This window comes from Serratia sp. NFX21, assembly GCF_048517035.1.
In the GTDB taxonomy this organism is placed as follows: domain Bacteria; phylum Pseudomonadota; class Gammaproteobacteria; order Enterobacterales; family Enterobacteriaceae; genus Serratia; species Serratia quinivorans.
This window is the reverse complement of the sequence record NZ_CP183196.1, coordinates 2,969,216-3,026,886: the sequence shown is the minus strand read 5'-3', so window position 1 is coordinate 3,026,886 and position 57,671 is coordinate 2,969,216. Positions and strand designations below refer to the sequence as shown.

The following is a 57,671-nucleotide window of genomic DNA, read 5'->3' as shown; positions in this document are numbered from 1 at the left end:
CGGGCCACCGGTAATAGACAGCAGGCTGCCCTGTTTTTCGCCGGTCGCGGGTAAACGCGTGACCGCTATTTTGACGGTTTCATTCTCTTCATCGCCCGCATAGGACAACGGGGCTTCCAGATAACCGCATTGCAGACGCTCGGGAATTTCTTGTCCGTCGAACCATGGATTAAATTGGCCATTATCACAGGATTGCCAATTTATCGGCTTAACCTGAGCTGGCCCCTCACTGGCAAAAGCCGCACAGGGGGAAAGCATGCCGACAATAAAAGCTATTTTCAACAACCTCACATCACCACCTCGGTCAGATAAAGCAGAATTAAGTCTGTAACTTGCTCACGACCTAGTTATATACCTAAACCATCAGCGGTAAATTTAAGAAACTAAATAAACGCGTGTTTTTTGATCGGCAGGCGAAGCTTGAACAGCATCCTACCCTCGGGATGGACTTCGGCTACCAGGCTCCCACCGTGTAGCTCACAGAGTTCCCCGCTGCATTTGTTGCAATTCGGGCTAATATTTACCGCAACAAGCAACATATCCTTAACCTCATAACGAATCAAATGGTACAATAGCGAAATCCCATCGTTTGATTTACGCTCTGCACCTTTATCCTGCCAGGGAACAGCAAGACCGCGATCACTCGAGGTAAACATGAAGAAAAACATTATCTTGGAGTCTGTCAGCCATGCCTGAATCAAATACCCGTCCGGGTATAAAACTTAAACTATGGTGTTGTTTATTGGGGATAATCCTGACCCTGGTCGGCTTATTCTTTGCCATTGCCGGCGGTAAATTAGTCTCGCTGGGGGGCAGCAGCTACTTCCTGGTTGCCGGTATCGTCACCCTGCTTGCCGCAGTGCAATTCTTCCGCCGTAAATCCTCCGCGGTAATGCTGTTCCTGCTGGTGTTTATCGGCACGCTGATTTGGTCGGTGTACGATGCCGGTTTCGATTTCTGGCCACTGGTTTCACGCTTAATGGTCCCTACCGGTTTGATGCTACTGGCCTTGCTTGGCTGGCCAACGCTGCGTAAATCGGAAGGCAAGGCACCGCTGGCGAAGCTGTCCTACCTGCTCAGCGCGGTACTGGCGGTTGGCATGGTTGGCACCTTTGTGCAGATGTTCCAGCCGCACCCTACCGTTGCTTTCAGCGGAAAACCCTTGCCGTTGATCCCGGTGGATAAAGCCAAACAGCAAAAAGACTGGGACAATTACGGCAACACCCCAGGCGGCAGCCGCTTTGTAGCGTTGGATCAAATCACCCGCGACAACGTGAAAGAGCTGAAAGTCGCCTGGACCTTCCACACTGGCGATACTCCACTAAGCCCGGACGGCAACGGTGCGGAAGATCAGCAAACGCCGCTGCAAATCGGCAACCGCGTCTTCCTGTGTACGCCGCATAACAATGTCATCGCCGTCGATGCCGACAGCGGTAAAGAAATTTGGCAGCGTGAGATCAACGCAAAATCTCAGGTCTGGAACCGTTGTCGCGGCCTGGCCTACTTTGATGTCACCAAGCCACTACCGGCTCCGACGGTGCCGGGTTCAACGCCGGCCATACCTGCTACTTTGGCGGCCGGTGACAGTTGCCAGCGCCGTATTCTGATGAACACCATCGACGCGCGCCTGGTGGCGATCAACGCCGATAACGGCGAGTTCTGTCAGAACTTTGGCAACCAGGGTGTGGTCGATCTTAAGGACGGTCTGGGCGATGCTGCAGATCCCAAATACCAACTGACCTCGGCCCCTACACTGGCCGGCACCACCATCGTGGTCGGCGGCCGCGTGGCCGATAACGTGCAAACCGATATGCCGGGCGGCGTACTGCGTGGTTTCGACGTGATCACCGGTGAAATGCGCTGGGCGTTCGACCCGGGTAATCAAGAGCCGAACTCGGCATTAAAACCGGGCCAGACCTTCGTGCGCAGTACGCCGAACTCCTGGGCGCCAATGTCCTATGACCCGGCAATGAACACCGTGTTCCTGCCCATGGGCAGCTCTTCGGTTGACCTGTGGGGCGCTAACCGCAACGCACTGGATCACAAATACGGCGCCTCTATCCTGGCGCTGGATGCCACCACCGGTAAAGAAAAATGGGTTTATCAAACCGTTCATAACGACCTGTGGGACTTCGATCTGCCCATGCAGCCGAGCCTGATCGATTTCCCAATGAAGGATGGCACCAGCAAGCCGGCGCTGGTGATTGGTGCCAAAACCGGGCAGCTCTTCGTGCTGGATCGCCATACCGGTAAACCTTTGACCGAAGTTAAAGAGCTGCCGGTGAAAACCCGCACCATCCCAGGCGAGCAATACTCGGCCACTCAACCCTTCTCTGTCGGCATGCCGCAGATCGGCAATCAAAAACTCACCGAATCCGACATGTGGGGGGCAACGCCGTTCGATCAACTGATGTGCCGCATCAGCTTTAAATCGATGCGTTATGACGGGCTGTTCACCGCTCCAGACACGGATATCTCGCTCAGCTTCCCCGGCTCGCTGGGTGGCATGAACTGGGGCGGCCTGTCGACCGATCCAAACAACCACTATATCTTTGCCAATGATATGCGTCTGGGTCTGTGGGTACAGATGATCCCGCAGAAAACCGATGCCAATGCCCCGGCCAGCAACGGCGGTGAGTCGGTCAACGCCGGGATGGGTGCCGTGCCGCTGAAAGGTACCCCTTACGGCGTGAACAAGAACCGCTTTATGTCACCGCTGGGCATTCCATGCCAGAAACCGCCTTTCGGCACCCTGTCCGCTATCGATCTGAAAACGCAGAAAGTGGTGTGGCAAGTCCCTGCCGGTACGGTGCAGGATACCGGGCCATTCGGCATTAAAATGCGCGCACCTATGCCGGTGGGCATGCCAACGCTGGGCGGCACGCTGGCGACTCAGGGCGGCCTGGTGTTCATTGCCGGCACTCAGGATTACTACCTGCGAGCATTTGACTCTTCCACCGGTGAAGAAGTCTGGAAAGCACGCTTGCCTGTCGGCAGCGGCGGCACGCCAATGAGCTATATTTCACCGGTCACCGGCAAACAATACATTGTGATCTCCGCCGGTGGCGCGCGCCAGTCGCCAGACCGTGGCGACTACGTTATTGCCTATGCGCTTGATAAATAAATCTTCCCATAAGCTATAATTAATCAGCCCCCGCTTAATCACGGGGGCTTTTTTATATCTGTCGGTATAACGGTTTAATGATATTTAACAGTGATAACCGCCGGAGAAAACAGGATGAGTTAAAAAACATCAATACAAGAGTATTCTTAATGTGTTACCCGAGATTATATCTCATTCTCTCTGGTGTTTTTTATTGCGCAGGCCAGGTTATATAATGATTGCCGCTGGCAAAATATTTTTTGGCATGAATGTCCGGCGGTTTTCAGAGGAAATGACAAATGAGTGTTTTACCCGAGTGCAATGATGGCAACCATCCTTTTGATATAGCTAATGAAATATTTGACGGTTTGCCGAATCTCATTGGCGTAGGTAATAGCCTCGGGGGACATTTCAATAAATTGTGGTGTGAGTATTCCGGCCTGTCTTCATATGATAACCGGAACACCGGCTGGTTGAAGGCCTTGCACCCGGATGACTATGCCCTGGTTGATTCGTTGTGTCAGCAAGCGATGACCACCGCAACTTCTTTCGTTAAACAAGCCCGTCTACGCCATTGCGGCGGTGAGTATCATTGGTTTCTGCTGTCGTTCGGTGTAAAAAAAGCCCCGAATACCGCGCATAACCATTGGTTTCTCAGCTGTACCGATATCCATCATCAAATGCTGGAAAAACAAATCATTGCCGAAAAACTGGCGGCGCAGAAAAATATGCTTGATGCCAGTGTCGACTGTATCAAAGTGATTAATAATGATGGTTCATTGCTGCATATGAACAAAGCGGGCAGCATCGCTTTGGGTGTAGATGAGAACCAGCAACAGTTTGGCATGCCCTGGTTGGGTCTGCTGCAGCCAGAAGTTCGCCAGCGTGGCCAAAAAGCGCTCCGCAAGGTGCTGAGCGGGAAAAATGCCAGATTCGCCGGCCTTAGCGCCACCCCGGATGGCAGACTGCTGCATTGGGATAATATCCTTAGCCCGGTGTTCGACAAGGACGCCCGGATACAAAATATATTGTGCGTTTCGCGCGATGTCAGCTCTCAACGGATAGCGGAAAAACGCTTACTGATCGCCAGTGAATATGACGAACTGACCGGTTTGCCCAACCGGCGATTATTCAAGAAAAGATTAAAACAGGAAATGAAACGCTCGCGGGCCAATAATAAATCGCTTGGGCTGATTTTGCTGGATCTCGATCACTTTAAGTTGGTCAACGACACCCTGGGGCACGATGCCGGCGATCATCTGTTGCGTGTATTGGCCCGGCGGCTCAAGGCCGATTTGAACGCTAACTCATTTGTTTCCCGATTGGGCGGCGATGAGTTTGCGGTAGTGATCAGCGACGTCGAAAACGAACAGGATATCTTCAAAATCGCCAATAACTTTTTGCTGCAGCTTGAAACGCCGATTACCCATGGCGGTAAAGCACTTCATTGCGGCATGAGCATTGGTGGAGCCCTCTACCCGCAGGATGCCCGTGATGCGTCAGAATTGATGAAATGCGCCGATACCGCCCTGTACGAGCTTAAGGACGGCGGCCGTGGCGGCGTTTATATGTTTAATCCGCAGATGATGGATAAGGCCAGGGAACGTGCGACACAGCTTAATCACGCACGTCAGATTGTGCGTAACAACCAGATCCGCCCCAGCTATCAGCCCAAGGTCAATCTGGCAACCGGTGCCATTGTCGGCTTTGAGGCCCTGCTGCGCTGGTATTGCCCGCAAAATGGCATCCAGACGCCGGATAGCGTCTGCGAAGCGTTTAACGATTACGAACTGGCAACCAAAATCGGCGAAACCATGCAGATGAAAGTGTTTGCCGATATCTCGGCCTGGCTTGCTTCTGGTGCCGAAGTTTTGCCAGTGTCGCTGAACGCTTCCCCTATCGAATTTTTACGTGATAGCTACGCCGAAACATTCCTTCAGCGCTTGCAGATGTTTAATATCCCTCACCATCTGATTGAGCTGGAAGTGACCGAACATGCCTTTAATAAGCATGGCTCGAAATATGTGCTGCGGGCTTTGCAAATGCTCAAGGAAATGGGGATACGGATTGCGCTTGATGATTTTGGCACCGGGCACTCTTCCTTTACCCACCTGATGAACTACCCACTGGACTGCATAAAACTGGATCGCGACTTTATCCGCCGTATGAATAACGAGACGGCTATTCTAGGCATTGTGGAAAGCATGGGCATTTTGGGACAAAAATTATCCATCGATATCATTGCCGAAGGGATTGAAACCGAACAGCAGCGGCAAACGCTGTGCAACTCCGGCTATCATTTGGGCCAGGGTTTTCTGTTTAGCCAGGCCGTTGAGGCGCCCCGTGCGCTCAGTATGTTGTTAAAGAGACCCGCCCCCAAAATAACCGCTTGACCTTCCCGTGGTGGGAAGCTTTAAGCTCTCCACCAACAGACACTATAAGGGACAGTTCAATGACTTCCGTTTCTCTCAAACCCGACTCCACCCCGGCGATGGCCCCGGTCACCCGACTGAGCCTGCCGGTCGAAGGCATGACCTGCGCCTCTTGTGTAGGCCGTGTCGAACGTGCGCTGAAGGCGGTACCCGGCGTGGATAGCGCTTCGGTCAATCTGGCCACCGAACGCGCCGATCTCACCTTCAGCGGCACGGCTGACCCGCAGGCAGCGGTCCATGCCATTGAGAACGCCGGATATAGCGTGCGTGAGGAAACTACCGAGCTGGCAATCGAGGAAATGACCTGCGCGTCCTGCGTCGGCCGGGTAGAAAAGGCGCTGAACCAAATACCCGGCGTGCTCGAGGCCAATGTCAATCTGGCGACCGAGCGTGCGCGGGTGCGTCATCTTGCCGGTGTCGTCTCTATAACAGACCTTGAGGCCGCCGTTGAAAAAGCAGGCTACCGACCACGACGCCTGTCCACCGCCACCGTCAGCACAGAGGATCAGGATACCGAGCGACGTGAGCATGAGGCCCGGGGATTACGGCGCTCGTTGCTGATTGCCGCCATCCTCACCTTGCCGGTGTTTATTCTCGAAATGGGGTCGCACCTGATCCCCGCCGTGCATCACTGGGTGCTGGGCGTGCTGGGTGAACAAACCAGCTGGTATCTGCAATTTGTTCTCACCACCCTGGTGCTGTTTGGGCCGGGGCTGCGTTTCTTCCGCAAAGGGATCCCGGCGCTATTGCGCGGCGCTCCCGACATGAACTCGCTGGTGTCGGTCGGCACGGTGGCGGCGTATGGCTATTCGGTGGTGACGACTTTCATTCCCGAGGTGCTGCCGCAGGGTACCGCCAACGTCTATTACGAAGCCGCTGCGGTCATCGTCACCCTGATCCTGCTTGGCCGGACTTTAGAGGCTCGCGCCAAGGGGCGTACCTCACAGGCCATCAAGCGGCTGGTCGGCCTGCAGGCCAAGACTGCACGCGTCGAGCGCAATGGCGAAACCGTCGAAATCCCGCTCGATCAGGTGGCCCCCGGTGACATCGTGCTGGTTCGTCCAGGCGAAAAAGTGCCGGTTGACGGTGAAGTCGTCGAAGGAACCTCTTACGTAGACGAAAGCATGATCACCGGCGAGCCGGTGCCGGTACAAAAAGGCGTGGGTGCCGCTGTTGTCGGTGGCACCATCAACAAAACCGGGGCTTTCAGTTTCCGTGTCACCAAAATCGGTGCCAATACGGTGCTTGCGCAAATTATTCGTCTGGTCGAGGAAGCTCAGGGCTCCAAACTGCCGATCCAGGCGTTGGTCGACAAAGTCACCATGTGGTTCGTGCCGGCAGTGATGGCCGCCGCCGCGCTGACGTTCCTGGTTTGGCTGGTGTTCGGCCCGTCCCCGGCACTGACTTTTGCGCTGATTAATGCGGTGGCGGTGCTGATTATCGCCTGCCCTTGTGCCATGGGGCTGGCTACGCCAACCTCCATTATGGTCGGAACCGGCCGCGCCGCTGAGCTTGGCGTGTTGTTCCGCAAGGGCGAGGCCTTACAGGCGCTGCGCGATGTCAGCGTGATTGCGCTCGACAAGACGGGCACCCTGACCAAAGGTCGCCCTGAACTGACTGACCTGGTGCCCGCCGAAGGCTTTGAATACGATGAGGTTCTGGTTCTGGTGGCGGCAGTGGAAACTCGCTCCGAACACCCGATCGCCGAAGCGATTGTGGCGGCGGCCAGGCAGCGGAACATGACGCTCGCCGCGATAGAAAGCTTTGATGCCACACCGGGCTTCGGCGTCTCTGCCGGCGTCGCCGGGCGCACCGTCGCCGTGGGTGCGGACCGCTTTATGACACAGCTCGGCCTCGATGTGAGTCAATTTCAGCAGGCTGCCCAGCGCCTCGGTGAACAGGGTAAAAGCCCACTTTATGCGGCCATAGATGGCCGTCTGGCGGCGGTGATCGCGGTCGCTGACCCGATCAAGGAAAGCACCCCGGAGGCAATCAAGGCGCTGCATGCGCTTGGCCTTAAGGTGGCGATGATCACCGGTGACAACGCGGCCACCGCTGCGGCGATCGCCAAACAGCTTGGTATTGATGAAGTCGCCGCCGAGGTTCTGCCCGACGGTAAGGTTGCGGCGCTGAAAAAATTCCGCAGCGGCGGTGCCCGGGTGGCCTTTGTGGGGGATGGCATCAACGACGCACCGGCACTTGCCGAAGCCGACGTTGGTCTGGCCATCGGCACCGGAACCGATGTGGCTATTGAGGCGGCCGACGTGGTGTTGATGTCGGGCGACCTGCGTGGCGTACCTAATGCCATCGCCCTCAGCCAGGCGACGATCCGCAACATCAAGCAGAACCTGTTCTGGGCCTTCGCTTACAACGCGGTGCTGATCCCGGTCGCGGCCGGCGCGCTCTACCCGCTGAACGGCACATTGCTTTCACCGATCTTCGCCGCGGCGGCGATGGCGCTCTCCAGCGTCTTTGTGCTCGGCAACGCGCTGCGGCTCAAAGGCTTTCAGGCGCCCATGAAGGTCGAAGCCAAACAGCGCTGATTATCCGCGGTCGGCGGGTCCCGTTCCCGCCTGCCGCGCAACCACCCCATTTTTAAAATTAGTTAGCCAATTTTGTTCGTTCACAGATTTAGCGGCTTGAAGGATAGTGAGTTGACCGCCTCAACCACATAATAATGCAGGTAATAATAATGATGTATAGCGCAAAACTCACCGCAGCGGCGGCACTCCTGAGCCTTTCCGCCCTGGCCCATGCCGCGCCGGGCATTGACCTGGTTGCCAACGAAACACCGATCAATACGCAAAAAAATCCTGAAGCGGCCGCCAAAATCCCGGCCGGATTCAAATTCGTCGAACCGGGCACATTGACCGTAGCCGTGTCGATACTGGGCAGCGGCCCGCCGTTTGGGCTTTACGCCCGTGATAATAAAACGGTGATCGGCAGTGAGTCAGATATTGCCCGCTTGGTGGCCGATGGCCTGGGGCTGAAACTCAAGCTGGTACCCACCTCGTGGGAAGACTGGCCGCTGGGCGTCACTTCCGGCAAATACGACGCGGCGATTTATAACATTACCGTGACCCGAGAGCGTAAGACCAAGTTCGACTTCGCCACTTATCGCCAGGATACGCTGGGGTTCTACGTTAAGACCGGCAGTAAAATCACCTCGATAAAATCGGCGCCGGATATTGCCGGCAAGAAGATTATCGTCGATTCCGGCACTAATCAGGAGGCGGTGTTGCTGGCCTGGGATAAAGAGAATCAGGCCAAGGGACTACCCGCCCTACAGCCGATCTACGTAACCGACAAGGCGGCCGCCACGCTGGCGATTCAGTCCGGCCGGGCTGACGCAACCTTTGGGCCGAACGTCGCCGGTGCATACCAGGCAAAATTGAACGGTAAAACCACGTTGGTCGGTATCGTGCCGGGCGGCTGGCCACGCAGCGCCAACATTGCCGTCACGGTGAAAAAAGGCAATGGTCTGGTGGATGCGGTGCAGGCTTCGCTTAATAGCGCTATCGCCAACGGTATCTACCTGAAGGTGTTGGATCGTTGGGCGGAAAGCGACGAGAAAATCGAACATTCTGAAATTAATCCACAGGGGCTGGGCGATAACTAACCCTCCGGCCTTGGCCCTGAAAGGGGCCTTGGCTATTGGGCGGTCATTCTACTGCCCGCCCACGGCGTTTCTCCATCTTGCGATAAAGCGTACTGCGTGAAACACCCAGCCGTTTCGCCGCCAGGCTGATATTGCCATTAGCGCTTCGGATAGCGTCCAGCATCTCCTGCGGTGCGGCGTGGGGATCAGCGGGCAGCGATAAGACGCAAAATTGTTCGGGGAGTGCGTCAGGCGTAATCAGTTCGCCATCATCCGCCAGGGCCAACAGCACCTTCAGCGTACTCAACAACTGCCTAACGTTACCGGGCCACGGATAGCGAGCCAGCACCGCGACGGTCTCCGGCGCCAGCCGGATACTCCGAGACTCGGCACCCAATTCACGCCACAGATTAAGGATAAAACGATCGACGTGTGCCCGTTGGCGCAGCGGTAAAATACGCAGGTTGAATTCCTGAATCCGGTACATCAAATCTTCACGGAACGCCCCCGCCGCCACCTGCTGCGCCAAATCCTGATGGGTCGCGCAAATAAGCGAAAAGTCGACGGCATAGCTGAGACGGCTGCCGAGCGGTGTGACCGTTTTTTCCTGCAGCACCCGCAGCAGCCGGGTCTGTAAACTCAATGGCATATCGCCGATTTCATCCAGAAACAGTACGCCACCGTCGGCCTCTCTGATCTTGCCGAGGTACCCTTTTGGGTTGGCACCGGTAAAGGCACCGGGCGCATAGCCAAAAAGCTCTGATTCGATCAGGTTTTCCGGCAGCGCAGCACAGTTGATCGCCACAAAATTGCCCTGCCGCCGATGACTTTCCTCGAACAGCCGTTGGCTGAAATACTCTTTGCCACAGCCGGTTTCCCCACTGATGCACAGCGCCAGCCCGGCATTCAAAATACGTAATGCTTTTTGTCTGTCGGCACCGTCCCGATCAAAGGGCAATTCCCGAGGCCGGACGACCTGCGAATGCCGTTCCGGCATCTGCAACAGCGAATAATAGTGGCGATTATTGACCGCCAGCGTTTGGCGTGGCGCGTTCAGCGTCTGACGCTGCATTTCCGGGAACAGCGTGGCGAAGTCAAGGGTGCCAAAAGAAGCGGCGGAGAGATTAAATTCCTGCATTGCCAGCCGGTTGGCGGCGGTGAGAATCTCGTCGCGAAACACCAGTATCAGCTCATGGGCGCTGCCGAGCACCCGCGCATCGCTATGCAGGCGTAACGTCCAGTGCTGAGGCGTCACGCAGCCCATCACCCACTGGTGTTCTATGTGCCTGACAGCCTGCAGGATCAATGAACGCGCGTCATCAAAAGGCCGTTGCGCGGGCGTCGAGATGTCCAGTACCCCGGCAATCAGGCCGTCTGGCCGGTAAATCGGCGCGGCTGAGCAGTAAAGCCCGGCATTTTGATTGAGAAAGTGCTCATCGCCATTAACTTCACACAAACCGCCTAATGCCAGCGCAGTGCCGATGGCATTAGTCCCACGCGCCTGTTCACCCCATAAATTGCCCGGAGCCAGCGAGATACGCGACGCCTTACGCAAAAAATGGCTATTGCCACAGGTTTCCAGCACCAATCCCTTGGCATCAGAGACCACCACTATTGAGGGTTGCCGGTTAATTTCGCCGCCCAGGCGTTCGATCAACGGCCGCGCCAGTTGCGCCACCCAGCCGTTTTGCCCACGGACTTCATTGAGCAACGCAGGCCGAACAAAAGGGACAAGATCGTCGGTCCGATCAAGGCCGTAGTGCCGACTGCGCAGCCATGATTCTGACAAGGGGCCAGGGAGAGACAGGTTATCGCTATCAGAGACAAACCCGGTCTGGTCTTTCTGCAACATGCCCGACTCCCGTCAATAAAGTGTTGCATTTTTGTATCACGAATGTGTCGCATGCGTTGCGACGTGGGACACAAAAAATAATAGAAATGAATAATAAGCCAGGGGTTTTATTGCCATCGACAGGCATTTTTATTCTTTAATTTATTGATATTAAATATTTTGTATTTTTATAAGCCTGGCGCTGACGCAATGTGGCACAGGCAATGCTTAGGGTTACTGTGATGGTGCCACGCAGTCGGGCACAACCCTACACAGTCTGTCCCCCTGAGAGGTGTTTACATGAAATACGTTCATCCCGGTTTACCTGGTTCGCTGGTTTCTTTCAAACAACGTTATGGCAACTATATTGGCGGCAAATTTGTCGAACCCGTTTCAGGCAACTACTTCACCGATACCTCCCCAATGACCGGTCAGACTGTCGCCGAGTTTCCGCGCTCCGACGCGAAAGATATCGAACTGGCGCTGGATGCCGCCCATGCCGCGGCCGAAACCTGGGGAAAGGCCAGCGTACAGGAGCGTTCCAACGTATTGCTGGCGATCGCCGATCGTATGGAGTCAAAGCTGGAGCTGCTGGCGCTGACCGAAAGCTGGGACAACGGCAAGCCGATCCGCGAAACGCTGAACGCGGATATCCCGCTGGCGATTGACCACTTCCGCTACTTCGCCGGTTGCCTGCGTGCACAGGAAGGCACCGCCGCAGAGATCGACCAGAACACCGTCGCCTACCATATTTACGAGCCGCTGGGCGTGGTTGGGCAGATTATCCCCTGGAACTTCCCGCTGCTGATGGCGGCCTGGAAACTGGCTCCGGCGCTGGCTGCCGGTAACTGCGTGGTGCTCAAACCGGCCGAGCAAACGCCGCTCAGCATCTGCGTGTTGCTGGAAATGATTGGCGACCTGCTGCCACCCGGAGTACTCAATGTGGTTCAGGGCTTCGGTAAAGAAGCCGGAGAGGCACTGGCGACCAGCAAGCGCATCGATAAAATCGCCTTCACCGGCTCCACCCCGGTCGGCCGACATATCCTGGCCTGCGCGGCGGAGAATATCATCCCGAGCACCGTGGAGCTGGGCGGCAAATCACCGAATATTTTCTTTGAAGACATCATGCAGGCCGAGCCGGAGTTTATCGACAAGGCGGTTGAGGGGCTGATCCTCGGCTTCTTCAACCAGGGTGAAGTCTGTACCTGCCCTTCACGCGCCCTGATCCAGGAGTCTATCTACCCGCAATTTATGGAAAAAGTGCTGGCGCGTATCACCACCATTCGCCAGGGCGACCCCTTTGATACCGACACCATGATTGGTGCGCAGGCGTCCCAGCAGCAGTTCGACAAGATCCTGTCTTATATCGAGATCGCCAAAAACGAGGGTGGCAAAATCATTGCCGGCGGCGAGCGCGCCAGCCATGAGCAGCAATTGCAGAGCGGTTTTTATCTGCAGCCCACGCTGATCACCGGTAACAACAGCATGCGTTTCTTCCGCGAAGAGATCTTCGGGCCGGTGATTGGCGTCACCACCTTCAAAGATGAAGCCGAAGCCCTGGCATTGGCCAACGACAGCGAATTTGGGCTGGGTGCCGGTCTGTGGACCCGCGACGTTAACCGCGCTTATCGCATGGGGCGCGCCATCAAGGCCGGGCGCGTGTGGACCAACTGTTATCACCTCTACCCGGCGCATGCCGCCTTCGGTGGCTACAAAAATTCCGGCGTCGGCCGCGAAACCCACAAAGTGGCGTTGTCACATTACCAGCAGGTGAAAAACCTGTTGGTCAGTTACGATGCCAAACCGCTTGGGCTGTTTTAAGCGCTTGCCGTGAACGCCAATTCCCCGTTGCCGGGGTAAAGCGCGCCAAGGTTAGGCTATACTCCTCCCGCTCTGTCTGTGACAGACACCGGCCGGCACCCGCCGGCCGTTTCTTTTCGAGGAGATTACCGTGATCAAATCACAACAGCACCGCAAACACCTCACCCGGGGTGAAGTCGGGCGTCTGCTGCTGCAAGCCGCCGCCGGCCGGGCGCCCGAGCGTGACACCTGCCTGATCTGGATGGGCTTCATTCATGGCTGTCGCGTCAGCGAACTCACCGGCTTGCGCCTCGCCGACCTCGACATGGACGACGGCTGCCTTTACATCAGCCGCCTTAAAAACGGCCTGTCCACCACCCACCCACTGGAAGCCACCGAGAAACGCCTGTTGCAGCGCTGGCTGAAAAAACGCCAATCCTGCCGCAACCTGGACGACCAGGACTGGCTGTTTCTGTCACAAAAGGGCTATCGCCTGTCGCGCCAGCGTATTTTTCGTATGCTGCGTGAGTATGGCCGTCGGGCCGGGCTGGACGTCGAGGCGCACCCGCACATGTTGCGTCATGCCTGTGGCTATGCGCTGGCGGATAACGGCGCGGATACGCGGGTGATTCAGGATTATCTGGGGCATCGCAACATTCAACACACGGTACTGTACACCGCCGCCAATGCCGGACGATTCAGGGACTTATGGGAGGAAAAACGCCAAAAAAATGTAACACTTTGAGCCAAACTGACACATAAACTAAGAATTACCCGAAAAGAAGTCAATACCGCCGTCGTATTTTTTTCATCCCTCCAATAAACATCACATTATCAGTAAGATATATCCCACTCCGTTTACCCGTTCCTTTCCTGATAAAAACCTGCTTTCGCTCACTGTCCTGTTTGTTTTTTACTCACCCCGCGCAATGGTTACTATTCACCCAGATATAGACTCATTAAAAACACCATCCATGGTGTTATCTCCTGACAATACCTCTGTTTAGCCTGCCTTTCAGAACAATATGTAAAAAGTAACACTTTGGCTCAAAATGTTGCTTTTTTCCCAGTAAACCGCTGCAACCAGAAAAAGATAATAACCAATATTATCAGTGGCTTATTGATTTAATTTGTATGGAAAACATGATTAAAGGAATATATCAATGAAAAAAACACGACTCGTCACATTTTTGGCCGCTAGCGCCGTTTTCTCCGCCTCATCTTCCATCGCTGCCGACAGCGTAGACCTCAAGGTTATCGGGACTATTACGCCGGTGGCCTGCACCCCAACCCTGAGCGGCGGCGGCACCGTGGACTACGGCACCATCAAGGCCGATACGCTAAAGGCGGACGATTACACCGTGCTGCCGATGAGAACGCTGGATTTCTCCATTACCTGTGACGGCAATGCCAAGGTGGCCGTCAGTGCGATCAGTGGCCGTCCGGGCACTGCCCTGGGCGCTGATGAAGCCAGCAACGGAGCCGCCACCGTTCCGGCCGGAGTCACGCTCTTCGGCCTGGACTCAGCCACCCAGAGCGTTCAGGCGTTTGGGTTGGGGCTGGACGGCACAAACAAAATCGGCGGCTATGGCGTAAAAATGGCGCTGTCGAACGCGAAGGCTGACTCCGTGGTTGTGGATACTTTATACCGCAAAGACAATCCCAACAGTGCCTGGACCAAAGCAGCAAGTGGCTTGATTTCGGTACAACCCTATCAGCATATCAGTTGGGCAACCACCGGCACCCTGACGCCACTGGCGTTCAAAACGCTGGCCACCACGCTGGACGTGCAGGCCTACCTCAACAAAACCTCAGAGCTGGATATCTCCAAACCGATCCAGTTGGACGGTTTGGCCACTATTGAGCTGACCTATCTGTAACCCGGCCTGAACGACCGCCGCAACCGCGTTGGAAAAAGATTTTGCCTGTTAGCAGGCAAATACAAAGGAACCCTCACTCAAGGGGGGAATGGATATTTATGTGTGGAACACATGATGAAAGGAATAAATCAATGAAAAAAACTCTACTCGCCACCCTTTTGGCCGCCGGTGCCGTTGTTTGCGCCTCATCCGTCTTCGCCGCCGACAGCGTGGACCTCAAGGTTATCGGGACTATCACACCGGTAGCCTGTACCCCAACCCTGAGCGGCGGCGGCACCGTGGACTACGGCACCATCAAGGCCGATACCCTGAAGGCGGACGATTACACCGTGCTGCCGGAAAAATCACTGGATTTCTCCATTACCTGTGACGGCAATGCCAAGGTCGCCGTCAATGCGTTCAGTGGGCGCATGGGCAGTACGGTGGGTGATGCCGAAGCCACCAACGGGGCATCTACCATTCCGGCCGGAATCACGCTTTTAGGAGACGTCACAACCGTACAGGCGTTTGGGCTGGGGCTGGACGGCACAAAAAAAATCGGTGGGTATAGCCTCAAATTCGACATTACAAGCACAAAGGCTGACGGTGTGGCCGTAGACATCATTACCCGAGCTGGTCTAACAGGTACATGGTTTAAGTCACCAACCGGCTCTCTTGTATCTAAACCCTCTTACCAACCCTCCTGGGCTGCCACCGGCACTTTGACCCCGGTGGCGTTCAAAACCCTGGCCAACAAGCTTCGAGTTCAAGCCTTTATCAACAAGGCCTCCGAACTGGATATCACCAAACCGATCCAACTGGACGGTCTGGCTACCCTTGAACTGATCTATCTGTAAACCGGCCTGAAGCCCCGTCATTGACGGGGCCTACCCAACCACAGCCCTACCGGTCAGGCCGAGGGTTACCTGACCGGTCCAAGAAAGAGTCCATTTATGCCACACATTCCTTTTGTGCGTTATGGGGCGCTGGCCCTGTGCCTGTTTTCTGCCCTGGCTCAGGCCAGCGGCGTGGTGCCGGACAGCTCGGTGGTGATTGTCGAAGCCGCCGACGGCGAAGGCACCATCAATGTCCAAAACACCGATCCCTACCCGGTGCTGCTGCTGACCACCCTGGTGCCCCTGCCTCAGGACAAGGCGCCGTTACTGACCGTCACCCCACCGGCCGCCCGGGTTGAGCCCGGCAAGAGCCAGAGCGTGCGCTTCTTGCTGACCGACAAAACGCCGTTAAGCACCGAGCGCCTGATGCGGGTGATCTTCGAAGGGGTACCGCCCCAGCAAAAAGATAAAAGTGAAGTCCGCATGACGGTGCGCCAAAACCTGCCGCTGATTATTCGCCCGGCCGGTCTGGCGCGCGATCTCGCCCCCTGGAAACGGCTGGTCTGGCAGCGCACCGGCAACACCCTGAAAGTGAGCAATCCCTCGCCCTATGTGGTGCGCCTGGGAGAAGGGGTTCAGACCCTGCCGGGCAACGGCGTCTGGACACTGCCGCACAGCTATGTCCTGCCGGGGCAAATACTCACCCTGACCCAGAACGGGACTAAACCGCTGGGTACGGAGACGCAGGTGCGCATTGCCCCGGCCACCACCTGGGGGTTCAGCGTCGCCCATTATGATGCGCCTCTGACACCGTTGCCGTGAGGGGGATACCGTGAGGAGTCTGTTCTGCTTTCCCCCCGCTCGCCCGCTGAGCTGGCAGGCACTGGCGATAAGAGTAGCCCTGGCACCTCTGTTCCTGGTGTCGCCGGCCAACGCAGAGGGTTCCCCTTCTCGGCCGGAAGAAACCCTGTTTGACCCGGTCATGCTGCAGTCCCGGGGTATCGACCGCACCGTGGCGGACAGTTTCCGTCACGGGCCGCGCTTTTTACCCGGCGAAAATGCGCTGATGCTAAACGTTAACGGACGCGGCCGGGGGCGCATCACCGCCCGCTTTAACGAGCAGGGGCAACTTTGTGCCGACGCCGCCTTCCAAAAACAGGCCGGTCTGGAGACGCCGCCGGGCTTTACCGGCCGGGAACCCTGTTTTGACCTGCGCAGCGCCTGGCCACAAACCGAACTGCATCTGGACCCCGCTGAACGTCGGGCAGATCTGGTGGTACCTGCGCAGGCGGTTTCCGCCCCTGGCTCGGCCGAGGGCAATTGGCAGCACGGCGGCATCGCGGGCCTGTTCAACTACGATGCGCAATACATGGACAGCGCCGGGAATAGCGGTGGGGTCAGTTTTGTCCAACTGGACAGTGAGGCCGGGTTCAACGCCGGGGACTGGATCGTGCGTAGCCGCCAGACCCTCTCGCGCTTTGATGGCGAAGATAGCCTGCAACATCAGGCTGCCTATGCCCAGCGCAGCTTTGCCGGTATTAAGAAGGTGTTTCAGACCGGGCAAATTAGCCTGGGCAACTCGCTGTTCGGTACCGGGCAGGTGATTGGTGCCCAGCTGTTTCCGGAAACCGCCCTGACCGGCAATTCGGGCGGAGCCGGTCTGGTGGAAGGGATTGCCGACACTCAGTCGGTGGTGGAAGTCCGCCAGTCCGGCGTGCTGCTTTACAGCACCACCGTCCCCGCCGGGCCATTCCGCCTGCAAGGGTTCTCGCTGCTCAATACCCGTAGCGATCTGGCGGTCAGCCTGAGCGGCAGCAACGGCGAAAAACGCCAGTTTACCGTCCCGGCCAGCGCACTGCTGCTCAACGGCAACAGCGTCGCACCCGGTCTGTCCGTCGGCGTGGGCAAGATGGATCAACAGGGCAGCAGCGAAGCGCCCTGGCTGGGCACCCTTGCCAGCGGCTGGGCACTGACGCCGCGCACCACGCTTAACACCGGCCTGCTGGTTTCGGTGCCGTACCGGGCGGTGGCAGCAGCAGTGGACAACCAGCTTCCCGGCGCGGGTCAACTCTCATTGCAGAGCACCGTGGCGCAGGATGAGCGCCATAACAACACCGGTACGCTGGTTTCGGTTTCGCTCGGTTATCCGCTGACGGAACGGCTGGGGGTCAGCCTCAACAGCCGTCAACAGACCCGTCAATACCGGGAATTGAGCGATGCCTTGCAGCGGGACACTCAAGATAGTCAGGGTCGTTCCCGCAGCCAGTACGGTGCGGGTATCAGTTGGGGAATGCCGTCAGTCGGTAATTTCGCCCTCTCCTGGGCGCAGGGCACCACCTTTGGCGGCGACGACACCCGCTACTTGCGCGCCGGCTGGAGCGCTCAGATTGCTCAGGCCTATGTCGGACTAAACCTGGAACGCAATACCGGTAGCGGCGACAACGGCAATGAGGATCGCGCCTACCTGACCGTCAGTATCCCGTTCGGCGCACGCAGCCTCAGCAGTTATATCAATACGACCCGTCACAACAGCCGTGCCGGGGTGCGCTACAGCGACCGCAGCAGCCAGGACCGGGGCTGGAGCTTATCTACCGAACATGATACCGGCAGCAGCCGAACCAGCGGTACCGGCACCCTGGACTGGGTCACGCCGGTCAGCCAGCTCAGCGGCAGCCTGACCCGTGACTCGAACGACTACACCAGTTGGAATGTCCGGGCATCCGGCGGCGTGGTGGCACACGGCGGCGGGGTCACGCTCACGCCGTACTCCGTCGGGGACACTTTTGCCATTGCCCGGGTCGGTCAGGAAGGCGGGATCCGGCTGGAAACACCGGCAGGCCCGACCTGGACCGATGCCCGGGGTTACGCGGTATTGCCGTCGTTGAGTGGCTATCACCGCTCAACCGTTCAGGTCGACACGCGCAGCCTGCCGAAAAATGTGGATATCAGCAACGCCTGGCTGGAGACGGAACTGGCGCGCGGCGCGGTGGGACGGATGGATTTTGACGTGGTGCGTACCCGCCGGGTCCTGGTCAACGTTCAGGATGCCCAGGGCGCTCCATTGCCCCACGGCGCGGCCGTTTTCAATACCGAGGGGCAATTTGTCACCGTGGTCGGTTCGGCCGGGGCGGTATTCCTGCCGGACGCGGCACCGGGAATGCAACTGGAGGTGCAGAATGCCGGACGGCCACTGTGTTCGCTGACGCTCTCTCTGCCGGAACAGGCTGACAGCAGCGGTTTATATGAAACCAGCGCGGCAGTTTGCCGCTGAACAAGGAGTGTGAAATGAAAAGATTCATGGCGCTGGCGGGGCTGCTGGCCAGCCTGACGGCGCAAAGTGCCGAGCTGGAACCTGCGCAACTCATCCCGCATCCAGCGGAAAGCCGCTGCAGCGTATCGGCCAGCACCGACCAGATTGATTATGGCCGGCAGACCCGCTGGCAACTGCGGACTACGCCGGGTACGGCGTTGTTATCACCCGGGGAGCGCCCGGTAACCATCAGGGTAGCCTGCCCGTACCGCCAGACGCTACGCCTGAAGTTACAAGGGGAAACTGGCCCGAATGGTCGGCTGCGCTACGGTGATCGCGGTTATCTCCAGGTCCGGCTGGATAGCGCGCAAATAGACGGTCATCCGGCAAATTTAACGCTGAGTTCTGCTGGAGAGGCGGAAACCACCGTGACGCTGCCTGCCATGATGCCAACCAATGCGGTGCTGACCGCCGGGGAGCCGGGGCGGGCTGAGATTGGCCGCAGTTTAAGCCTGCAAATATCGCTCACCCCTCTGCTGACCGAACAAGATAGCCGGGTCAGCGCTCAGACCGACAGCCGGGGTGCATTGTCGTTTGTACTGCTGGATTAATCACCCTCGCCCACCGGGCAAGGACAGTTCGCCGGAAAGGCGTTTAATCGGACAGGAGAGTCCCATGATGACCATATTGTTGCCCCCGCATCTGGCAGAGAAATTAACGCCGAACGAACGTCTGGTGCTGCAGGCCCTGCTCAACGGGCAGGACCTGACCGCCATTGCCCAACGGCGTAACCGCAATATCCGCACCGTCAGCAACCACAAACAACGGGCGATGGAAAAACTGGGCCTGAACAACAACGCCATGCTGTATGCGCTGGCCGCCCTGCTGAGTCCGCCCTTGCCGCAGGCCTCCCCTCAGCAAATGCAGTCGCTCTCGCCGCGGGAGCATCGGGTGCTGGCGGGTCTGCTGCAGGGTAAAACGGTGGGCGCGATTGCCCGCGAGCAGCATAAAAGCATCAAAACCATCAGCCTGCAAAAGCAGCGGCTGATGGAGAAACTGAGGTTATGCAGTGCGGTAGACTTGTTCAGGTCAACGCCCGGACAGGCGCAGACGCTGTTGGCCAACTGGGGGCAGGTTTTTAAAGCGTCGGCGGGTTAACCCGATATTCCCTCTTCATTGGAAGAGGGAATAAGTCACCTCAACAGAGCAGGATTAAGAGGCGGAAAGATCGATAACCATACGGCCACGAATGGTGCCGGATTTCATCTCTTCAAAGATGGCGTTGATGTCACCCAGCGGCCTTTTGGTGACTTTCGGCGTCACTTTGCCTTCGGCGGCAAACTGGAAGGCTTCTTTCAGATCTTCCCGGGTCCCGACCAGCGACCCCACTACCTGGATCCCGTCCAGTACCAAACGCGGAATGCTCAGGTCCATACTCTCTGGCGGCAGGCCCACGGCCACGACCTTGCCCCCGGCACGCACGGCATTCACCGCAGAGTTAAAGGCCGAACGCGCCACGGCGGTGACCACGGCGGCATGTGCGCCACCAACTTTTTGCTGAATAATTTCTTCGGCGTTCTCGGTTTTAGAGTTGATAACCAGGTCCGCCCCAATTTCTTTGGCGAAATCCAACTGGCCCTGATTAACGTCAATGGCGATCACTTTGGCATTGAACACGTTCTTGGCGTACTGCAACGCCAGATTGCCCAATCCGCCCAGGCCATAAATCGCGATCCATTGCCCCGGTTTGATGTCGGAAATTTTAACCGCCTTATAGGTGGTGACCCCGGCGCAGGTGATGCTGCTGGCGGCAAACGAGTCCAGGCCGTCGGGCACCTTGACCGCATAGTCCGCCACCACGATGCACTCTTCCGCCATGCCGCCGTCCACGCTGAAACCGGCATTTTTAACCGAACGGCACAGGGTTTCGTTACCGTTGACGCAATATTCGCAATGGCCACAGCCCTGATAGAACCAGGCGACGCTGGCACGGTCCCCGACTTTTAAAGAGGTTACGCCCTCGCCGACGGCAGTGACCACCCCGACCCCTTCATGGCCCAGGGTGATACCGGGGACTTCGCCAAAATCGCCGTTCTTGACGTGAAGATCGGTGTGACAGACCCCACAACACTCCATCTTGAGTGCCGCTTCGCCATATTTCAGTGGGCGAAGCTGCTTTTCCTGAATATCTACACTGTGGTTTTTAGTAACTACGGCAGCTTTCATAGGATGTCTCTCCTCAGGTGAGTTGAAGTACAGCTGTTAATGTAGTTACTGTACCCCCGGAGGGCAAGAAGTCTGGCGTTTACTTTAAAAACAGAAAGTTAATAATTATTTCTTGCGAAATAGTTAAACAAAATTCTTCAGCCGAAATAATGATTAACGCTTGGTTTTAGTGATTTTTGTTGCCTTGGCGGGGTTACCGGCAACAAATTCCAGGGTGGGCGAGTAGTAAAACGGCAACCAGGCGTGGTAACTGCTCTCCCACTCCCACTTGACCGGGCAAGGCCACAGAATATCTTCATGCAGAATATAGTAGACCCATCGTCCGTGCGGGCGGCGTGGTTTGGCTGTGCGCATAGACCCTGACTTCTTTGGCACGGGTAGCCGTTGTTCCATATGAAATTCTCTTTGTCATCAGGGGCTACGGAGTGGCAAAGGTCAAATTTAACATGGACGGCGGTCGGCAAGCCATCTTTCCCGTAGGGACATTCGTCAGGTACGACACACAACTGTCATTAATTATTCATACCTGATAAATACACGCCAGCCAGGGTGGACAGAACACGCCAGTTTTGAAGTAAAAGAAGGTGATTTTATAGTGCTGCTATGGGGTAATTCAGACCGCTGGGGTATCGCGATCCTTCGTTTATCACCCCGCTTCCCTTAACGCCTCCTGCCGCAGGATCGATTGTATATAAGCATTTCTATTTTTTAACGAGGTAAAGTCACCTCGGTCAATGATACGGCCGTTGTCCATGACGATGATTTCATCCGAGAAGTTAAAGGTGGAGCTTCGATGACTTATGTTAAGTACCACTGCATCTGGATAATGCAACCTAATGTTTTTTATCACCCCCCTCTCATTGATGACATCAAGAGCTGATGTCACTTCATCAAGAATAATGACGCAGGGGTTGCGAAGAAATAAGCGCGCCAGAGACAACCGTTGACGCTGGCCGCCAGAAAGCGTCATACCATTATCTCCGATTTTCATATCCAGTAAATCTTGAGTATTGTCGACGGCCAGATCATCAAGCCTGGCTAATTTAATAGCCATGACCAATTGCTCATCCGTAGCTTGCGGGCAGGCAATTTTCAAGTTAAACCTTAGCGTATCCATAAAAACATAATCGTTCTGCGACAGGTGAAAAATTGCGTCAGCCCGCTGACTGGATGACAATTCGCTAATGTTTTTTTCGTTTAATAGAATGTCACCGCTTTCGGGTTTTAGCTCACCAGCCAATAGTTTAGCCAGCGTACTCTTTCCTGAACCGCTGCTGCCTGTCAATGTGATGAAATGCCCTTTGGGGATTTTAAGGTTAAAGTCATTAATCACGGGGATAGCTGTTTTTTCATAAGAAAAATGCAGACCTCTAATTTTTACGAACTCAACCGGAGTAATCAGGTCGGAATCACTCTCCTGTACTGCGGTCATGTCAGACAAGTTGTCAATGAATATATAGAGTGATGCCGTGGACTTTTGTAATGCCGTATACATTGAGCCAATACTTTCCAGAGGGGATGATAGCATTAGTATATAAGAAGAAATCATCACAAAGTGTCCAATACTTATATCTCCACGGCTAACCTGATACAATGAATAGAGAAATGACACACCAAAGAATATAATATTGCACACTGATTCAACCATTAGAAACCGCATGTCGGCCTTTAGTAAACTCTCATGTTTTCGTTCAATCTTATTAAGGAGATTCTCATATCGGGCAAACAGATAGTCATAGGAATTACATACCTTTGCGGCCCTCATATTCTTAACGCTATCTGTGATTAAACTGTATTTTTTTACCGACGTGTTGTAAAAGTCATTATATAAACCAACTATCCCAGGGTTAAATATACTTTTAATAAAAAAATACAAGATGAAATATAGGGTAAAAAACACAGCGACAATATAATCACCAGATAGAACTATGAAGGTGACGCTAAAAATCAACTGTAATAATGGTGGAATAAAATTATGCGATACGTTTCTTAATAAAATGGTGAGTTCATCGATGGCCTGATTCAGTCGTTGAGTGATATCACCAGTATTCTCATTGTTTTTTATGGCTTCTTCACTATAGAAAAGACTTTTGAAATAATGATTGGTCATACTGATGACAAGGTTGTTTCTCAAAGAGGTGACCAATATGAAATTCAACGCCGAAGATAGTTTTCTGAGACTCATTATAACAATATAACTAACTGCAAGCAGGTAAACAACTGCCTGAAAGTCAGTAAGTTTAGCTTCAATTACGCCAATCATTCGCGCCATGATAACCGGCTGCAGAGAAATCAAAACGGTAGATAAAAACGAAATGGTAATAATGACAAAGAACTTGGCCTTAGCTGACGAGCCTGAAGTATTTTTAAAGTACCTTAGTATAAACCAAAAATTGCTCATCCAAGTTCCTTATGTCACTTATTATGAAAACATAACTGGACCCCCGTCATTAAAATCAGGTTAAATAACACTCTAGCTACACGACCATTCCCGTCATATTTCTTCATGCTTGGGAAATTCCAATGGCATTAGTTTGACCACATTCCCTTGTAATAAATAGTTTTCCATAAATGTCTGCCCTTAGCGTCGCACTCCATATCTGTTTAACTTTTTTAATCTATTCACATGACACTAAAGTTTCATATACATTAATTATTTTTAACAATAATTTCGTATTTTGTCCTGACCACTACGGTTGCGACAAAGAAAACCCACATCAAGACGCCAGCCCGCCGCCGCCTGCGTAGGGGGTCTTACCGGCAATCTTCATCACTTCGGCCCCCAGCGTGACAAAAGGCGTCTGGCGGCTGGCATAAATCAGCCCACCCGCTTTAGCGCGCACTGCTGTTATCGTATCGGTGATCGGGTCGATAATTTCAGCTACCGCCTCATCCGCTTCTACCCACACCCCCGGCTGGCGGAGTAACAACAGGATGCCGCTGGCGGGCGCGGTAACAATCTCCCCGGCAGTAAATGGCAACATGGCGACCTCAAACTGCGGTATCACCGGGGAAGCACCGGCAACGGCACCGCGGTGTTGCAAGTATCGATAGAGGCGCTCGGCATCGCCGCTGGCCAGCTCGTGGCTAATATCCCGCTGACCGCGTAACTCCAGCGTAACCGCCATGCAACCCGGTTGCATCCCATCAAGGGCGGGATGCTCTGCTGCCAGCCGGTGCCAAGGCAGGCCGCAGGCTTCATCAAAGGAACCGCCGCCGCTGTCTTGCGAAAGCAGCACCGCCCCCATGCCCATAAAACGAGCCAATGTTTCTGCCTGTTCGCCCCAGGCCGGGTCGGCGTACATGTGCAGGATCGCCCGGTCGTCGCAGTGCAGATCCAGCACCACATCCGCATCACAGGCCAACAGCAACAGCTGCCTGCGCAGCGCCGTGACTTCGCTGGTGTCTGGCGCCGCCTGTAAAACATTGCGCATTGCGATGCGCACCTGCTGATGCAGGGGTTCTGTGGTACTGAAATCCTGCTGCCGTAACAAACGGGCTAAATCAGGGAAATCACGGTTAAAATTGCGGCCACTGACCAGATCAAAGCGCCCTACACCCGCATTGAGCAGCACCTGCGCCAGCCCCGGCGGGTTGGCTACCGGGACAAGAATTATTTCACTTTGCAGTTCACCCCGCCGTTCCGCCTGGCTGAGCAATCTTTTAAGATAGTGCAGCACCAGCATGCCGGGCAGTTCATCGGCATGCAGACCGGCCTGCAGGTAAATTTTTTCGCCTTTACCCGGCTGGCCGAAATGAAAACTGGTGAATTGGCGCTGCCCACCCAGAGCATGTTCAGGTAACTTATGATGATTAGTTTTCATTGGACGCCCTATCTGTGGAAAAGAAAGCCCGGCTTGATCGCATCGACAAAAAAATCCTTGAAATACTGTGCCGGGATGGCCGCATTTCGTTTCAGAAACTGTCCGAACAGGTCAATCTGACTGCCCGCCCTTGCCTGGAGCGGGTTCGTGGGCTGGAGCGCGACGGAATTATTCGTGGCTACAGCGCCATTATCGAACTGCCGGAGCCGGAACATGCGTTTGTGATCCAGGCGCAGATCGCATTGGCCGATCACGGCCACTCCCAACCGGCCTTTGAGCAGGAAATGCGTAATACCCCCGAGGTATTGGACTGCTGGCTGGTCAGCGGCAACTTCGATTTTCTGGTGCGCATCGGCTGCCGCAGCATGGAAAACTACCGGCTGCTGGCCGATACCTGGCTGACCAGCAAGAAATTTCGGGTGGATAAAATCGTCACCCTGACCGAGCTGCAGTCGATCAAACGCTCCTGAACTGCATCAGTCGCGGCGGATAAACGCCAGCCAGCGACGCTCTGCCCGTGAAAACATGAAGATCAGCAGGAAAGTGCACAGCAAATACAGTGCCGCCGCCATCAGGAACGGAATAAAGGGTGAATAGGTGGCGGCATAAAATGCGCGTGCCACGCCGGTAATATCCAGCAGCGTGACGGTACTGGCCAGCGAGGTGGCATGCAGCAGGAAGACCATCTCGTTATTCAGCGCCGGAATGCCACGCCGCAGCGTTGCCGGCAGCACCAGGCGGCGGATAATCTGCCACTGGCTCATGCCATAGGCCTCGCCGGCAATCCACTCCTGACGCGGGAAGGTTTCCATCATGCCTGCCAACAGTTGGGCAACGTAAGCGCTGGTATTGAGTACCAACGCCAGCGTGGCGCAGAAAGTGGCGTCGCGAAACAGCAGCCAGAAAGGCTGGTCGTTCTGCCAGCCCAATTGCACCACGTCAAACTGTGACAGGCCGTAGTAAATCAGCATTAATTGCAGGTAGAGCGGCGTACTGCGGAAAAAGTAAGTCACGCTGCGGATCAGCCACGACAGCGGTCGCGGGCCGTATACCTGGCCGATCGCCATCAGCGCTGCCAGCAGTAACCCTGGCACCACCGATAACAAGAACAGTTTGGCGGTCATCGCCAGCCCGGTGACGTCGGAACCGTCGCTCCACAGAAAGCTCGGTGCCGCATCCAGCATATTTTGCAGATTCATCAGCGTGCTCCTGCCGAATGTGAGGAAGCCAACGCGTAACGCCGCGCCAACCGGCTAAAGCCCCAACTGGAGACGGCGGTAATCGCCATATAAATCAGCGCCACCAGAAAATAAAACAGGAAAGGTTTTTGCGTGGCTCGCCCGGCCTGCTCTGCCAGCCAAACCATATCCTCCAGACCGAGGATCGACACCAGCGCCGAGGCTTTCATCAGCCCCAGCCAGTTGTTGTTGATGCCGGGAATGGCAAAACTCAGCATCTGCGGCAGCAGCACCCGGCGAAACACCTGGCCCGGCCGCATGCCGTAGGCCATTGCCGCCTCGAGCTGACCGCGCTCCACGGTGAGAAACGCCCCGCGAAAGGTTTCGGTGTAGTAAGCACCAAACACAAAACCAATCGCCAGCACCCCGGAGATGAAGGTGTTGAAGCGCAGCGGCCCCAATCCCACCAGGCCAAGCAAGCCGTTGACCAGCATTTCGCCGCCAAAGAACAGCAACAGCATGATCACCAACTCGGGAATGCCGCGCACCAGCGTGGTGTAACCCGTCGATACCCAGCGCAACCAGCGCGGACCAAAGAGTTTGATCAGCGCATTGATCATGCCGAGCGTCAACGCCACCGCCAGTGAAACCAGCATCACGCACAGTGACAGCAACGCGCCATGAGCCAGCAACGGCAAATACTCTATGACCATTCCCGGCCTCCCCTGGATGACTGGATCCGAGCCGGTTTAGTTGCCATATATGTCGAAGCTAAAATATTTTTTCTGGATGGCTTCATAAGTCCCGTCGGCACGGATCGCCTTGATGGCCCCGTTTAGCGCATCGCGCAGCGCCGGATTGTCTTTACCCACCGCAATGCCAACGTCAGAGGAGATACTGCTGTCTTCAATCACCGGTCCGGCGAAGGCAAACTTCTGGCCGCGTGGGGTATCGATAAAGCTGCTGGCGGCCTGAGTGTTGTCCTGCAGTGACGCGTTAATGCGCCCGGACATCAGATCCAGATAGACGTTATCCTGGTTGGCGTAAGAGACAATTTTCACCCCTTTCCCGCCCCAGTGCTGTTTGGCATAGGCCTCATGGATCGAGCCGGTCTGCACGCCAACGGTTTTGCCTTTCAGGCTGGCGACGTCCGGCAGCAGCGCGCTGCCCTTACGTGCCACCAACTGGGCAGAACTGCGGTAATAGCGGTCGGTGAAATCCACTTCCTTTTTGCGCTCGTCGGTAATGGTCAATGACGCGATAATGGCATCGAACTTATGAGCGTTAAGCGCGGCGATCATGCTCTCGAAAGGTTGTTTGACGAACACGCATTTGGCATGCAGCTGGGTGCACAGCGCGTTGGCGATATCGATATCAAAACCGGTGATCTCACCGCTGGGTGCCAGCACGTCAAACGGTGGATAACCGCCGTCCACGCCAAAACTGATGGTGTCGAAGGTCTGAGCCGCCGCAGGGCCGCTTAATGCCAGACTGGTCAGTAAAACCGCTAATGTTTTTTTCATGGCTGAGATCCCCGGTAAAAGAAAGTGTCAGAAACGCAGTGACAGGCAGGTCAGGCCGCCGTCCATTTTTTTAAATTCGCTGGTGTCGAGCTGAACGATCGGCATGCCTAATTTTTCGATTTGCGCCAGCGTTTGCGGGTAACCCTGTGGGGTGATCAGCGTATCGTTGATCCACAGCGTATTACCGGCGTAGGACTCCGCTTCCGGAATGACGATGCTGTTAAAACCGCTAAAGGCAGCATGGTGCTGGTAGTCTTCCGTCAACAACAGGGTATTGCGACCCACGTAATTGACGATTGATTTCAGGTGCAGCCCGGCGCTCACTTCAATGGCCGTGACCCGGTAGCCGTAGGGTTCTACCGCCGCGGCAAATTCGCCGATACCGGCCTCATCGGTGCGAGACGTCAGGCCGACAAAAAACTGGCGATCGACCAGCAGCACATCCCCACCATCAAGATGGCCGCGTTGGCTCATGCGCACTACCGGGCGTTCTCCTTCGAACAGCGGTGCAATGGTGGCCACTTCGCCCTGGCGGCTTGGCGCGCCCGGATGGGTGATCACCGCCAGCTCCGGCATCACCACCGCGGTGTCTTCAACAAAGTGGGCGTCAGGAAATGCCGGGGCAGCCGGTAACACTGTCACTTTTAGCCCCAGGCGGAGCAAGGTGTCCACATAGGCCAAAAACTGGTGGCCGGTGACGGCAATATCCGGCGCCCCCAATTGGGCGGTGGTCTGGCCGCTGGCGCAGCTATCGGCAGGGAGTCTGGCAATGGCTTGAGTAAAGTGCATGGGCGATTCTCTCGGTTGAAAAGGACGGTCACTGTTGCTTCGATTATCAAACAGATACCCGTACCAATCAGGCTGAATCCACTCACCGGCACTCTACATTTGCGCTGTTTATTATCTCAGCGACGACCTATTCTGCTGTCAGGCGCTCTTGTACACCACAGGAGCCAGACGCATGCCCACCAGGGTGATCACACAGATGGCGGCACCGAAGTAAAAGGTCGAGGCTGCGCCCCAGGTTTGCCACAGTACACCAGCCCCCAGACTCGCCAACAGCAGCGCCACTCCACTCATCAGGTTGAACATCCCGTAAGCTGTTCCGCGCAGGTCGGCTGGGGCAGTATTAGCGATCATGGCGGCCAGCAGGCCCTGGGTCATCCCCATATGCACACCCCACAACGCCACACCGATCAGGAGACCTATCCAATGGTGGCTGACGGCCAATACGATATCCGCCACAATCAACACCACTAAACCGGCTTGCAGCATGTTGCTGTGGCTCATACGATCAGAAAGTTTGCCAAAGGGATAGGCGGATAACGCATAGAGTACATTCATCGCCACCATCACCAGAGGGATTAAGGCCAGTGGAATATCCATTTGCTGCGCACGCAATACCAGAAATGCCTCACTGAATCGGGCCAGCGTAAATACCGCCCCCAGACCGACCACCCACCAATAGGCTTGCCCCAGCCGCCGCAGGTTTTCACGCTTAATAGGATTGGTGCGTTTATGTTCAATCGGTGATTTAGGCTCCTGAAGGCCAAAAAACAACAGCGCGATGGCTAAGACTCCCGGGATCACCGCTATCCAAAAAATGGCCCTGAAGTCATCGTGCCACAGCAACATTAACCCGACGGCCAATAGCGGCCCCAAGAAAGCCCCTATGGTATCCAGCGATTGCCGTAACCCAAAAGCGGCACCGCGGATCTCCGCAGGGGTAACATCAGCCACCAGAGCATCGCGGGGCGCACCACGGATCCCCTTGCCCACCCGGTCTAACAGACGGGCACCAAGAATGACGCCGGATGAACCGGCAACAGCAAATAAAGGCTTGCTGACGGCACCCAACCCATACCCTAACAGCGCCAGCCCTTTCCGCTTGCCGAGATAGTCACTGAGTACGCCAGAAAATACCTTGATGATTAGCGCGGTGGCTTCGGCCAACCCTTCAATCAAGCCAATCACCACCACACTGACCCCCAGGGTGGTCACCATAAACAAAGGCAGCAAACTGTGGATCATTTCCGAAGAGACATCCATTAACAAACTGACGCCACCCAGTACCCAAACCCCCTTGGGGATGCGGCTTAACGTTGAAAAGCGTGAGAACATCGTGTTACTCCGTCAACCACGAACCTGAATTCAGTCCATTATTAAAGCAGTCGTTTAGGTCATTGATAAGATGCAAAAGAAAATAATTATCAATCAAGTTCACGCGGAAAGATGACGGGGCATTATTTTGACAATGACGTAACGGCCGATAAATGAGAAAGCAACGCTTATTCACTCTACCGGCCGCCAGGATTTCTTCGCTTATTTCGAGTTAGCCGCCATAAACTCGGCCAGATTATCCCGGGTGATAACTTTATAAGGCACCCAGTTGTACGGCTCGGTTTTTTGCTTTTCCAGCAGCGCTTTGGTCACCTGCACCGCCCCGGTGGCCTGCCCCTTGGCGTCCTGGAAGATGGTCAGGGTCATGCCGCCATTTTTGACAAACTGCTGACCGTCCGGCGTGCCGTCAATACCCGCCACCAGAATGTTTTTATTTTTGGCCTGGTTCAACGCCATGATGGCACCAATCGCCATTTCGTCATTGTTGGCGGCGATGGCGTCAATCGGGCGGCCGTTCAACAACCAACCGGACACCACATCCACCGCCTCATTGCGCTGCCATTTGGCAGTCTGTTTCTCCAGCACCTTCATGTCTTTATACTTGGCGATCACCGCTTCCACCGCCCGCGTGCGTTCGCGAGCCTCTTCGTTGGACAGCGCTCCCATCAGGATCGCCACGTTGCCGCGATAGTTCATCTGTTTCGCCAGGGCTTCCATCTGCATTTCACCGCCCGCCGCCGAGTCGGACCCAACATAGGCCATCGCCTTGCCCAGTTTCACCTCTGGCTTGCGGTTGACGAAAATCAGTGGAATGTTGGCGCGTTCGGCCGCATCCATCATCGGCTTCACGCCCTGGGTATCAACCGGATTGAGGATAATCGCGTCCACCCCAAGGTTGATAAAGTCATCCACCTGCTGCACCTGCAGCGCTACGTCCCCTTTGGCATCAACAAACTGCCCGTCCATATTCAACAGCTTTAGCTCACTGACCATCTGCGAGCGCAAAATAGAGACAAAGTTAAGATCGAAATTGGCCAGCGCTACGCCGACCTTATAGGTTTTCGCCTGGGCGCTGAAGGCCATGACCAGGCTCAGCAGTATCAACAACAAGGTTTTGGTTTTCATGATGACATCCCGTAGGTTGAGGTTTATTTATTATTAAAATCAAGGCATCACTACTTATTCCGGGCAACAGGCCAATACCCGGTTTGTTGTGGTTTATAGAGTGAAATGGTCGCGGAACTGGTGCAGCGCCTCGGTGCTGTCACCGGATGCCCAGCCTTCCATCGCCACCACCCCCTGATAGCCCATTTCGTCCAACGCGCGGGCAATGGCGCGGTAGTTGATTTCGCCGGTACCGGGTTGTTTTCGCCCCGGCACGTCCGCCACCTGAATTTCACCGATTGCCGGGCCGCAGCGGCGCATCAGCTCAATCAGGTTGCCCTCGCCAATTTGCGCATGGTAAAGATCGAGATTCATCTTCAACCCCGGTCGATTAACCGCCTCCACCAAAGCCAAAGTGTCGTCGGCTTTGGCAAAAGGCGTACCCGGGTGATCCAGCGGCAGGTTGAGGTTTTCCAGCGTGAAAACCTTCCCCACGCGCTCTGCCATTTCTGCCAGCCGGGTCAGCGTATTGGCCGCCTTCAGCCACATTGCGCCCGTCACCACCGCCACCGGTTTCACCGGCAGCCCTTGCGAGTCCAGGCCGGTACCGTGCAGATTCAGGCACGGGCAATTCAAGCGTTGCGCCACCGCCAGCGACTGTTCGGCGCTTTGCAACAGTTGAGCGATTTCCACATCGTCGGTCAGGTTGCCGCTGAGATAGCCGGTCATCGAAGTCAAGCGCGCTCCGGTAACCACCAAAGCATCAAGGTCTTTATTGGCCCAGTTCCAGATTTCGACGCCGAAACCCAGCGCATCAATACGCGCTACACGTTCTGCAAACGGCAGGTCGAGAAACACCATTTCGGCGCAAACGGACAGTTGAAAACTCGCCATTATTGTTCCCCCAACCTGATCGGTTTGCCCTGCTGTACCGACGAAATACAGGCCAGTGCGATTTCCAGGGCATTGCGCGCATCCTGCCCCGTCGCCCGAGGCTTTTGTCCTTGCTGAATGCATTGGGCGAATTCGGTCAGCTCCGCCACATAGGCGTCATGCAGTAGATCGGTATCCTGGCGCGAAGTCTCGATGGCGATGCCCCCGGCGTGATAACGCACGCAGTTATTCAAATTGATATTGCCCGCCTGCAACATGCCTTTACTGCCAAACACTTCACCGCGTACGTCATAGCCGTAGACCGCCTGGAAATTAGCCTCGGCCGTCGCGATAGCGCCGTTATCAAAGCGAATAGTGACTACTGCGGTGTCCAGCAACCCCTTGTCCTTGAAGTCCGGACGCACCAGCGCATCCGCCAGGGCGTAAATCTCTACCGGCCTGGCTCCGGGGTTGAAGTGCAGCAAGGTGTCAAAATCATGGATCAGGGTTTCCAGAAAGATGGTCCACGCCGGGATCGGCGCCGGATCGCGCAACTGCGGGTCGCGGGTGACCGAGCGGGACAACTGGGTGGTGCCATTTTCGCCCGACTTGACGGCGGCAATGGCCGCTGCGAAACCGCTGACAAAACGGCGGTTAAACCCCACCTGTAGCACCACCCCCGCCTGATTGGCGGCGGCGATGGCGCAGTCTGCCTCCTCCAGCGTGACGGCCATCGGTTTTTCACAGAAGACGTGTTTACCCGCCCTGGCTGCCGCTATCACCCACTGCGCATGGGTGCGCGCCGGAGAAGCGATGACTACGGCATCAATGGCCGGGTCATCCAGCATCGCCTGCAGATCGCTATGGGCCTTAACGCCCAGACGTTCCGCCAGCCGCTGCGCGGCCCCTGGTAACGGATCGGCCACTGCGGCCAGTACCGCGCCCGGCACACGCCGCGCCAGAGACTCTGCATGGAAACTGCCCATTCGTCCGGCACCAATCAGACCAACACGCAGGGTTTGGGGTAAATGGCTCATCGTGATTCCTCATGTGGGTAACGCCCTTGCGGGCAACAAGTTCACTGAGGGTATTGCAAAGGGGATGCCAGCTTAAAACGCGGGGAATTTGTGAGGCGTTGCACAGATAGCCATAACAAAGTGACAACTAAGTTGACATGTAAATTTCACATGTCAATAAAATGGACATTACATTCCAAAATGGAGTTGCCGATGCCTACCGCCGCAGACCTGCTGCCAATCAAAGATGAGAGCGATCCGATTTTCAGCCTGCCGGAAGGGCCGGAGGCCGGTGAATGGGACAGCCTGTTTTGGCAAGGCTGGCAGGCATTTAACGAAGGGAGTCAACCGGGCTGGATACGCAAGTCAATCCTGCAATCCTGGCGGCGCTCGCGTGAGTACGGTATTGATCCTGATGAGTTTGTCTATCACGCACCGCCGGCAGAACAACTACAGGCCATCCTGTTGCACAACGCCGGGCTGATTAGCGTGGCGCGCAGCATCATGGAAAATCTGTTGGCCTATAATCCCGACGGCCATATCAATCTGACCGATGCCCACGGCGTTACCCTTCACTACTGCGGTGCGGACATGACGCCGGTCGGCAGTATTCTGCGTGAAGAGGTTCAGGGCACCAATTGCACCGCACGCTGCCTGCTGGAACAGCGACTGGTGTATGTGTTAAGCGGCGAAAACTGGAAGATGGGGCTGCGCCAGCGTCATCGCCAGTGTGCCGCCGCACCGGTACGTAACGCCGAGGGAGTGATGATTGGCGTGCTGACCCTCACCGCTACGCCGGATAATTTCAATGCCCACACGCTGGGCACCGTGCAGGCAGCGGCGGAGGCCGTCGGTCAACAGCTCAAGCTGCAGCAACTCCTGGCAGAACAGCAGTCCATTCTGGAAACCCTGAATGAAGGCGTGATGGTTTGCGATCGCCAGGGCCGTCTGAAAACCGTTAATCGCTATGCGCGCCAGATTTTTGACGGTCTGGAGCCGGGCAACAAATCAATCGATGAGCTGCTGCGCCCGCAGTCCGGCTCGCTGCTGACCATGCCATTTTGTAACGATCGTGAAATGGTATTTATGCCAGCCGGTAAACCGGCCCTCTCCTGCGTCATTTCATTGATGCCTGCGCCGGATGACGGTCGGGTGCTTTCAGTACGTGAGAATCAGCGTATCCGTGCCATTACTCGCCGCGTCATGGGGGTTAGCGCCAGTTATACCTTTGAGATGATATATGGCCACTCCAGCCGTATGCGCGAGGCGATCATGCAGGCGCGCACCTGCAGTCGCAGTGACAGCACGGTATTGTTGACCGGCGAAAGCGGCACCGGCAAGGAGCTGTTTGCCCAGGCAATCCACAATGCTGGCGGACGTTGCAACGAGCCCTTTGTCGCCGTCAACTGCGGTGCCTTACCGCGCGATTTGGTGCAGAGCGAGCTGTTTGGTTATGTGGACGGTGCCTTTACCGGTTCGCGCCGAGGGGGAGCCGCCGGCAAGTTCGAACTGGCGGACGGGGGCACCCTGCTGCTGGATGAAATTGGTGAAATGCCGCTGGAAGCACAAACCAGCCTGCTGCGCGTGCTGCAGGAAAGCGAAGTGTTGCGCATTGGTGCGGCGCAGCCGGTAAAAGTGAATGTGCGCATCATTGCCGCCACCCATTGCGACCTGGTGCAGGCAGTGGAAACAGGCGCCTTTCGCCGCGATCTCTATTACCGTTTGAACGTGCTCTCGATCCCGGTTCCGCCGCTGCGTGAACGTCGGGACGACATCGCCGGTCTGGTCAACGGCTTTATTCACAAGCTTAGTGCGCGGATGAAAAAAGTCCCACCGCAGGTTTCACCAACGGCGATGGCCTGCCTCAACGCCTGGCATTGGCCGGGCAACGTGCGCGAACTGGAAAACCTGGTGGAGCGGATGGTAAACCTGTGTGAAGGATTACTGATCGACGTTGACGACCTGCCCGAGGATATCCGCCGCATTGCGCCTGAACCGGCCCAGCTCCCCTCCAGCCGGCTGGAAGACCATGAGCGCATACATATCATTCAGGTCATTGAAACCAACGGCGGCAATTTGAGGCAGGCCGCCCAGATGCTAGGGCTGTCGCGCACCACGCTGTACAACAAAATCAATAAGTGGCAGATCGATTTGACGCTTTTGCGCCCCTGAGTGCTCTGGAGATAGGCCGTTTTATTATCAAAGCACTCAGCGTTCAGGGCTGGAAATTTCTCCACTTTTTTTCCTCATTTTGCACCCGGTGATTCAAATGCAAACACATATGAATTAACATATGTGAAATTTAAGCGCACTGAGGTTAAAAATGCTACAACCCGTTCAGCTTTTCAAAATTTTGTCGGATGAAACTCGACTGGCCATCATTATGCTTCTCAGAGAGTCGGGAGAGTTATGCGTTTGTGATATCTGCGGGGCCACTTCGGAGTCACAGCCTAAAATATCCCGCCACATGGCGATATTACGCAATGCAGGGCTGGTCATTGATCGTCGTGAGGGGAAATGGATCCACTATCGACTCTCGCCGCATATCCCTGCCTGGGCGGCAGAGACCATCACGGCATCCTGGCAGTGCCTGCGTGAAGATGTTCGCGGATGGCTGGCACAATCAGCGACATCCTCCTGTTAATCTATAGGTAACACATTGCTTTAATCATATATAACGGAGTCTGATATGTTACTGGCAGGGAGTCTCTTTTTACTGACGCTGATTCTGGTCATCTGGCAACCCAGAGGGCTCAGCATTGGCTGGAGTGCGAGTCTAGGTGCCGTGCTGGCATTGGTCTGTGGTGTTATCCACCTTGATGACATTCCTGTTGTCTGGAATATCGTCTGGAATGCCACGGCAACCTTTATTGCGGTGATCATCATCAGCCTGCTGCTCGACGAGTCGGGCTTCTTTGAATGGGCCGCACTGCATGTTTCCCGCTGGGGCAAGGGACGAGGACGTTTGCTTTTCACCTGGATTATATTGCTGGGTGCGACGGTCGCCGCCTTGTTCGCCAACGATGGTGCAGCGCTTATCCTGACGCCAATCGTCATTGCCATGTTGCTCGCGCTGGGTTTCAGCCAAGGAACAACGCTGGCCTTCGTGATGGCAGCCGGATTTATCGCGGATACGGCCAGTTTGCCGCTTATCGTTTCAAACCTGGTGAATATTGTCTCTGCTGACTTTTTCCAGCTCGGTTTTACACAATACGCTTCGGTGATGATCCCGGTGGATATTGCCGCTATTGCCGCTACGCTGGTCATGCTGCACCTGTTTTTCCGCAAGGATATCCCGGCGACCTACGACGTAGCGCTATTGAAAACACCTGCCAGCGCCATTAAAGATCCGGCAACGTTTAAAGCCGGCTGGATCGTCCTTGTGCTGCTGCTGGTGGGTTTTTTCGTTCTTGAACCGTTAGGGCTCCCCGTCAGTGCCATTGCCGCAGCTGGCGCTGTCGTCCTGTTTGCCGTAGCGAAAAGAGGTCATGCCATTAATACCGGGAAAGTGTTGCGAGGGGCACCCTGGCAGATCGTTGTCTTCTCGCTGGGGATGTACCTGGTGGTCTACGGACTGCGGAATGCTGGGCTGACAGATTACCTTTCCGGTGTTCTCAATATACTGGCGGATAAAGGACTATGGGCTGCAACATTGGGCACCGGCCTCCTGACGGCATTGCTGTCGTCGGTCATGAATAATATGCCTACCGTACTGATTGGCGCATTGTCGATTGACGGCAGCACGGCCTCCGGTGTCATCAAAGAGGCGATGGTTTATGCCAACATCATAGGCTGCGATTTAGGCCCAAAAATCACGCCTATTGGCAGCCTCGCCACACTGCTGTGGCTCCATGTGCTTTCACAAAAAAATATGACGATCACCTGGGGATATTACTTCCGTACCGGCATCGTCATGACCCTGCCCGTTCTGTTTGTCACTCTGGCCGCGCTGGCGTTGCGGCTCTCCGTTACTTTCTAATGAGATACTGATATGAGCAACATTGTCATCTATCACAACCCGGCCTGTGGTACCTCACGTAACACGCTGGAGATGATCCGCAACAGCGGTAACGAACCGACGATTATTTATTATCTCGACACACCACCATCGCATGATGAACTGGTTCACCTTATTGCGGATATGGGAATTAGCGTCCGTGCGTTGCTGCGCAAAAACGTTGAACCCTATGAGCAGCTTGGCCTGGATAATGGAGTATTGACTGACGAGCAGCTGATTGAATTTATGCTTCAGTATCCGATCCTGATCAACCGCCCCATCGTCGTCACCCCCATGGGAACCCGATTGTGTCGCCCTTCCGAAGTGGTGTTGGAGATCCTTCCAGATCCGCAACAAACCGCATTCACCAAAGAAGACGGTGAAAAGGTAACCGACCAGGCAGGCAATAGAATCAAGCCAGATTGACATCCTCCCCGTCCTAAATGAACTGCCCCCCAAAAGGACGGGGTTTTACGGCACGCTGGATAATAAAGGGGTTAAAAGTTAAGGCATAACCGCCTGCGGCGGGAGCTATGACGCTATCAGAAGGTATATTATTCAGCAGCCATAATTCGTTATAATCCGCGCATATATATATATCATCAGGGAATTCGATCTTAACGATCTTAAAATAATATTGTGAAAAGCCTAGCCTTTGCTATTAATTAGATGTCACACAAAACACATTCGAAAATAAATCATCCCTTCGTTTGTTGAAAATAGATTAATTAATTGAAGCAACCAATTATTGGTTGTGCCAAACGTGTGGCATGCCTTTGAATTTACCACCTTAAACACACCACCATATAAATTAAAAATCAAAGGGAGATGAAGTTGCCATCCTATATATTTTTAATTTTTACAAATAAACCCGGAGGTGAAATATAACGTTAACTTTTCAACGCAAACAATTTAAATTATATTTTTCATGAGTTTAACCAAGCATTAAGAGGATTTAAAATGAAAATTGAATCATCCAAGGTTGAAGGTTTGTTTAGCTCATCTTTTACTCGTGTTAATGCTGTCCCTCTCCCGAGCGATACTTTACCCGGTGTAGGTATTATTGGTTGTGGCTACAATCCATTTTTAGCCTATGCAGATGCTTCTGCTGTCCTGCATCCTATTCTCGACTGGTCAAAATCTCAGTTTCACGAAATTACTATGAACGGCCAGCAATATCAATTACCTGATGTGCTTCAGGCGGTATGGCTCAGCAACCAGTCTTACGCATCGGTAACGGGGAAATCGCTCCAAAGCTATTTAACTGAATTGGCTAACAGTATTAAAGTAAGTGGTAACTATGGCTTTTTTAGTGCCTCAGCCACAAATGAATTTAGCGACAGTTCATTGAGAAAGTCAGAAAATGAGTTTAGTCGATGTCAGCAGTCATTTGACTTGTGGTCAATTAGTATCCCTGCCGATATTGCAAGGTTGCAAAACTATGTTTCAGATGATTTTATAAAACTGATTAATGCAATAAATCCAGAAAGTAAAGATTCATTAGCCACTGTATTCAACGTTTATGGCAGCCATGTTCTAATGAGTGGTGTTATGGGCGGGAAAGCTCACGTATCCGCCTCAGCAAACAAGTTAACACTCACCCAAAAATTTGAGATGAGTACGATTGTTCAGGCTAAATACGAACAACTAACATCACAACTTAGCGTCGAAGACAAACTTAAGTATTCAGAAGCCTTCGATAGTTTCAGCGAAAGCGGTAGTTACACATATGATATTCTAGGCGGTAGCCCTTCTTTAGGGGCGCTAGTTTTTAAAGCTAACTCGCAGGGTAGTAGTGACGATAATTTAAAAAGTTGGATACAGTCTATTTCCAGTATGCCGGTGTTGACCAAGTTCATAGACCAAACCTCGTTAATGCCTGTATGGCTATTGTGTGAAGACAAGACAAAAGCCGATGCATTAAAAAAATATTACGATAATACATGGTCAAAATCGCAGATGGCCGTTGCCAGTCTAAGAGCAAACTACATCGACGAGCTGACATTTGTCCTGGGTGACAACTCAGATATCCCAGCTCCAGTCGGATACACTAAAGTTCCGATTGATCTTAATTCTGATGCTGGGGGTAAATATGTCTATCTTTGCTATCATGAAGCGCAGTTCACGCCAGTAAATGGCAAACAGCCGATTGTTGATATCCAAGTGCTCTATGGTAGCCAGATGCCAGCGCCTGGATATATAAAAATTGATGTTGATTTGAATAGCGGTGCTGGCGGGGAATTTGTCTACCTTTCATACAAAAAGGGAGAACCAACGTCGTCCGATGTAATTAATAAAATCACCGCTGTATATGGAAAAAATGAGTACGTCCCAACCCCATATGGATATAAACAAATTAGCGGTGACCTTAATGCTGGAGCAGGCGGTGACTTTGTTTATCTCTGTACTTACCAAGGTGGTACAGAATAATAAAAGAGCGTTAAAAACGGTGGGTATAACCCACCGTGACTGATTTAAACAATAAAGTCAGTGGCCGTATTTGCTTGCCCGACAATATTAACCAGGAAATCCGGAGCCGCCTGGCCATTTATATTTAGCGCCAACTCACTTAAATTACTTTGTGAGTCATAGGTTAGCAATGCCTCCCCCGCCTGCCCGCTAAACGAGTCGACGAAATGAATAAAGCCTGCGCCATTGTCGCCATGATTAAAGAAGGACAGATCGATTTTGTCGATGCCGGTTTCAAAGTCCAGGATTTTATCCGGTGATTTTAACGGTGAATCACTCACCGCAGAGAAAACAAAGATATCTTTGCCGCTGCCACCGAATAACTGATCCTGCCCACCGCCACCGTAGATAACGTCATTACCCGCACCACCATGGATAATATTGGCCACATCATTGCCGACAATCACATCATTACCTGAACCACCAATGGCATTTTCAATCACAGCACCAACGGCGATGGAAACGTTGCCCTTCAACCCGCCGACGTCAGAGAAAGAGCCTTCCGTCAGATTGATGCGTTGGTTTTGCGTATAGCCCGAGAAATCAAGCGTATCATTGCCGCCGGCATCCCAGACGGAGAACACCAGCTTCTGGTTACTGTCCGTCAGCGTGTAGAAATCCCGCCCGGTATTAGAATTGAACCCGTACACCGTATCCCCGGTGCGCGTAGTGGTATTGGCGCCATAGAGATATTGAATAGCGGCAATATCGTCAACCAGCGGTGCGGCGGCAAAATGACCGCCGTTATCACCACCGGTAAGGGACTCATCCCAATAGCTCATTACGCTGAATTGGCGCGTATCCTCGGCGTAATTCGCCATGCTGTAGTTGGGTGGATTGTTTGCATCAGCATTATATTTTCCTGGATGATCCAGTCCCAACGTATGCCCCAGTTCATGGGTGATGCTCAAACGGCCATAGTTACCCAACTCCGGGTGCAGATTGGCGTAAACCCCATCCCGGGGATCCGCGTAATCGTAATTGATGTTGAACCAGCTTTGACCATCGGTATTATGCCCTCGATAGTCGTTACCCGCCCCGCTGAATGGCTTAATTGCATAGGCCTGGCCAGCACCCTCATAATTTCCGAAGGTAATATTGGACTTTTGATCCGGGGCAACTTCAACAAACGTAAGGTTAGCTACATCAGCCCAGGATTGCAGCGAAAGCTTGGCCTGGGCCTTTTGCTCTGCGGTAAAGGCGCTAAGGCCGGTATCTTGATTATTGGAGCCAAATCGGAAGTTTAAATTACTCTGATTATAATCCCAGTCAGGGAACGAATAAGTGACGGTGGCACCTTTGCCGGTGACATGAACGCCATTCCAGGTCTGCTCACTACGCGCTATTTGCTTGCCAGCCTCTTCCACACCAAAAGAAGGCTTATTATTGAGGGTTAAACCATTTCCTCTATTATGATAATTCAGCAAATCATTAACATCATCCCAACCGCTGGTCTTTCCATTTAGGGAATTGTCCATATCCATCTCCAGTAGGTTAATTCATTTCCGTTATATAGAAATAAAATTTCGATATATAGAATTACCGCAACATCATATCGCAGCATTTAAATGCTAGTATGATTTTCAGATACCTCAATATATTTTGATAAAATAATTTATGACGGAGTAATCATCTTTCAAATATCTAATTATCAGGGTGAATAACCCAATGACACCGACCAGTGATAATCCAGGGCTGCTCCCCTCAATCGAGCCAAGTCCGCTTGCCATTTGCCGGGCCTGTTGCGCTATACTGTGGCCCACTTTTTGTAACGAACTCAGTTGACTATGGAACGCTTTCTAGAAAATGCCATGTACGCCTCTCGCTGGCTACTTGCCCCGGTTTACTTCGGCCTGTCGCTGGCCTTGCTGGCGCTGTCGATAAAATTCTTCCAGGAGATCATCCATGTTCTGCCGAACATTTTCGCCATAGCCGAGGCGGATTTGGTTCTGACGCTGCTGTCGTTGATCGATATGGCGCTGGTAGGCGGACTTCTGGTAATGGTGATGTTCTCTGGCTACGAGAACTTTGTTTCGCAACTGGATATCAGCGACGACAAAGAAAAGTTGAGCTGGTTGGGCAAAATGGACTCCACTTCGTTGAAGAGCAAAGTGGCCGCGTCAATTGTCGCCATCTCTTCCATCCATCTGCTGCGGGTGTTTATGGATGCCAAAAACGTGCCGGACAATAAGCTGATGTGGTATGTGATCATCCACCTCACCTTTGTGCTTTCCGCCTTTGTAATGGGCTACCTCGATAAACTGACACGCGATAAAAAATGATCCTCCGTTAGCCGTCACCCTCTGCTGACGGCTAACCACTCTTCCGCTTAATCCTATTATTAATCAATAAATTGAATCGTATTTTAAACCCCCTCATTTAGTGACACTGTCACCAATTGATTTTTATCCGCTCATCTGCTCAATTTCACTTGGTGCATCCAATGATAATAACATTATAATGTTATTACACTTCGACAGGCACAGATGCCGGCACAAGCTGAGCTTTGTCCCGCTGACAGGACCCTAATCAATCATGCCGCTCAATGGTAAACCACTACAGTTTCAGGATGTTCAATCTATCCTGCCGCACCGCTTCCCCTGTCTGCTGGTTGACCGTATTCTGCCTGATGGCACCTCCGTTGCCGAAGGCCGCTTAAGTGCCATCAAAAATATCACTGCCAATGAACCGACCTTCTGGACTGGCCACCACCAGACCACGGTGTTTCCCGGCATATTAATGGTGGAGGCACTGGCACAAACCACCGGCTTGTTGGCGCATTACTTTCTCAGCCCGCTATTACCCGGCGAACATTACTATTTTGCCGCCATTCATCACGCTCGCTTCTATCGCTCGGCCCGGCCTGGCGATCAGCTTCGCATGGATGTCGCCTTTGTCCGACAGCGCTCCGGCCTTGCCCGCTTTACCGGTCGTGCTACGGTAAATGGCCGCCGCATCTGTACCGCCGAGTTTATGTGCGCTCGTAAGTAGAAGCGCCGTTTTTGATGGAGGCTTAAAGAAATAACTATGTCTATGGTTGATAAATTGCTCAATAGCCTGGATTTTTCTCCTCGCGGTCAGGTGATTGCTCGCGAGCAAGACCACTGCGGTGAAATTATTGTCTCTGACCACAAGGGCTACCGAACCCTGCGTTTTGACGGTATTTGCGAACAAAGCAAAATGTGCATCGATGCGCCACAGGTTCCGGTTCACAACTACATCAAAACCATGCTGATGGCCGTGGCCTGGCAGCCGCCTTCGGCGGTGCTGATCCTGGGATTGGGCGGCGGCGGCCTGGTACGGGCATTACATGCCTATGACCCCAATATGCTGCTGGAAGTGGTGGAACTGCGCGAAGCGGTGGTCTCTGTTGCGCAAAGTTATTTCACCTTACCCAGCGACGACACTGTTATCTTGCGCGTTGCTGACGCGGGCGATTTTTTACGTGCCCCCATAACCCGGCAGTATGATCTGATTTTTTCCGATCTCTACAGCGCCTTCAGCATGGATCCGCAACAGGGTACGCAAAGCTTTCTTCAGCGGTGTGCCGGACGGCTTTCACCACAAGGTTGGTTGGTGCTGAACTACCATGAAGTGCCCGATGAAGATTCACTGCTGTACCACAGTTTGCACCGGGTGTTTAACAGCGTGTTGTATTGTGTTGCCCCCAGCGGCAACGTGATTATCTATGCCGCATTAGCTGAAATCGAGACGCCGCTAAATCTGCTGCGTCGCCTTAGTGCCGAAGTCGGGCCGAGTTTTAACTGTGACCTCGGCTACCTGTCACGCAAGATTGAACGCTTGCACTTTAGCTAAGTCGGCATGGTCATTTCACTATTATCATTTGATTATTATTCTCTGGAGTCACCATCATGGAAAAGAAAACGGCGCGCCTGACCGTACTCATTGATCCTGACAAGAAAAAAGCGTTGGAAGAGCTGTGTTTGCAACAGGACGTCACCCCCTCCCAGGTGATCCGCCAGCTGATACGCGACTATCTGCACAAACACCAGGTAGAATATCCGAGCCAGCCGACGCATTCCAATCCGCGCGTGGATAATGCCTGAAGTCAGATGGCGCAAGACTCGCGCCATCTGTCATCGCTACAGTAATGCCAGGCATGAGTGATATCTGATGGCAACGATTCTGGAGTGTTCACCGGCGCCCATCTGGCGAGCACTTTGGCAAATCAGCGCCCCTTAATATCATTAGCAAGGTATAAATATCATTACCTAACTATTATGATGACTATTTCAACTGTTTAATTAGTTATTCACAACCTTTATGATTAAAGAAATTCCTACTGGTAAACTAATTTCACAGCTAATGATATGACCTATTTTAACAATACCTTCCCAACCCACATAACCTCTATGTGCAATTCATTGATTTGTTTTGTTTTATAAGTTCCATTAACAAAATAAATACAATTGACTGTTGTTTATTTGATTCTTTAAATAATTTTTCCATGGTTTTGTTAACGCCGTGATTTGCTTGATTATCTCGATCGCAACAAAAAAATACTTCATTTATTTTTAAGTGTCAGTTGATTTTTTAGTCGCCATTGCTATTGTTGAAGTTGAGTAATTCATCGCTCCCGACCCGAAAAGTAAATTCTATTTTTATACTCACAAATGTATAAGGATCAGATCATGCCCATTAAAAAATACGTCATTCTTGACAGCAATCCGGCTGCTGTTGGGAATGATGACTTTATTCTATTAGGTTTGAAAAATGAAGGTTTTGCCAGAGGTTGTCCGATGTTATTTGGCGGAACTGCAGATGCAAAAGACGGCCCGGTTGATGGCAAGAACTTTGCCTTAAACGTAATTAAAAGAGAAACCTGGGAAGAGACCCTGCACAATATCGAAGTTGAACAAGTCGTTCGCTATAAAGTTTTCCCCAATGATATTACTTTCTATACCAGCAAGGTATTTACCTTCAACGGAACAGTGAAGCTTGGTGGCGAATTCGCCTGGATACGCAAAGTTAGCAAAGGAAAACTAAAAGCCTATTTTAAAAACAAACCTTCTGCCACTAAAGATATGTTTGCTCAAGAACTGTATGCCATGACGTTGGATCCCCATATAGAACCTACCGATACTCAATTCGAAGAATATCTTGGTTCGGATACCCTGAGCGCCATTTACGCTTATTGCAAAGAAACCTGTAAATAAATCATTAATCGCTTAATTAGCTATGGTTTGGTTCATTGCCACCATCGCTTGCGCACGTTTATGTCTGAAACTTATTGGGTACTGATATTATGATCACTCAAGGTTATACGTCAGATGAGAAGACTATTGTTAAAAATGTCATCAGCAAATATAGCAATGCCGGCCTGTTTATTATTGAACCCGGCGATCCCTTGCTGGTCAGTTTTTACGATATTCAATTAAAACTTGCCGGTCTTACCCCGGGTAATACTCCGCAGTTTACTCAATGCTGGCAACAGGCAAAACGGCTTAAACTCAGTGCCGGCCGGTTGAGCGATGCCGGTAATGGCTCTGCTCAACCGGTATACAGCATTGTCCGGCTGGACTCTACCGACGGTCGAAATTATCGTGCCAATGCCATAGGTTCCCTGCCTGTCTCGGCGACTAACGTAACGCAGACCCTTGGGCTGTTTGACGGCGAAGCCGCCAATGTAGGGCCGGTTAACTACAACCAGGCCTATGTCTACGCCGCAGACTGCGCCCTGAGTGCCGATGGGGTTTATCCGGGTAGCCAGATTGCTGCAGATTATCCGGTCACGGTGATTTATACCTTTGCACAGACTATCGGTAACCAGACGGTGTACGGGGCAGAGATCATTACCAGCCAGAGTTATCCAAAAAACATCTATAATGAGTCACCGCGGAGTCTTATTAATCCAAATGAAATCAAGATCTGCCTGACCCGCGATGAGGCCGACTGTGACTACCGCAATAATTATGACGGTTCGGTCAGGGTGCCGATTAAAGGCAATATTACCTACCTGGGGCAAATTGAGCTCAACGGTGGTCAGCCTGTTAAAGCCAGCAATACCATTTATTTGATACGGACTCGTGCCGGCGGCGATCCTGTCACCCCTTTCGGTAACTACAATATTTTCAATTCAGCCAACACCAGAATTATTGGTGACAATATCTCCTGGGATCTGGACTGGCTCAGGTTCAATCAGGTTGACTTTGACTCCGGCGAGTGGATTTATTATGTATTCAAAGTCATTCTCAATGTCGATGGAAAAAGCATTGCGACCTTTATCACCAACGCACCTAAAAGCCTTGAGCCAGACCAGCGCTTCTTAAATACTGAGTTATTAAAACCCATGCGTATTGTTTATGGCTGCCTGGCTGAAAACACAAGAATTCTGATGCAGAGCGGTGGGGAAAAATTAATTTCAGACCTGGCTATCGGTGAATGTGTATTATCGAGAAACAATATTTCGCTCAGAATTGAAGCCATCACTAATGGCCAGGAGCGAAATTTCATTGAAATAACCACCCAGAACAGCAAAGGTAAAATAAGAACCATCACCAGCAGCCTTGGCCACCCTTTTATTACCTCAACCGGTGTAGTGATTGCTCGCGAATTGAATCACACCTCTAAATTAATCACCCTGGAGGGTGAGTGCGAAATTATAAGCATTGAGCAACAGCAAGGAGAACTGAAGGTATATAACCTGCAGCTGACGGCTGAAGCGCCCGTTGATAAAGGTCTGTACGATGACAACACCCTGTATGCCAACGGTATATTGGTCGGTGACCTCCAGATGCAACGTATCTATGAGGACGAATATTACCAGCGTCCGGTGAATATCCTGAGCAAACTGCCAAAAGAATGGCATCAGGATTATCAAAACCATCTCAACGCGGCGGGTAAATAACTCATGTATCAGGGCTACCCGGATTTTCAGCAGATTATCATTAGCGATCGGCTTAGGTTTATCGCTACCTATCAACAGAATGATAGCTATTTCTTATACCCGGACTCCGTCAGCATTCTGGTCGCGGAACCACTGGCTTTCTCGCTGGATATTGTTCGCAGCCCCAGCACCGACAGCATTTACGGTTGGCTGAATTTCACTACCGAACTGCAGTATGCCACAGGCCAAAGCCTGGTGAATTTCAAGCAGCAACACCCGGATAAAGCGGTGAAGGTGTTACCCGTATTACCAGGCAGCCTGGGGTTTGACGTCCCTATTGAGTATCACAGTGACCTGCGCGGACAAAGCTATGACGCCACCTGGTATTCGGCTCAGTGTATCCAGTTTATTATTTTGCTGAACTCGGCCAGCACCCAACTGATTGAGAAAACCCTGCTTGACGATACCATCGGCTTTAATGCCCGACTGGACGGTTTTGTTGAGGGGGTATCGCCGCGCATGGCGTATTCCGTCGAGTTTGATCCCCGCGCGCTGATGCTGGTGCTGGCCGACGGGGCCAAAGGCACGCATCTGGTTGACGATGACCGGGTAGCGTTTGACTATGACCTGCTGACGCAATATATCTACCAAAATCTCTCGCGGCTGCCGCTGCAAATCAGTCCCCCCTTGCCGGAGAATCATCCCGAGGAGAATCTGCTTTTCAGCCAGACATTGCTCGATCGGCTCTATAATTCGCTGGGTTCGCCCTACGCCGGTCCCGCCTCCAGCAATACGGCGATGATCGCCCTGCGGGTACCGGCGCAAGGCGGCCGGGTGATCTTTAAACTCGACTCGGTGGTGCTGAGCCAGCGCCCGCTGTGCTTTATTTTGGATCCTTTTGCCGCCGCACAGCAAATCGCCAGGGTCTCACCCGATAGCATTATTCACCGCACTACCGCCCCGCCAATTCCACAGGGTGAACGGGAGATAGACGTTTTCTACGCCTTCCCGCTGGGGTTGAAAAGCAATGTTTCTATCGATATCCAGCTTATCGTGCCGGCGGGGGATATTTACCCGCTGGAACAAAGCCAAACTCAGTTGCTGCGCCCCGACCAGAGCCGGTTGACCTTCCGTTTTTATACCAGCTCACTGGAGACCGAACCCTTCTTCTACCAAATCCGGGTTAATTATCCGCAGGAGGGTGGCTGGCGCATCCTGTACGGTGAACGACAATCGTGCGAACAACAGGCTCTGGTGCTCGATTACGCCGCGTTACCCTGCCAGTTCCTGACCATCAATATTGATCCGGGTTTTGCCCGGGAAAGCAGAATTGGCGGACTTTATCATTCTGCCGGCTGGCAGCAGGATTTGGCCTTAACCGCCGCCGCACCCTACTTCAGTTGCCCGATCCTCGGTGATGAAACCTATGCCGAAGCAACCGCCTATCAGCTTGCCGGCAGCGGCGTCGTGCCGCTGCCGATGCCAATTACCCAGCCCACCACCATCGGGGCTTACAGCTTCCCGCAGTTTGGCTCACAGCGAGCACGGATCACCGTCATTCTGCCCACTGAAATGCTTAAAGCCACGGTGCTCTTTCAACCCCAGGACACCGACCGCACTACGGAGCATACCTTCACCCACCAACAAAACTGTTTCGATTACTCGTGGACTGTCACTTCTATCTTTGCCTGCGGATTCCGCTACCAGACCCCTTCGGGCCAATGGTCGGCATATGTGACCGGCGATCAAACGATTGATATCAAAGGTGAAAAATGAACGCTGAAGATTTGAACCCTCAACAAACGCTACAGAACTTTTTCCTGCTTGGCCGAGCCTTCGCTTTCCACGACCAGACGCAACCGTCGGAGTGCTACACCTACGGCAGTTTTACTCCGCAGGTGGTGCTGGACGCTAAGGTCAGCGCGCTGCATTTGCTGACCAGCCCCGGTGGCGGTCTGGCGACCTTTATCGCGCCCAATCTGCCGGTGGATACCGCGGCGATTGAAGCCTATATCCGCCAGCATTTCATCCCGGCGCCGGGAAAAATAGCGCTGCAACAGGGCGACATTCGCCAGTCGCTGTTTCTGCGCTTTGTCCACCAGCCGGAGTCCGGCAGTTATAACGTCGAATTCGAACAGTCAAAAATGCCGCTGACCCATGCCGAAGCCGGTCTGCTGGACAACGCCATTCGCGGAGCAAAGAGCCAGGTTTATCTGGTGACCCACAGTCGGTTTAGCGTTAGCAGCCGCGTTGCAGCCAGGTTGGAAACCGACTGGGTGGCTTTTTTAACCCTGGCCTTTAACCAACAGGCGCGGCAACCGGAAGTTATCGCCGTTTTGCTTAATCAGCAGATCGACGCCGGGGTCATAACCCTGCTGGAACAGTTCGATAACGATCCTTCGCAACAGACCCGCGAACTGGTCAGAAACGCACTGGTGAATACCGCAGCGCTACTGGTCAGCAATACGCTGCGTAACATCCATTCCATCGATGAGATCCCCAGCAAGATCAGCTACGACGTCAGCTACAGCAATAGCGTGCCGCAACGCTATTTGCTGGTTCAGCAGCAGGATATTGCCGCCTTGCTTGGCCAACTGCCCGCCGACGGCATTATCACTTTTACGCCGACGCCGTTGCCCGAACCTACCCGGCCGGATAAGCCGATAAAACACCGCGAATGCGTGGTGAGTCTGGGGTTCAACCCCAAGAGTTTTAACATCATGTCGATCGAGCTGCGTTATGCCCAGTCGCAAACGCCGATGCAGTGGCCCAGCTTCCCTCCGGTCACCTTGAAAACCACAGAGGAGGTCAGCGTTATCACCCTCAAAGTGACGTTTTCCGATTACACCAGCTATGAAAGCCAACTCCGCTGGCAAGACACCCTGGCGCTCACCCCGCAAGACCTGGGTTTCTATAGCCTGCTGTTCGAGGCCGAACAACTGAAGGCAAAATTTAAGTCAATTAGCGGCACCGCCACTTATCAGCCGGCAGGTCAGGCAAAAAAACAAAACTTCAGCTTTTCGTTTGCCACCCAGCAGTGGCAGGCCAACTGGTGGATTAATGCCCATGCCAGCGGGTTAAACGGCCGCGTTGACTACCAATGGCAAGGAAAACTCGACTCGATATTCCCCAAAACCTACGACTCTGGCCCGCTACAGGCCAGCGCCAGCCCCGTCAAACTGCAATACAACAAGTGACATAAACAAGAGGAACGCCCTATGTTAACCACCGCTTTGCAGCAATCGGTCAAGATCGCCACGGATAAGTATCTGGGTATTAAGGAATATGCCTTTACCTGTTATGGCGACAGCATTGATAAGAATATTTACTATGTGGTGCCGGAGATCCCGGTGTTTGTCGCCAGGGATACCAAAAGCCCCTATTTCATGTTCTACAAGTATCGTAGTGAAGACACCCAGGGCGGCTATGCGCAATTTACCGTGATGCTGCCGCAGCCTGATTCGGAGATGAAGAAAAAGATCAGCATCGAGTTGCTCGGCAAGCTTAAAGATCCGCTGATCGCCAAATCCACCCTGATCGTCAAGTATGTTCAAGCCGAGCAGGCCTCGGTGGCCGACCCTGAAAATGCGACCAAAAAAACAGCCATGGATACCGCGTTGCGCAATACCGGTTTAAATGACGATCAGGCTGCCAGATTTGTCGCGTTATATGACAGCAACCAAGGCAATGACCAATTCGTGCCTGAATTGACGCCAATAGAAATCAAGCTGGAAGTCCCAAGACTCACCTCGGCACATGCTTCATTGATTCTGGACAGCAACGAGAAATTCTATCGCCAAATCCCCACCACGGTGTCGCCATCAGGCCTGGGGGATAACAATACCGTTTTCAGCCTTTCACTCACAGGCGAAGGCGCCACCCTGTTCGAACAGGTGTTGAAAGGCACCGATACCAACTCCAGCGTAGGCATTCGCTTCGATTTCAGTCTGGATGCTTCCCTGCCGGCGGCCAAAGTTACGGTCAGCTACGACAGTGAAATCACCAAATCGGTGACGCAAAACATCACCTACCACACCTGGTCGGCCGATGAGAAAAAGATTGAACGCGAATATATCGAAAAAGGCGCGATCAAGGTCGATGTTCAGACCGGGCTCTCTTACGAAGAAATGGGCATGACCGAGGACCAATACCTCAAATGGAAAGAGGGGCTAACCGCTTGGGGACAAAAACAGGTAGAGCAGATTTTGAGTAGCCAAACCGGGCTGGACATGAGCCTCGAATTGCTTAACGACGCCGACGGCTTTGATAAATTCAAATCCAGCCTCAGCGAAACCAAAAGTTTTACCCGCGTCTATGAAGAAAACTCGGTGGTCTCTTTCTCCATCGCCCCTCAGACCCAGTTGCCGTCTATCCAATCCATCGTCGGCGAAGAGAATCTGAAAGATTACTTCAAAGAGTACGATCTCAACGATCCTTTCTATCAGTACATTCAGCCCGAGTTTTTTGTCACTCAGGATCTGGCGAAGTACAACGTGGCCAATATCGTGGTGACCGCCATCTACGACAAAGACAATCAGAGCACTCTGCAGTTTTCCCCTGGCGACAGCGAACCGAAGAAAACCGGCAAATGGTTTATCAACCCCGAGCTGGGCCGGGCATTTAGATACTCCTATACCGTCAATTTCACCGGTATGCAGGCCAAGCCCTATCACTCTGGCGAACTTCAGAGCGATCAGGATTTGGTTATCTCCATCAACGTGGCCGAATGCGGCATCGTTTATGCCGACATTTCCACGCTGCTCGATCCTATGGGATGGAAAGTCTTCAGCCAGGTGGTGATCAAAACGCAATATTCCGATCCGGATAAGGGCGTCAAAATCAAAACCGACAGCCAGGTAGTCAGTGAGTCTACGCCTCCTCACCCCTTTATTTACCCGATTGGTGTTGATGTGGATAAGCCGATTTATTTCTCCACCGATTACTATGCCCTGGATGGTGACAGCCTGACCTACATCCCCGACGGCGTTGAGACCAGCCCGCAGCTACCGGGTTATGGGCTGATCCGTGGCCACCAGATCCTGGTCGCCAATGCCCTGCCGAAAGCGCAGAAGTACACCATTATCTTCAAGCCAAGCCAGAAGGAGATCACGCTGATCACCTATGAAATGGTGGTGTATTACCCGAAATGGGACTTTACGCAATCCCAATCCCTTGCCCTGACCGAGTTTGATTCTAAATCCCTCACCCAGTATCTGACCTTCAATCTGATGCAGGCTGAAAAAGACAACAAGGTGGAGATCCATTACATCGCTACGGTGTATTACGGCGAAGATAACCAGGAAAAAACCGTTGAGAAGGAAGTGACAGGAACCAGCACCATTGTGGTGGTGACTTTCTGATGCGTTGAGCCCCCAGGGCAAAGCTTCTTTGCCCTGGATCACCTTCATCAAATGGGAAGGTCGCTATGAACACTCAGGTCGTAGTGCAGAACATCTGTTTTATCCGGGCCGACCCGGACAGGCCCATTTATTATTATTGCGCGGCCGCACCGGGCATTAGCGTTATTAACGGTGACCAACCGGCAGTCCAGCTACAGATATTCAGGAACAGCAGCCAACCGGCCACGGTTTACTATGCCATGCTGTCGTTGCAAACCCAGTTAACCAGCAGCCCCGAAGCGGCACGGGTGGCGGCAGCGGCCAGCCCCGACATGCCGCGCGACGCGGTATTATTACCCATGCAGGCGATCGCTTGCAGCGCCACGCTGAACATTCCCGGCTTTATCGATGGCCAAACCAGCAAGACCTCACTGAGCGACCAACAAAACTGTTATCTGTTGGCCAAATTACCGGCTGATGCGGATATCGCTCTGCTGGCCAGCCTGATGGCGACCCCCGCCACTGCGCCCATCACCATCAGCTACAAAATTGACTATCTGCTGCAGTTGCCGCCAGCCACCTTTGAGCTGGAAGCCCGTTGGGATCAGGTTTATCAATTTCTGCAACAGTCGGTCGGTTTCAATCTGCTGATTTTTTCCGTCGATATCGAGGAAACCTCATCGCAGTTAATCAGCAAGAAAGTGGTGACTATCAAAGTCAGGGACACCGACCCCGATGGGCACTTCAAGCAGGCGGTGGCCGAGTTGACGCAGATCCTGACCGGCGAGTTCTTTACCCCGGTGTTTGCCGAAGTGCCGCAGCAAGACAAGCCCAGGGCCGGTTTTTATCTGCAAAGACTGTCGGTAGAAGATATTGATCAGCGGCGTTTAAGCGGCAAGCTGAGCGAAACCACGGTGGTCAAACGTTCGCTTTATCCGCAGGCACTGTTTGCCGAACTGGTCGCCGGCACCGACTATCAGGCCGACCGGGTGATCAGCCAAAGTGACCTGCAGGATGACTTTTTCGCCCACCGTGAAGTTCGGGTCAGCCTGCTGTCAGACGAACTGGACGTTAACGTCCAATTGGTCATGGTGCGCCTGCGCTATGGCTCGGACAGCAAGCAATACACCTTTCGCCTGGGCGATATCGGGCCGAAGCTATTCAGGTCACCGAGTATTACCGATCCTGAAACCGGCAAAATGCTGTGGCCGGTCGAATATAGCTTCACCGTCTATCTCAATCAGGCCGTGGGCGGCGTGAGATCGGTCAGTTCCAGCGTAATGCAAACCGAACTGAACGATGTTTATCTGGATATTGAGTCGGTCTACGGCCGCTACGATTTTGTCATTGAGGCCGCCAGCCTGTTCGACTGGCGTTGGTACCAGTCGGTGTTGGTCACCCTGCGCTGCCGCCATATTGGACAGCCGGTAGCCAGCCTGACGAAAAGCTTTCAGATTAGCCAGACGACGCAGCAGGACAGCTACCCGGTGATGCTGCCCAACCCGGATCAGTATTTGTTTGACGTCACCAAGGAATACAGCAGCGCCGTTAACTCGCCCCATATCTCTGTGCTGTTAAACGAGCCGACCAGCCAGGATGTGTACCTGGTCTCCAGCCTGTATCACCAGCGGGTGTTGATGATTGCCGCCAACATGGACTGGCAACAGGTGGCGTCGGTGCTGGTTTCTGCCAATTATGCCTATTTGCCCGGCGATGACGCCCCACCTCTGCAGCAAATTTTTCAGTTTACCGCAGCCGATGCCGCCCCTCAGCGTTTTAGTGCCGACCAAATCGACCCCGAACGACGTAGTGTCGATCTGGAGATTTGGTTTACCTACCAACCGGACCAAGGCGGGGATAAGCCCGATTACGTCCAAACCGCAACCGTTCAAGACGATATCGATATCGCCAACCTCATTTAAGGAACCATCATGTTATTACTCAGAGCAAGAACTGCCACAATCAACAACATCACCTTCTTTGCCGACGACTCCGATGACAAGCAGTTCTGGTATTTGCCCGGTGATATCCATATCGCAGAAAAAGACGGGAAACCCGTTTTTTCATTGATCAAATACACCGGCGACGGCAGCGATCAGCAAGGGGGTTACATCAACTTCGAGGTCAATACCTCGATCGATGCCGCCGAGCTGGACGCCGCATTTAACGAATACCTGCGTAAACTCAAAGTTGACCCGAAAACCGCCCGCAAGGCTCAGGTGCCGTATGACAAAGGTACGGTAAATTTCTTCGTGCTTGACGTCGGCAGCAATGCCAACGGTGAGTTGATCAGCGCGCAGTGCCCCAGCCTGTTTGGCAACAATAGTGCCATTTTCAGCGCCAAACTGACGCCACAGCAGGCGGTGATCCTGGAGGCGGCCTTTAACCAGGCGCAGGCACCGGCGGCCGTGGCCTATAACCTCAGCTTTACCGGTATCACCCCGGCGTTAAAAGTTGAAGTCGAGGCCAAGTTTGAAAGCATCTACAAAGAGTTCGATGTTAAATTTGGCGCCAATATCCCGATCCCGGTGGAAACCCCGGCCAGTTTTTGGCTGGGCTTTGACAGCGTAATCAAAAAACTGCAGCAGGATCAGAAGTTGATCATCAAGGTCACCGAGAGCATGCCGAGCGAGGAGGAAGCCAAAGAGAAAGAATGGGCGCTGCAGTTTGTCAAAGAGGAGATCCTGAAAAGCTTCTTCACCGCATCGCTCAAACCCAATGATGACAGCAATACCCAGGCCAAATCAGCCAGCGACTCCATCCTGGAATCTCTGCTCGCCAGCGGCAAAGAAGACGGCGAAGAAGGCGGCAAAGGCGGGCTGTTCCCCAGCGCCTCGCTGGAAATAAAACTGGTGCGCATCGAAGAAACCAAAAGCCTGAACTTCAACTACACCTCATCAAAAGCCCTCAGTCAGTCGGCGGTGCCGCAAAACTTTATCGGCAGCGACATTCTGCGAGCCAAAAAAGAGCCGCCTTATTTTATTGAAGTTAACGTTAACGATCCCTTCTTCCAGAAAATCGATTTTACCGTGCTGGGGCCGGACGGTTTTGCCGAATACGGCATTAAGGCCGCTACCTTCAAAATCGAATATAACAAACAGATTTATACGCCGACCGAGGCGTTCACGGCTGATGATGAGAAATGGGGCAAGGTCATCTCCCGCAGCCCGGATATCAATGAACGTTTTGTGATCCACAGCGAGTATGCCTTCAAGTCTGCAGCCACCACCGGCTGGGAAGGCAGCAGCAGCTACCAGCCGCGGTCGGTTTCGGCTTCTACCCTGCTGAATTTGGATCCCGGCGCGGTGCTGACCTTCAACGAGATTTCCATCTTCCTCGACCGGAAATTCTCCTGGGAGAATTACAATCAGGTGATCGTCGAACTGACCTACCTGGACGACAAAAAGAGCCGAAAAATCAAGAAATACTCGTTTAATCCGGATAAAACCGAGGAACAGACCTTTAAGTATCGCTGTCTGACCGAGCAGCCCTGGACGGTCGATTACAAAATCACTTATCTGCTGGTCGGTGGTGACAGTGTCACGCATGATGGCAGCGAGAATCCGCCGGCCATTGTTATTCCAGCCGTGGCATAGGTCATTGACGATGGCCGAACGCAATACGATATTACCAGCGGCATGGAACGCCCTGGTAAGCGCCCTGTGTCAGGAGGCGCCCTATTTACGCCGCTCACTGGTGCCCGAAATCACCCGTTTTAGCCAGGCACGCCAGGCTTCAGGCTGCTTGTCCGCGGCCTTTAACACCAGCCTGTTAGGGTATAACGGCTGTCCACTGGAGTTCACCGTTTCATCGTCAAAACCGCAGGCACTTTCCTGCACGCTGGACCCTTTTTTGCCACGCTATGCCGAAAATCGTGGGATTGAGGCTTTTTATCGGCACTACCAACAGATCACGGATTCACCCGCGCAGGACGATGCAGAGGCCTGTTTGGCCAGCGTCAGCCAGATGCAGCGCCAGGCGGTCCACCCCCTGCGGTTTGGCTCTTGGCTGGGACGCAAATATAGCCCGGAGACGGTTAAAACCAAGGTCTACTCCGAGGTACCGCCCGACGGTGCGGTGGAGGTGGTCTGGCCTGATTACCCTGCCGCGGCCTGCCAGCAGGCCGGTTTGTCACTACTGATGCTGGGTTATTACCCACAACAGGTCGACTCGCCGCGTGAATATTACTTTCAGTGGCACAGTGCGCTAATCACTGAGGCTGATATTGCGGCAGTCATGGCCTTTTTTGACTATGAAGGGCTATTTCCGGCGTTGGCACCCCTGCTGGAGCGCGCCCGGCAACAAACCCTGAGTCGCGAAGGTTTTCCACCCACCACCTACGGTTTTAGCCTGGTCTATAGCCCCGGTGGTGAACTGGAAAGCTTCACGCTGTTTTCCATGGCGGCCAGTTTCTTTGGTGATAACCTGCGGGTGTTCCCCGCGGTACAAGCCTTGTTGACGCAAAGTGGCCAAGCCATGCCCTTGTTGCAAGGCGTCATGACCGCGCAGGTTCCCCTGCAATTCAACGTGGTGGGTTTTTCGGTGGATATGCAGGGCCGTCATGCCATCAGCTGTACTTTCAGCCCGCAAAATACCCACTTCGAAGTGCAGCCGCAGCAACCGATTTCATCCGCCAGCAATAATAATGAGGGTGCCAGTTTAAGCGCCTTACTGAGTCAACAGTGTGCCAGCGGCGCCTTTGCCGCCCATGTCAGAACCCCGGACGGACGCTGGCATCTGGATGAAAACGCCTTTGTTACCGCGCAGGTGCTACGCACCCTGGATCACACCCCGCAGACCGAGCCTTATATCGAGAAAGCGCTCGATTTTTTAATCGCCTGTGAAACCCGCCCGTGCCATTTCAGCTTTTGGCCACGCACTGCCCATCCGCAATGGATGGCGAACCAGAGTATCTGCGCCGACATTGACGACACCGCGATTATCACCGAATTGCTGTACAAGTTTGGGCGCATTTCACTGTCACAGGTCGGGGAGACGATTTCGCACATGAACGGCTATCAGCTACGCCGGGTCGATCCCCGTCAGGCCGCCGAGCAGCATCAGTGGGCGGAGTGCCAAAGTTTTCACACCTGGATGAAAGATGACAATGACATTCGCCAACTGGATTGCTGCGTGAACACCAACGCGCTGATCCTGCTCCACGCCCTGGTGAGCGGCAGCGACGCCGTGTTACCGGCTTACCGACGCATTATTCAGATGCTGAATCAGGCGCTGCAGTGGAGTGACCACCGTTACGATCGGCTCAGTTCGCTAACGCCCTATTACGCTCACCCCAACGAATGGCGCATTGCCCTGGAGTACGCCAGGCTGGCGGGGATCCCGCAACTCACGCCGCTGATTGACGCATTGGCCCACTGGCAGTGGCCCGCCGGCCAGTTGGAAAGCCCGCTGTACCGTCGGCACGACGGGCGCTTTCTCTGGACCTCCTCCTGCCTGAACCAATTCAGAACTTTGGCCCAAACCGAACGCACTGAGGATAGCCATGAATACCTTTCTCAATGACCTGGTGACACTAAACCAAATTATTCTGCTCAATGCCCGTGAGCAATTTCCTGACGTTGAGGGTAAACAGCTACGCTACCGGGCGGCAGCGCCAATGCGAGAGGATGACCTGACCGCGGAGGTCTGCACCGAAATCGTTTCAGGGGAAACCCGCTACCAGATTGCCACCAGCACCGACGGCACCAGCTGGCGCATGCAACTGGACTTTGCCCTGAATCACTCTATCCCGCAGATTCCCTATGTGGTGCTGAGCTACACCCGCTTTGGCAGCGTCGAAGAGATGATTTTTGACCAGGTATTGCTGACCCCACAGGAGAATCGCTATCAGGCACAGCTGGATCTGTACAAGCTGGAGCAACGCGACGCCTTGCTGCAGGCCTTGTCGGATTACGATGCGCAAACCACGCTGGTGGTAGCAGTCAAAACCGAGCACGGCCTCACCAACACCGTCACCGACCCAAAAGTATTCTACTTTGCCGAAAACTATTATCCGTATATTTATCAGGGCATTGTGCCGCCACCGCCGCGCCTGCAGCTGATCCTCACGCCATTGCAGTACCAGCAACTCTGGTATAACTACTATCAGGACTACGTGCGCAAGAATTACCTTTATTACCTGCCGGATACCTTCCTGCTGGGCACGGATACCGATGGCAAGCCAATGCTGTCGATATCCTTCTCCGCCGACGATCACGCTACCTCGTTGGGGGATATCAAAGTGACCTTTGACTACTTCCTGTCGCCCAAGGTCAATCAGGGCCGCATTGCCGATGCCACGGCACAGTTTTCACAAATGCAGCCGGACGCCCGGCTGGCGCCTTTCGCCAATGCGGACTCACTGGTGTTGCAGTTGGCGTTACCCGAAGGCAAAACCGAGGAGAAAAATGCGCTGATCAACCTGCAAAGCGGCATTGTCGATTCA

Annotated in this window: 46 protein-coding genes (2 of these 46 running past the window's edge); 31 read left to right on the top strand and 15 right to left on the bottom strand. The window is 53.7% G+C overall.

Going from position 1 to position 57,671, the window contains the following annotated elements; translation table 11 throughout:
• A protein-coding gene (locus ACNT1W_RS14340) for an alpha/beta hydrolase (RefSeq protein ID WP_419245750.1) crosses the window boundary here: on the bottom strand, positions 1–291 show its 5' portion. 1,227 nt of this gene lie to the left of the window's left edge; 291 of the gene's 1,518 nt are visible here — the first part of the coding sequence; the start codon lies at positions 289–291; the stop codon falls past the left edge of the window.
• A 397-nt stretch (positions 292–688) separates the two neighbouring features.
• Here ACNT1W_RS14340 and ACNT1W_RS14335 point away from each other — a divergent pair, with 397 nt between their 5' ends.
• From ACNT1W_RS14335 to ACNT1W_RS14320, 4 genes are all read left to right on the top strand, one after another.
• Positions 689–3,124 (top strand): glucose/quinate/shikimate family membrane-bound PQQ-dependent dehydrogenase, encoded by a 2,436-nt coding sequence (locus ACNT1W_RS14335; protein WP_419245749.1) that lies wholly within the window; start codon positions 689–691, stop codon positions 3,122–3,124.
• A 278-nt stretch (positions 3,125–3,402) separates the two neighbouring features.
• Positions 3,403–5,496 (top strand): EAL domain-containing protein, encoded by a 2,094-nt coding sequence (locus ACNT1W_RS14330; protein WP_419245748.1) that lies wholly within the window; start codon positions 3,403–3,405, stop codon positions 5,494–5,496.
• 59 nt (positions 5,497–5,555) lie between these two features.
• On the top strand, positions 5,556–8,078 hold the full coding sequence (locus ACNT1W_RS14325; RefSeq protein WP_419245747.1) for a heavy metal translocating P-type ATPase: 2,523 nt from the start codon (positions 5,556–5,558) through the stop codon (positions 8,076–8,078).
• Between the two features lie 149 nt (positions 8,079–8,227).
• Positions 8,228–9,154, top strand: coding sequence for an ABC transporter substrate-binding protein (locus tag ACNT1W_RS14320; RefSeq protein WP_419245746.1), 927 nt, complete (start codon positions 8,228–8,230; stop codon positions 9,152–9,154).
• A gap of 43 nt (positions 9,155–9,197) precedes the next feature.
• Here the strand turns inward: ACNT1W_RS14320 and ACNT1W_RS14315 are convergent, their stop codons facing one another.
• A complete protein-coding gene (locus ACNT1W_RS14315; protein ID WP_419245745.1) occupies positions 9,198–10,985 on the bottom strand; it encodes a sigma-54-dependent Fis family transcriptional regulator in 1,788 nt (595 codons plus the stop codon).
• 279 nt (positions 10,986–11,264) lie between these two features.
• On the opposite strand from ACNT1W_RS14315, the gene ACNT1W_RS14310 reads away from it, so the two are divergent.
• The 8 genes from ACNT1W_RS14310 (at position 11,265) to ACNT1W_RS14275 (ending at position 19,867) form a co-directional block, all read left to right on the top strand.
• A complete protein-coding gene (locus ACNT1W_RS14310) occupies positions 11,265–12,785 on the top strand; it encodes an aldehyde dehydrogenase family protein (protein WP_012145138.1) in 1,521 nt (506 codons plus the stop codon).
• A 130-nt stretch (positions 12,786–12,915) separates the two neighbouring features.
• Positions 12,916–13,509, top strand: coding sequence for a tyrosine-type DNA invertase (locus ACNT1W_RS14305; RefSeq protein WP_419245744.1), 594 nt, complete (start codon positions 12,916–12,918; stop codon positions 13,507–13,509).
• A 418-nt stretch (positions 13,510–13,927) separates the two neighbouring features.
• The gene (locus ACNT1W_RS14300) at positions 13,928–14,644 is read left to right on the top strand and encodes a DUF1120 domain-containing protein (protein ID WP_126501672.1); all 717 of its coding nucleotides are present in this window, start codon (positions 13,928–13,930) and stop codon (positions 14,642–14,644) included.
• Positions 14,645–14,775: 131 nt separating this feature from the next.
• Positions 14,776–15,480: a DUF1120 domain-containing protein gene (locus ACNT1W_RS14295; RefSeq protein ID WP_419245743.1), complete on the top strand. Its 705-nt coding sequence runs from the start codon at positions 14,776–14,778 to the stop codon at positions 15,478–15,480.
• A 96-nt stretch (positions 15,481–15,576) separates the two neighbouring features.
• Positions 15,577–16,281 carry a fimbria/pilus chaperone family protein gene (locus tag ACNT1W_RS14290; protein WP_419245742.1) on the top strand — a complete coding sequence of 235 codons (705 nt, stop codon included), beginning with the start codon at positions 15,577–15,579 and terminating at the stop codon, positions 16,279–16,281.
• A 61-nt stretch (positions 16,282–16,342) separates the two neighbouring features.
• Positions 16,343–18,730 (top strand): fimbria/pilus outer membrane usher protein, encoded by a 2,388-nt coding sequence (locus tag ACNT1W_RS14285; protein WP_419246872.1) that lies wholly within the window; start codon positions 16,343–16,345, stop codon positions 18,728–18,730.
• A 14-nt stretch (positions 18,731–18,744) separates the two neighbouring features.
• On the top strand, positions 18,745–19,320 hold the full coding sequence (locus ACNT1W_RS14280; protein ID WP_411227196.1) for a hypothetical protein: 576 nt from the start codon (positions 18,745–18,747) through the stop codon (positions 19,318–19,320).
• Positions 19,321–19,384: 64 nt separating this feature from the next.
• Positions 19,385–19,867, top strand: coding sequence for a LuxR C-terminal-related transcriptional regulator (locus ACNT1W_RS14275; RefSeq protein ID WP_419245741.1), 483 nt, complete (start codon positions 19,385–19,387; stop codon positions 19,865–19,867).
• Positions 19,868–19,921: 54 nt separating this feature from the next.
• Here the strand turns inward: ACNT1W_RS14275 and adhP are convergent, their stop codons facing one another.
• The 4 genes from adhP to ACNT1W_RS14255 form a co-directional block, all read right to left on the bottom strand.
• Positions 19,922–20,935, bottom strand: a complete 1,014-nt coding sequence (gene adhP, locus ACNT1W_RS14270; RefSeq protein WP_012145131.1) for an alcohol dehydrogenase AdhP — start codon at positions 20,933–20,935, stop codon at positions 19,922–19,924.
• A gap of 153 nt (positions 20,936–21,088) precedes the next feature.
• Complete coding sequence (locus ACNT1W_RS14265) at positions 21,089–21,289, bottom strand: hypothetical protein (protein ID WP_017892824.1); 201 nt, start codon at positions 21,287–21,289, stop codon at positions 21,089–21,091.
• A gap of 292 nt (positions 21,290–21,581) precedes the next feature.
• Complete coding sequence (locus ACNT1W_RS14260) at positions 21,582–23,336, bottom strand: ATP-binding cassette domain-containing protein (RefSeq protein WP_419245740.1); 1,755 nt, start codon at positions 23,334–23,336, stop codon at positions 21,582–21,584.
• A 316-nt stretch (positions 23,337–23,652) separates the two neighbouring features.
• Positions 23,653–24,759 carry a succinylglutamate desuccinylase/aspartoacylase family protein gene (locus tag ACNT1W_RS14255; protein ID WP_419245739.1) on the bottom strand — a complete coding sequence of 369 codons (1,107 nt, stop codon included), beginning with the start codon at positions 24,757–24,759 and terminating at the stop codon, positions 23,653–23,655.
• Between the two features lie 14 nt (positions 24,760–24,773).
• Between ACNT1W_RS14255 and ACNT1W_RS14250 the strand changes: the two genes are divergently transcribed.
• Positions 24,774–25,229, top strand: coding sequence for an Lrp/AsnC family transcriptional regulator (locus ACNT1W_RS14250; RefSeq protein ID WP_012145128.1), 456 nt, complete (start codon positions 24,774–24,776; stop codon positions 25,227–25,229).
• A gap of 6 nt (positions 25,230–25,235) precedes the next feature.
• On the opposite strand, the gene ACNT1W_RS14245 is transcribed toward ACNT1W_RS14250, so the two are convergent.
• The 8 genes from ACNT1W_RS14245 to ACNT1W_RS14210 all read right to left on the bottom strand — a co-directional run bounded on the left by ACNT1W_RS14245 (position 25,236) and on the right by ACNT1W_RS14210 (position 32,595).
• Positions 25,236–25,958, bottom strand: a complete 723-nt coding sequence (locus tag ACNT1W_RS14245; protein WP_012145127.1) for an ABC transporter permease — start codon at positions 25,956–25,958, stop codon at positions 25,236–25,238.
• A complete protein-coding gene (locus tag ACNT1W_RS14240) occupies positions 25,958–26,650 on the bottom strand; it encodes an ABC transporter permease (protein WP_012145126.1) in 693 nt (230 codons plus the stop codon). The genes ACNT1W_RS14245 and ACNT1W_RS14240 overlap by 1 nt, the downstream gene beginning before the upstream one ends.
• A gap of 36 nt (positions 26,651–26,686) precedes the next feature.
• Positions 26,687–27,460 carry an ABC transporter substrate-binding protein gene (locus tag ACNT1W_RS14235; RefSeq protein WP_012145125.1) on the bottom strand — a complete coding sequence of 258 codons (774 nt, stop codon included), beginning with the start codon at positions 27,458–27,460 and terminating at the stop codon, positions 26,687–26,689.
• A gap of 27 nt (positions 27,461–27,487) precedes the next feature.
• On the bottom strand, positions 27,488–28,249 hold the full coding sequence (locus ACNT1W_RS14230) for a dimethylarginine dimethylaminohydrolase family protein (RefSeq protein WP_115184682.1): 762 nt from the start codon (positions 28,247–28,249) through the stop codon (positions 27,488–27,490).
• Positions 28,250–28,387: 138 nt separating this feature from the next.
• Positions 28,388–29,581 (bottom strand): MFS transporter, encoded by a 1,194-nt coding sequence (locus ACNT1W_RS14225; RefSeq protein ID WP_017892819.1) that lies wholly within the window; start codon positions 29,579–29,581, stop codon positions 28,388–28,390.
• A 201-nt stretch (positions 29,582–29,782) separates the two neighbouring features.
• Positions 29,783–30,706: a substrate-binding domain-containing protein gene (locus ACNT1W_RS14220; RefSeq protein WP_017892818.1), complete on the bottom strand. Its 924-nt coding sequence runs from the start codon at positions 30,704–30,706 to the stop codon at positions 29,783–29,785.
• A 93-nt stretch (positions 30,707–30,799) separates the two neighbouring features.
• On the bottom strand, positions 30,800–31,579 hold the full coding sequence (locus ACNT1W_RS14215; RefSeq protein WP_419245738.1) for a TIM barrel protein: 780 nt from the start codon (positions 31,577–31,579) through the stop codon (positions 30,800–30,802).
• Positions 31,579–32,595 (bottom strand): Gfo/Idh/MocA family oxidoreductase, encoded by a 1,017-nt coding sequence (locus ACNT1W_RS14210; protein ID WP_012145121.1) that lies wholly within the window; start codon positions 32,593–32,595, stop codon positions 31,579–31,581. Before ACNT1W_RS14210 ends, ACNT1W_RS14215 begins: the two co-directional genes overlap by 1 nt.
• Positions 32,596–32,787: 192 nt before the next feature.
• Here ACNT1W_RS14210 and ACNT1W_RS14205 point away from each other — a divergent pair, with 192 nt between their 5' ends.
• From ACNT1W_RS14205 to ACNT1W_RS14185, 5 genes are all read left to right on the top strand, one after another.
• The gene (locus ACNT1W_RS14205; RefSeq protein WP_419245737.1) at positions 32,788–34,746 is read left to right on the top strand and encodes a sigma-54-dependent Fis family transcriptional regulator; all 1,959 of its coding nucleotides are present in this window, start codon (positions 32,788–32,790) and stop codon (positions 34,744–34,746) included.
• 151 nt (positions 34,747–34,897) lie between these two features.
• A complete protein-coding gene (locus tag ACNT1W_RS14200) occupies positions 34,898–35,218 on the top strand; it encodes a transcriptional regulator (protein ID WP_012145119.1) in 321 nt (106 codons plus the stop codon).
• 45 nt (positions 35,219–35,263) lie between these two features.
• Complete coding sequence (locus ACNT1W_RS14195) at positions 35,264–36,553, top strand: arsenic transporter (RefSeq protein WP_419245736.1); 1,290 nt, start codon at positions 35,264–35,266, stop codon at positions 36,551–36,553.
• Between the two features lie 12 nt (positions 36,554–36,565).
• A complete protein-coding gene (gene arsC, locus ACNT1W_RS14190; protein WP_115184687.1) occupies positions 36,566–36,997 on the top strand; it encodes a glutaredoxin-dependent arsenate reductase in 432 nt (143 codons plus the stop codon).
• Between the two features lie 534 nt (positions 36,998–37,531).
• Positions 37,532–39,001 carry an MAC/perforin domain-containing protein gene (locus ACNT1W_RS14185; RefSeq protein ID WP_115184688.1) on the top strand — a complete coding sequence of 490 codons (1,470 nt, stop codon included), beginning with the start codon at positions 37,532–37,534 and terminating at the stop codon, positions 38,999–39,001.
• Between the two features lie 44 nt (positions 39,002–39,045).
• Here ACNT1W_RS14185 and ACNT1W_RS14180 read toward each other — a convergent pair whose 3' ends face one another.
• A complete protein-coding gene (locus ACNT1W_RS14180) occupies positions 39,046–40,518 on the bottom strand; it encodes a serralysin family metalloprotease (protein ID WP_419245735.1) in 1,473 nt (490 codons plus the stop codon).
• Positions 40,519–40,827: 309 nt separating this feature from the next.
• Between ACNT1W_RS14180 and ACNT1W_RS14175 the strand changes: the two genes are divergently transcribed.
• The 13 genes from ACNT1W_RS14175 to ACNT1W_RS14115 form a co-directional block, all read left to right on the top strand.
• The gene (locus ACNT1W_RS14175) at positions 40,828–41,322 is read left to right on the top strand and encodes a TIGR00645 family protein (protein WP_012145114.1); all 495 of its coding nucleotides are present in this window, start codon (positions 40,828–40,830) and stop codon (positions 41,320–41,322) included.
• A gap of 253 nt (positions 41,323–41,575) precedes the next feature.
• The gene (gene fabZ / locus ACNT1W_RS14170) at positions 41,576–42,031 is read left to right on the top strand and encodes a 3-hydroxyacyl-ACP dehydratase FabZ (protein ID WP_012145113.1); all 456 of its coding nucleotides are present in this window, start codon (positions 41,576–41,578) and stop codon (positions 42,029–42,031) included.
• 36 nt (positions 42,032–42,067) lie between these two features.
• Positions 42,068–42,856, top strand: a complete 789-nt coding sequence (locus ACNT1W_RS14165; RefSeq protein WP_012145112.1) for a spermidine synthase — start codon at positions 42,068–42,070, stop codon at positions 42,854–42,856.
• A 56-nt stretch (positions 42,857–42,912) separates the two neighbouring features.
• The gene (locus tag ACNT1W_RS14160) at positions 42,913–43,107 is read left to right on the top strand and encodes a ribbon-helix-helix protein, CopG family (protein WP_012145111.1); all 195 of its coding nucleotides are present in this window, start codon (positions 42,913–42,915) and stop codon (positions 43,105–43,107) included.
• A gap of 585 nt (positions 43,108–43,692) precedes the next feature.
• Complete coding sequence (locus tag ACNT1W_RS14155; RefSeq protein ID WP_041418562.1) at positions 43,693–44,217, top strand: hypothetical protein; 525 nt, start codon at positions 43,693–43,695, stop codon at positions 44,215–44,217.
• Between the two features lie 89 nt (positions 44,218–44,306).
• Positions 44,307–45,908, top strand: coding sequence for a Hint domain-containing protein (locus tag ACNT1W_RS14150; protein ID WP_419245734.1), 1,602 nt, complete (start codon positions 44,307–44,309; stop codon positions 45,906–45,908).
• A gap of 3 nt (positions 45,909–45,911) precedes the next feature.
• Complete coding sequence (locus ACNT1W_RS14145; RefSeq protein WP_419245733.1) at positions 45,912–47,663, top strand: hypothetical protein; 1,752 nt, start codon at positions 45,912–45,914, stop codon at positions 47,661–47,663.
• Positions 47,660–49,084 (top strand): hypothetical protein, encoded by a 1,425-nt coding sequence (locus ACNT1W_RS14140; protein WP_419245732.1) that lies wholly within the window; start codon positions 47,660–47,662, stop codon positions 49,082–49,084. The genes ACNT1W_RS14145 and ACNT1W_RS14140 overlap by 4 nt, the downstream gene beginning before the upstream one ends.
• 21 nt (positions 49,085–49,105) lie before the next feature.
• The gene (locus ACNT1W_RS14135; protein WP_419245731.1) at positions 49,106–51,247 is read left to right on the top strand and encodes a hypothetical protein; all 2,142 of its coding nucleotides are present in this window, start codon (positions 49,106–49,108) and stop codon (positions 51,245–51,247) included.
• Positions 51,248–51,312: 65 nt separating this feature from the next.
• Entirely contained in the window at positions 51,313–53,148 is a 1,836-nt protein-coding gene (locus ACNT1W_RS14130) for a hypothetical protein (RefSeq protein WP_017892804.1), read from the top strand.
• Positions 53,149–53,157: 9 nt separating this feature from the next.
• On the top strand, positions 53,158–54,822 hold the full coding sequence (locus tag ACNT1W_RS14125) for a hypothetical protein (protein WP_419245730.1): 1,665 nt from the start codon (positions 53,158–53,160) through the stop codon (positions 54,820–54,822).
• A gap of 10 nt (positions 54,823–54,832) precedes the next feature.
• A complete protein-coding gene (locus ACNT1W_RS14120; RefSeq protein WP_419245729.1) occupies positions 54,833–56,749 on the top strand; it encodes a hypothetical protein in 1,917 nt (638 codons plus the stop codon).
• A protein-coding gene (locus ACNT1W_RS14115; protein WP_012145102.1) for a hypothetical protein crosses the window boundary here: on the top strand, positions 56,730–57,671 show its 5' portion. Its footprint extends 480 nt past the window's final position; only the first 942 of its 1,422 coding nucleotides appear in the window; the start codon lies at positions 56,730–56,732; its stop codon lies off the right edge, out of view. The genes ACNT1W_RS14120 and ACNT1W_RS14115 overlap by 20 nt, the downstream gene beginning before the upstream one ends.

What these genes read in the sequence shown, in the direction of transcription:
- ACNT1W_RS14335 (WP_419245749.1), top strand. Translation starts at nt 689, where the DNA reads ATGCCTGAATCAAATACCCGTCCGGGTATAAAACTTAAACTATGGTGT.
- ACNT1W_RS14330 (WP_419245748.1), top strand. Translation starts at nt 3,403, where the DNA reads ATGAGTGTTTTACCCGAGTGCAATGATGGCAACCATCCTTTTGATATA.
- ACNT1W_RS14325 (WP_419245747.1), top strand. Translation starts at nt 5,556, where the DNA reads ATGACTTCCGTTTCTCTCAAACCCGACTCCACCCCGGCGATGGCCCCG.
- ACNT1W_RS14320 (WP_419245746.1), top strand. Translation starts at nt 8,228, where the DNA reads ATGATGTATAGCGCAAAACTCACCGCAGCGGCGGCACTCCTGAGCCTT.
- ACNT1W_RS14315 (WP_419245745.1), bottom strand. Translation starts at nt 10,985, where the DNA reads ATGTTGCAGAAAGACCAGACCGGGTTTGTCTCTGATAGCGATAACCTG.
- ACNT1W_RS14310 (WP_012145138.1), top strand. Translation starts at nt 11,265, where the DNA reads ATGAAATACGTTCATCCCGGTTTACCTGGTTCGCTGGTTTCTTTCAAA.
- ACNT1W_RS14300 (WP_126501672.1), top strand. Translation starts at nt 13,928, where the DNA reads ATGAAAAAAACACGACTCGTCACATTTTTGGCCGCTAGCGCCGTTTTC.
- ACNT1W_RS14295 (WP_419245743.1), top strand. Translation starts at nt 14,776, where the DNA reads ATGAAAAAAACTCTACTCGCCACCCTTTTGGCCGCCGGTGCCGTTGTT.
- ACNT1W_RS14290 (WP_419245742.1), top strand. Translation starts at nt 15,577, where the DNA reads ATGCCACACATTCCTTTTGTGCGTTATGGGGCGCTGGCCCTGTGCCTG.
- ACNT1W_RS14280 (WP_411227196.1), top strand. Translation starts at nt 18,745, where the DNA reads ATGAAAAGATTCATGGCGCTGGCGGGGCTGCTGGCCAGCCTGACGGCG.
- ACNT1W_RS14275 (WP_419245741.1), top strand. Translation starts at nt 19,385, where the DNA reads ATGATGACCATATTGTTGCCCCCGCATCTGGCAGAGAAATTAACGCCG.
- adhP (WP_012145131.1), bottom strand. Translation starts at nt 20,935, where the DNA reads ATGAAAGCTGCCGTAGTTACTAAAAACCACAGTGTAGATATTCAGGAA.
- ACNT1W_RS14265 (WP_017892824.1), bottom strand. Translation starts at nt 21,289, where the DNA reads ATGCGCACAGCCAAACCACGCCGCCCGCACGGACGATGGGTCTACTAT.
- ACNT1W_RS14260 (WP_419245740.1), bottom strand. Translation starts at nt 23,336, where the DNA reads ATGAGCAATTTTTGGTTTATACTAAGGTACTTTAAAAATACTTCAGGC.
- ACNT1W_RS14255 (WP_419245739.1), bottom strand. Translation starts at nt 24,759, where the DNA reads ATGAAAACTAATCATCATAAGTTACCTGAACATGCTCTGGGTGGGCAG.
- ACNT1W_RS14245 (WP_012145127.1), bottom strand. Translation starts at nt 25,958, where the DNA reads ATGAATCTGCAAAATATGCTGGATGCGGCACCGAGCTTTCTGTGGAGC.
- ACNT1W_RS14240 (WP_012145126.1), bottom strand. Translation starts at nt 26,650, where the DNA reads ATGGTCATAGAGTATTTGCCGTTGCTGGCTCATGGCGCGTTGCTGTCA.
- ACNT1W_RS14235 (WP_012145125.1), bottom strand. Translation starts at nt 27,460, where the DNA reads ATGAAAAAAACATTAGCGGTTTTACTGACCAGTCTGGCATTAAGCGGC.
- ACNT1W_RS14230 (WP_115184682.1), bottom strand. Translation starts at nt 28,249, where the DNA reads ATGCACTTTACTCAAGCCATTGCCAGACTCCCTGCCGATAGCTGCGCC.
- ACNT1W_RS14225 (WP_017892819.1), bottom strand. Translation starts at nt 29,581, where the DNA reads ATGTTCTCACGCTTTTCAACGTTAAGCCGCATCCCCAAGGGGGTTTGG.
- ACNT1W_RS14220 (WP_017892818.1), bottom strand. Translation starts at nt 30,706, where the DNA reads ATGAAAACCAAAACCTTGTTGTTGATACTGCTGAGCCTGGTCATGGCC.
- ACNT1W_RS14215 (WP_419245738.1), bottom strand. Translation starts at nt 31,579, where the DNA reads ATGGCGAGTTTTCAACTGTCCGTTTGCGCCGAAATGGTGTTTCTCGAC.
- ACNT1W_RS14210 (WP_012145121.1), bottom strand. Translation starts at nt 32,595, where the DNA reads ATGAGCCATTTACCCCAAACCCTGCGTGTTGGTCTGATTGGTGCCGGA.
- ACNT1W_RS14205 (WP_419245737.1), top strand. Translation starts at nt 32,788, where the DNA reads ATGCCTACCGCCGCAGACCTGCTGCCAATCAAAGATGAGAGCGATCCG.
- ACNT1W_RS14200 (WP_012145119.1), top strand. Translation starts at nt 34,898, where the DNA reads ATGCTACAACCCGTTCAGCTTTTCAAAATTTTGTCGGATGAAACTCGA.
- ACNT1W_RS14195 (WP_419245736.1), top strand. Translation starts at nt 35,264, where the DNA reads ATGTTACTGGCAGGGAGTCTCTTTTTACTGACGCTGATTCTGGTCATC.
- arsC (WP_115184687.1), top strand. Translation starts at nt 36,566, where the DNA reads ATGAGCAACATTGTCATCTATCACAACCCGGCCTGTGGTACCTCACGT.
- ACNT1W_RS14185 (WP_115184688.1), top strand. Translation starts at nt 37,532, where the DNA reads ATGAAAATTGAATCATCCAAGGTTGAAGGTTTGTTTAGCTCATCTTTT.
- ACNT1W_RS14180 (WP_419245735.1), bottom strand. Translation starts at nt 40,518, where the DNA reads ATGGACAATTCCCTAAATGGAAAGACCAGCGGTTGGGATGATGTTAAT.
- ACNT1W_RS14175 (WP_012145114.1), top strand. Translation starts at nt 40,828, where the DNA reads ATGGAACGCTTTCTAGAAAATGCCATGTACGCCTCTCGCTGGCTACTT.
- fabZ (WP_012145113.1), top strand. Translation starts at nt 41,576, where the DNA reads ATGCCGCTCAATGGTAAACCACTACAGTTTCAGGATGTTCAATCTATC.
- ACNT1W_RS14165 (WP_012145112.1), top strand. Translation starts at nt 42,068, where the DNA reads ATGTCTATGGTTGATAAATTGCTCAATAGCCTGGATTTTTCTCCTCGC.
- ACNT1W_RS14160 (WP_012145111.1), top strand. Translation starts at nt 42,913, where the DNA reads ATGGAAAAGAAAACGGCGCGCCTGACCGTACTCATTGATCCTGACAAG.
- ACNT1W_RS14155 (WP_041418562.1), top strand. Translation starts at nt 43,693, where the DNA reads ATGCCCATTAAAAAATACGTCATTCTTGACAGCAATCCGGCTGCTGTT.
- ACNT1W_RS14150 (WP_419245734.1), top strand. Translation starts at nt 44,307, where the DNA reads ATGATCACTCAAGGTTATACGTCAGATGAGAAGACTATTGTTAAAAAT.
- ACNT1W_RS14145 (WP_419245733.1), top strand. Translation starts at nt 45,912, where the DNA reads ATGTATCAGGGCTACCCGGATTTTCAGCAGATTATCATTAGCGATCGG.
- ACNT1W_RS14140 (WP_419245732.1), top strand. Translation starts at nt 47,660, where the DNA reads ATGAACGCTGAAGATTTGAACCCTCAACAAACGCTACAGAACTTTTTC.
- ACNT1W_RS14135 (WP_419245731.1), top strand. Translation starts at nt 49,106, where the DNA reads ATGTTAACCACCGCTTTGCAGCAATCGGTCAAGATCGCCACGGATAAG.
- ACNT1W_RS14130 (WP_017892804.1), top strand. Translation starts at nt 51,313, where the DNA reads ATGAACACTCAGGTCGTAGTGCAGAACATCTGTTTTATCCGGGCCGAC.
- ACNT1W_RS14125 (WP_419245730.1), top strand. Translation starts at nt 53,158, where the DNA reads ATGTTATTACTCAGAGCAAGAACTGCCACAATCAACAACATCACCTTC.
- ACNT1W_RS14120 (WP_419245729.1), top strand. Translation starts at nt 54,833, where the DNA reads ATGGCCGAACGCAATACGATATTACCAGCGGCATGGAACGCCCTGGTA.